Origin of the sequence: Cupriavidus consociatus (assembly GCF_017814975.1) — a bacterium.
GTDB lineage: Bacteria > Pseudomonadota > Gammaproteobacteria > Burkholderiales > Burkholderiaceae > Cupriavidus > Cupriavidus consociatus.
The window spans coordinates 1-56,011 of the sequence record NZ_JAGIQA010000007.1; the positions used below are offsets into that span (position 1 = coordinate 1).

The 56,011-nt window shown below is 66.7% G+C and carries 54 protein-coding genes; 30 read left to right on the forward strand and 24 right to left on the reverse strand.

Going from position 1 to position 56,011, the window contains the following annotated elements; genetic code table 11:
- Positions 1-155 precede the first annotated feature (155 nt).
- A complete protein-coding gene (locus J8I82_RS11380; protein ID WP_209757358.1) occupies positions 156-1,880 on the reverse strand; it encodes an AMP-binding protein in 1,725 nt (574 codons plus the stop codon).
- A gap of 286 nt (positions 1,881-2,166) precedes the next feature.
- Between J8I82_RS11380 and J8I82_RS11385 the strand changes: the two genes are divergently transcribed.
- A complete protein-coding gene (locus J8I82_RS11385) occupies positions 2,167-2,862 on the forward strand; it encodes a TetR/AcrR family transcriptional regulator (protein ID WP_209757359.1) in 696 nt (231 codons plus the stop codon).
- Positions 2,863-2,958: 96 nt separating this feature from the next.
- Here the strand turns inward: J8I82_RS11385 and J8I82_RS11390 are convergent, their stop codons facing one another.
- Positions 2,959-3,699 (reverse strand): SDR family oxidoreductase, encoded by a 741-nt coding sequence (locus tag J8I82_RS11390; RefSeq protein ID WP_209757360.1) that lies wholly within the window; start codon positions 3,697-3,699, stop codon positions 2,959-2,961.
- A gap of 111 nt (positions 3,700-3,810) precedes the next feature.
- On the opposite strand from J8I82_RS11390, the gene J8I82_RS11395 reads away from it, so the two are divergent.
- The 3 genes from J8I82_RS11395 to J8I82_RS11405 all read left to right on the forward strand — a co-directional run bounded on the left by J8I82_RS11395 (position 3,811) and on the right by J8I82_RS11405 (position 7,044).
- Positions 3,811-4,749, forward strand: coding sequence for a LysR family transcriptional regulator (locus J8I82_RS11395; RefSeq protein WP_209757362.1), 939 nt, complete (start codon positions 3,811-3,813; stop codon positions 4,747-4,749).
- A gap of 211 nt (positions 4,750-4,960) precedes the next feature.
- On the forward strand, positions 4,961-6,367 hold the full coding sequence (locus tag J8I82_RS11400) for a selenium-binding protein SBP56-related protein (RefSeq protein ID WP_209757364.1): 1,407 nt from the start codon (positions 4,961-4,963) through the stop codon (positions 6,365-6,367).
- Positions 6,364-7,044: a hypothetical protein gene (locus tag J8I82_RS11405; RefSeq protein ID WP_209757366.1), complete on the forward strand. Its 681-nt coding sequence runs from the start codon at positions 6,364-6,366 to the stop codon at positions 7,042-7,044. The genes J8I82_RS11400 and J8I82_RS11405 overlap by 4 nt, the downstream gene beginning before the upstream one ends.
- A gap of 186 nt (positions 7,045-7,230) precedes the next feature.
- Here the strand turns inward: J8I82_RS11405 and J8I82_RS11410 are convergent, their stop codons facing one another.
- Together J8I82_RS11410 and garD are read right to left on the reverse strand one after the other, a co-directional pair.
- Entirely contained in the window at positions 7,231-7,917 is a 687-nt protein-coding gene (locus tag J8I82_RS11410) for a hydrolase (RefSeq protein WP_209757369.1), read from the reverse strand.
- Positions 7,918-8,164: 247 nt separating this feature from the next.
- A complete protein-coding gene (gene garD, locus J8I82_RS11415) occupies positions 8,165-9,724 on the reverse strand; it encodes a galactarate dehydratase (protein ID WP_209757371.1) in 1,560 nt (519 codons plus the stop codon).
- Between the two features lie 346 nt (positions 9,725-10,070).
- Here garD and J8I82_RS11420 point away from each other — a divergent pair, with 346 nt between their 5' ends.
- The 7 genes from J8I82_RS11420 (at position 10,071) to J8I82_RS11450 (ending at position 17,989) form a co-directional block, all read left to right on the forward strand.
- Positions 10,071-10,886, forward strand: a complete 816-nt coding sequence (locus J8I82_RS11420) for an IclR family transcriptional regulator (RefSeq protein ID WP_209757374.1) — start codon at positions 10,071-10,073, stop codon at positions 10,884-10,886.
- Position 10,887: 1 nt separating this feature from the next.
- Positions 10,888-11,943 carry a cyclase family protein gene (locus tag J8I82_RS11425; RefSeq protein WP_209757376.1) on the forward strand — a complete coding sequence of 352 codons (1,056 nt, stop codon included), beginning with the start codon at positions 10,888-10,890 and terminating at the stop codon, positions 11,941-11,943.
- Between the two features lie 36 nt (positions 11,944-11,979).
- Complete coding sequence (locus J8I82_RS11430; protein WP_209757378.1) at positions 11,980-13,221, forward strand: ABC transporter substrate-binding protein; 1,242 nt, start codon at positions 11,980-11,982, stop codon at positions 13,219-13,221.
- Between the two features lies 1 nt (position 13,222).
- Complete coding sequence (locus J8I82_RS11435) at positions 13,223-14,374, forward strand: thiolase family protein (RefSeq protein ID WP_209757380.1); 1,152 nt, start codon at positions 13,223-13,225, stop codon at positions 14,372-14,374.
- A complete protein-coding gene (locus J8I82_RS11440) occupies positions 14,371-14,736 on the forward strand; it encodes a Zn-ribbon domain-containing OB-fold protein (protein WP_209757382.1) in 366 nt (121 codons plus the stop codon). Before J8I82_RS11435 ends, J8I82_RS11440 begins: the two co-directional genes overlap by 4 nt.
- A gap of 126 nt (positions 14,737-14,862) precedes the next feature.
- The gene (locus tag J8I82_RS11445; protein WP_209757384.1) at positions 14,863-15,849 is read left to right on the forward strand and encodes a tripartite tricarboxylate transporter substrate binding protein; all 987 of its coding nucleotides are present in this window, start codon (positions 14,863-14,865) and stop codon (positions 15,847-15,849) included.
- A gap of 31 nt (positions 15,850-15,880) precedes the next feature.
- Positions 15,881-17,989 carry an acetate--CoA ligase family protein gene (locus tag J8I82_RS11450; protein WP_209757386.1) on the forward strand — a complete coding sequence of 703 codons (2,109 nt, stop codon included), beginning with the start codon at positions 15,881-15,883 and terminating at the stop codon, positions 17,987-17,989.
- Positions 17,990-18,013: 24 nt separating this feature from the next.
- On the opposite strand, the gene J8I82_RS11455 is transcribed toward J8I82_RS11450, so the two are convergent.
- Positions 18,014-18,916 carry a LysR family transcriptional regulator gene (locus tag J8I82_RS11455; protein ID WP_209757388.1) on the reverse strand — a complete coding sequence of 301 codons (903 nt, stop codon included), beginning with the start codon at positions 18,914-18,916 and terminating at the stop codon, positions 18,014-18,016.
- A 244-nt stretch (positions 18,917-19,160) separates the two neighbouring features.
- Here J8I82_RS11455 and J8I82_RS11460 point away from each other — a divergent pair, with 244 nt between their 5' ends.
- The 5 genes from J8I82_RS11460 to J8I82_RS11480 are packed head-to-tail and all read left to right on the forward strand — an operon-like array spanning position 19,161 to position 23,926.
- Positions 19,161-20,414: an aromatic ring-hydroxylating dioxygenase subunit alpha gene (locus J8I82_RS11460; RefSeq protein ID WP_245179637.1), complete on the forward strand. Its 1,254-nt coding sequence runs from the start codon at positions 19,161-19,163 to the stop codon at positions 20,412-20,414.
- A 4-nt stretch (positions 20,415-20,418) separates the two neighbouring features.
- Positions 20,419-20,889: an aromatic-ring-hydroxylating dioxygenase subunit beta gene (locus J8I82_RS11465; protein WP_209757392.1), complete on the forward strand. Its 471-nt coding sequence runs from the start codon at positions 20,419-20,421 to the stop codon at positions 20,887-20,889.
- Positions 20,890-20,901: 12 nt separating this feature from the next.
- Positions 20,902-21,216 (forward strand): non-heme iron oxygenase ferredoxin subunit, encoded by a 315-nt coding sequence (locus J8I82_RS11470; RefSeq protein ID WP_209757394.1) that lies wholly within the window; start codon positions 20,902-20,904, stop codon positions 21,214-21,216.
- Positions 21,217-21,249: 33 nt separating this feature from the next.
- A complete protein-coding gene (locus J8I82_RS11475) occupies positions 21,250-22,512 on the forward strand; it encodes an NAD(P)/FAD-dependent oxidoreductase (protein ID WP_209757396.1) in 1,263 nt (420 codons plus the stop codon).
- A 34-nt stretch (positions 22,513-22,546) separates the two neighbouring features.
- Complete coding sequence (locus J8I82_RS11480; protein WP_209757399.1) at positions 22,547-23,926, forward strand: MFS transporter; 1,380 nt, start codon at positions 22,547-22,549, stop codon at positions 23,924-23,926.
- 30 nt (positions 23,927-23,956) lie between these two features.
- On the opposite strand, the gene J8I82_RS11485 is transcribed toward J8I82_RS11480, so the two are convergent.
- From J8I82_RS11485 to J8I82_RS11500, 4 genes are all read right to left on the reverse strand, one after another.
- Complete coding sequence (locus J8I82_RS11485; protein ID WP_245179639.1) at positions 23,957-25,345, reverse strand: TolC family protein; 1,389 nt, start codon at positions 25,343-25,345, stop codon at positions 23,957-23,959.
- Positions 25,346-25,431: 86 nt separating this feature from the next.
- Positions 25,432-26,610 carry an HlyD family secretion protein gene (locus J8I82_RS11490; RefSeq protein ID WP_209757403.1) on the reverse strand — a complete coding sequence of 393 codons (1,179 nt, stop codon included), beginning with the start codon at positions 26,608-26,610 and terminating at the stop codon, positions 25,432-25,434.
- Positions 26,611-27,105, reverse strand: coding sequence for a DUF3302 domain-containing protein (locus tag J8I82_RS11495; RefSeq protein ID WP_209757405.1), 495 nt, complete (start codon positions 27,103-27,105; stop codon positions 26,611-26,613). It abuts the gene before it with no gap.
- Positions 27,106-27,159: 54 nt separating this feature from the next.
- Positions 27,160-27,489, reverse strand: a complete 330-nt coding sequence (locus J8I82_RS11500) for a hypothetical protein (protein WP_209757407.1) — start codon at positions 27,487-27,489, stop codon at positions 27,160-27,162.
- 266 nt (positions 27,490-27,755) lie between these two features.
- Between J8I82_RS11500 and J8I82_RS11505 the strand changes: the two genes are divergently transcribed.
- Positions 27,756-28,202, forward strand: coding sequence for a hypothetical protein (locus J8I82_RS11505; protein ID WP_209757410.1), 447 nt, complete (start codon positions 27,756-27,758; stop codon positions 28,200-28,202).
- Between the two features lie 20 nt (positions 28,203-28,222).
- Here J8I82_RS11505 and J8I82_RS11510 read toward each other — a convergent pair whose 3' ends face one another.
- The 4 genes from J8I82_RS11510 to J8I82_RS11525 all read right to left on the reverse strand — a co-directional run bounded on the left by J8I82_RS11510 (position 28,223) and on the right by J8I82_RS11525 (position 34,183).
- Positions 28,223-31,144, reverse strand: a complete 2,922-nt coding sequence (locus tag J8I82_RS11510) for an ATP-binding protein (RefSeq protein WP_209757412.1) — start codon at positions 31,142-31,144, stop codon at positions 28,223-28,225.
- Positions 31,144-31,794 (reverse strand): response regulator, encoded by a 651-nt coding sequence (locus tag J8I82_RS11515; protein ID WP_209757414.1) that lies wholly within the window; start codon positions 31,792-31,794, stop codon positions 31,144-31,146. The genes J8I82_RS11510 and J8I82_RS11515 overlap by 1 nt, the downstream gene beginning before the upstream one ends.
- Before the next feature lie 411 nt (positions 31,795-32,205).
- Complete coding sequence (locus J8I82_RS11520) at positions 32,206-33,399, reverse strand: acyl-CoA dehydrogenase family protein (RefSeq protein WP_209757416.1); 1,194 nt, start codon at positions 33,397-33,399, stop codon at positions 32,206-32,208.
- Positions 33,400-33,412: 13 nt separating this feature from the next.
- Positions 33,413-34,183: an SDR family NAD(P)-dependent oxidoreductase gene (locus J8I82_RS11525; RefSeq protein ID WP_209757418.1), complete on the reverse strand. Its 771-nt coding sequence runs from the start codon at positions 34,181-34,183 to the stop codon at positions 33,413-33,415.
- Between the two features lie 74 nt (positions 34,184-34,257).
- Here J8I82_RS11525 and J8I82_RS11530 point away from each other — a divergent pair, with 74 nt between their 5' ends.
- Positions 34,258-34,944, forward strand: a complete 687-nt coding sequence (locus J8I82_RS11530; protein ID WP_209757420.1) for a GntR family transcriptional regulator — start codon at positions 34,258-34,260, stop codon at positions 34,942-34,944.
- A 325-nt stretch (positions 34,945-35,269) separates the two neighbouring features.
- Here J8I82_RS11530 and J8I82_RS11535 read toward each other — a convergent pair whose 3' ends face one another.
- From J8I82_RS11535 to J8I82_RS11555, 5 genes are all read right to left on the reverse strand, one after another.
- Entirely contained in the window at positions 35,270-36,034 is a 765-nt protein-coding gene (locus J8I82_RS11535; protein WP_209757429.1) for a fumarylacetoacetate hydrolase family protein, read from the reverse strand.
- A 93-nt stretch (positions 36,035-36,127) separates the two neighbouring features.
- Complete coding sequence (locus J8I82_RS11540) at positions 36,128-37,576, reverse strand: MFS transporter (protein WP_209757431.1); 1,449 nt, start codon at positions 37,574-37,576, stop codon at positions 36,128-36,130.
- Between the two features lie 114 nt (positions 37,577-37,690).
- On the reverse strand, positions 37,691-39,214 hold the full coding sequence (locus J8I82_RS11545) for an amidase family protein (RefSeq protein WP_209757433.1): 1,524 nt from the start codon (positions 39,212-39,214) through the stop codon (positions 37,691-37,693).
- Positions 39,215-39,308: 94 nt separating this feature from the next.
- Complete coding sequence (locus J8I82_RS11550) at positions 39,309-40,613, reverse strand: MFS transporter (RefSeq protein WP_209757434.1); 1,305 nt, start codon at positions 40,611-40,613, stop codon at positions 39,309-39,311.
- Positions 40,614-40,732: 119 nt separating this feature from the next.
- Positions 40,733-41,953, reverse strand: coding sequence for a pyridoxal-phosphate-dependent aminotransferase family protein (locus J8I82_RS11555; protein ID WP_209757435.1), 1,221 nt, complete (start codon positions 41,951-41,953; stop codon positions 40,733-40,735).
- 182 nt (positions 41,954-42,135) lie between these two features.
- Between J8I82_RS11555 and J8I82_RS11560 the strand changes: the two genes are divergently transcribed.
- Together J8I82_RS11560 and J8I82_RS11565 are read left to right on the forward strand one after the other, a co-directional pair.
- Positions 42,136-42,855, forward strand: coding sequence for a GntR family transcriptional regulator (locus J8I82_RS11560; RefSeq protein ID WP_209757436.1), 720 nt, complete (start codon positions 42,136-42,138; stop codon positions 42,853-42,855).
- Between the two features lie 119 nt (positions 42,856-42,974).
- Entirely contained in the window at positions 42,975-43,667 is a 693-nt protein-coding gene (locus J8I82_RS11565; protein ID WP_209757437.1) for an aspartate/glutamate racemase family protein, read from the forward strand.
- A gap of 57 nt (positions 43,668-43,724) precedes the next feature.
- On the opposite strand, the gene J8I82_RS11570 is transcribed toward J8I82_RS11565, so the two are convergent.
- On the reverse strand, positions 43,725-44,027 hold the full coding sequence (locus J8I82_RS11570; protein WP_209757438.1) for a hypothetical protein: 303 nt from the start codon (positions 44,025-44,027) through the stop codon (positions 43,725-43,727).
- A gap of 275 nt (positions 44,028-44,302) precedes the next feature.
- On the opposite strand from J8I82_RS11570, the gene J8I82_RS11575 reads away from it, so the two are divergent.
- The 3 genes from J8I82_RS11575 (at position 44,303) to J8I82_RS11585 (ending at position 46,617) form a co-directional block, all read left to right on the forward strand.
- A complete protein-coding gene (locus J8I82_RS11575; protein ID WP_209757439.1) occupies positions 44,303-44,596 on the forward strand; it encodes a CppA family protein in 294 nt (97 codons plus the stop codon).
- Positions 44,597-44,767: 171 nt separating this feature from the next.
- Entirely contained in the window at positions 44,768-45,676 is a 909-nt protein-coding gene (locus J8I82_RS11580; protein ID WP_245179641.1) for a 2-hydroxy-3-oxopropionate reductase, read from the forward strand.
- A gap of 56 nt (positions 45,677-45,732) precedes the next feature.
- Positions 45,733-46,617: a DMT family transporter gene (locus tag J8I82_RS11585; RefSeq protein ID WP_209757442.1), complete on the forward strand. Its 885-nt coding sequence runs from the start codon at positions 45,733-45,735 to the stop codon at positions 46,615-46,617.
- A gap of 158 nt (positions 46,618-46,775) precedes the next feature.
- Here J8I82_RS11585 and J8I82_RS11590 read toward each other — a convergent pair whose 3' ends face one another.
- Together J8I82_RS11590 and J8I82_RS11595 are read right to left on the reverse strand one after the other, a co-directional pair.
- The gene (locus tag J8I82_RS11590) at positions 46,776-47,369 is read right to left on the reverse strand and encodes a flavin reductase family protein (protein WP_209757444.1); all 594 of its coding nucleotides are present in this window, start codon (positions 47,367-47,369) and stop codon (positions 46,776-46,778) included.
- Positions 47,366-48,544: an acyl-CoA dehydrogenase family protein gene (locus J8I82_RS11595; protein ID WP_209757446.1), complete on the reverse strand. Its 1,179-nt coding sequence runs from the start codon at positions 48,542-48,544 to the stop codon at positions 47,366-47,368. The genes J8I82_RS11590 and J8I82_RS11595 overlap by 4 nt, the downstream gene beginning before the upstream one ends.
- A 147-nt stretch (positions 48,545-48,691) precedes the next feature.
- Between J8I82_RS11595 and J8I82_RS11600 the strand changes: the two genes are divergently transcribed.
- On the forward strand, positions 48,692-49,696 hold the full coding sequence (locus tag J8I82_RS11600) for an AraC family transcriptional regulator (RefSeq protein WP_209757448.1): 1,005 nt from the start codon (positions 48,692-48,694) through the stop codon (positions 49,694-49,696).
- An 88-nt stretch (positions 49,697-49,784) separates the two neighbouring features.
- Here the strand turns inward: J8I82_RS11600 and J8I82_RS11605 are convergent, their stop codons facing one another.
- The gene (locus J8I82_RS11605; protein ID WP_029044501.1) at positions 49,785-49,928 is read right to left on the reverse strand and encodes an entericidin A/B family lipoprotein; all 144 of its coding nucleotides are present in this window, start codon (positions 49,926-49,928) and stop codon (positions 49,785-49,787) included.
- 262 nt (positions 49,929-50,190) lie between these two features.
- Here J8I82_RS11605 and J8I82_RS11610 point away from each other — a divergent pair, with 262 nt between their 5' ends.
- From J8I82_RS11610 to J8I82_RS11625, 4 genes are all read left to right on the forward strand, one after another.
- Positions 50,191-50,472 (forward strand): DUF2188 domain-containing protein, encoded by a 282-nt coding sequence (locus J8I82_RS11610; RefSeq protein WP_209757450.1) that lies wholly within the window; start codon positions 50,191-50,193, stop codon positions 50,470-50,472.
- A 181-nt stretch (positions 50,473-50,653) separates the two neighbouring features.
- Complete coding sequence (locus J8I82_RS11615; RefSeq protein WP_209757452.1) at positions 50,654-50,851, forward strand: hypothetical protein; 198 nt, start codon at positions 50,654-50,656, stop codon at positions 50,849-50,851.
- A 141-nt stretch (positions 50,852-50,992) separates the two neighbouring features.
- Entirely contained in the window at positions 50,993-51,322 is a 330-nt protein-coding gene (locus tag J8I82_RS11620; protein WP_245179643.1) for a hypothetical protein, read from the forward strand.
- A 276-nt stretch (positions 51,323-51,598) separates the two neighbouring features.
- On the forward strand, positions 51,599-53,935 hold the full coding sequence (locus tag J8I82_RS11625; protein WP_209757454.1) for a VTT domain-containing protein: 2,337 nt from the start codon (positions 51,599-51,601) through the stop codon (positions 53,933-53,935).
- Positions 53,936-53,956: 21 nt separating this feature from the next.
- Here the strand turns inward: J8I82_RS11625 and J8I82_RS11630 are convergent, their stop codons facing one another.
- Positions 53,957-54,439 (reverse strand): DUF1579 domain-containing protein, encoded by a 483-nt coding sequence (locus J8I82_RS11630; protein WP_209757455.1) that lies wholly within the window; start codon positions 54,437-54,439, stop codon positions 53,957-53,959.
- A gap of 149 nt (positions 54,440-54,588) precedes the next feature.
- Positions 54,589-54,963, reverse strand: a complete 375-nt coding sequence (locus J8I82_RS11635; protein WP_209757456.1) for a DUF2880 domain-containing protein — start codon at positions 54,961-54,963, stop codon at positions 54,589-54,591.
- Between the two features lie 159 nt (positions 54,964-55,122).
- On the opposite strand from J8I82_RS11635, the gene J8I82_RS11640 reads away from it, so the two are divergent.
- Both J8I82_RS11640 and J8I82_RS11645 read left to right on the forward strand, forming a co-directional pair.
- Positions 55,123-55,614: a flavodoxin family protein gene (locus J8I82_RS11640; protein ID WP_209757457.1), complete on the forward strand. Its 492-nt coding sequence runs from the start codon at positions 55,123-55,125 to the stop codon at positions 55,612-55,614.
- A 23-nt stretch (positions 55,615-55,637) separates the two neighbouring features.
- Positions 55,638-55,982: a hypothetical protein gene (locus tag J8I82_RS11645; RefSeq protein WP_245179646.1), complete on the forward strand. Its 345-nt coding sequence runs from the start codon at positions 55,638-55,640 to the stop codon at positions 55,980-55,982.
- The last annotated feature ends 29 nt before the right edge of the window (positions 55,983-56,011 follow it).

Consider the following 56,011-nt stretch of genomic DNA (forward strand, 5'->3'; position numbering starts at 1 on the left):
ATCTCGCCGGCGCGCGGGGCCAGTTCGGCCTGGGCCCACGTGCGCACGGAATCGCGCAGCATCTCGATGTCTTCGCCGAGGTCGAATTTCAGGCCGGGCAATGTAGTCATGGCAGTGTCTTCTCGAAAAATCTATGTCGTACTAGGGCGGCGCGATCAGGCCGTCTTCGATTCGCTGAGGTTCAGGTCACGCACCATCTGGTCGCGCATCACGAATTTCTGCACCTTGCCGGTCACCGTCAGGGGCATCTCGTTCACGAAGCGGATGTAGCGCGGAATCTTGTAGTGGGCGATCTGGTTGCGGCAGAACTCGCGGATCTCTTCCTCGGTGGCGCTTTCGCCCGGCTTGAGCACGATCCACGCGCACACTTCCTCGCCGTACTTCTGGTCCGGCACGCCGAACACCTGCACCGCCTGCACCTTGGGATGGCGGAACAGGAATTCCTCGATCTCGCGCGGGTAGATGTTCTCGCCGCCGCGGATCAGCATGTCCTTCACGCGGCCGACGATATTGCAGTAGCCTTCCTCGTCGATGGTGGCAAGGTCGCCGGTATGCATCCACCCGTCGCGGATGGTCTCGGCGGTGCGGGCGTCGTCGTCCCAGTAGCCCAGCATGACCGAGTAGCCGCGCGTGCACAGCTCGCCCTTCTCGCCCACCGGCACCGTGGCGCCGGTGGCGTCCACCAGCTTGACCTCGAGGTGCGGCTGGATGCGTCCCACCGTGGCGGTGCGCTTGTCCAGCGGATCGGTGGTGCTGCTCTGGAACGAGACCGGGCTGGTCTCGGTCATGCCGTAGGCGATCGTCACCTCCGACATATGCATCTGCGACACCACGCGCTTCATGGTCTCGATCGGGCACGGCGAGCCGGCCATGATGCCGGTGCGCAGCGAAGAGAAGTCGTAGTCGCCGAAGCGCGGATGGTCGAGCTGCGCGATAAACATGGTCGGCACGCCGTGCAGCGCGGTGCAGCGTTCCTCGCTGACGGCCTGCATGGTCGCTTCCGGTTCGAACGCTTCGCCCGGGAACACCATCGCGGCGCCGGTGGAGACGCAGGCCAGCACCGCCAGCACCATGCCGAAGCAGTGGTAGAACGGCACCGGGATGCACAGCTTGTCCTGCTCGGTGAAGCGCATCGCCATCGCGATGAAGCGCGCGTTGTTGACAATATTCCGGTGCGTCAGCGTGGCGCCCTTGGGAGCGCCCGTGGTGCCGCTGGTGAACTGCACATTGATCGGGTCGTTGCGGTCGAGCTGTGCGGTGATGGCGTCTAGCGTTGCGCGCGCCACACCCGCGCCGCGCGCCACCACATCGTCATAGCGGATCATGCCCGGGGTCTCGCCCTCGCCCATGCGGATCACCCAGCGCAGCGACGGCAGCCGCGCGGCCTGCAGCGCGCCAGGCTCGCTCGTGGCTAGCTCCGGCGCCAGCGCCTGCAGCATTTCCAGGTAGCGCGACGTCTTGAACGCCTCGGCCGCGACGATGGCCTTGACGCCGACCTTGTTCAGCGCGTACTCGAGTTCGGACAGCCGGTACGCCGGGTTGATATTGACCAGCACCAGCCCGAGCCGCGCGGTGGCGAACTGCGTCACCACCCATTCCACGCGGTTGGGCGACCAGATGCCGACGCGGTCGCCACGGACCAGGCCGAGCGCATGCAGCCCCGCCGCCAGCGCATCGATGGCCTCGGCGAACTGCTGCCAGGTCCAGCGCACGCCCTGCTCGCGGAAGGTGACCGCGTCGCGCTGCGCAAAACGGGCGACGGTCTGCGCCAGCAGTTCCGGCACGGTCTGCTCGGACAGCGGAATACTGGTTTCGCCGCGCACATGTGACAGCCCGCCCATGGGCAGGATGGTGGGTTGGGACTCGCCCTGCATCGTCATACTGGTCTCCAAAGCTCGGTGTCGTTCCGTGCGCCGGCGTTTTGTGAGTATCACTCAATTCACGCCGTGTTCATTGTCTGTGGTGGGCTGCCAGCGAATATCGTCAGGGAAATCCCCTAAATTTATCCCGCCTTTCACTACCCGATGGTGCGGACCGTGGCGCCGACGAGTGAAAAGTACACGCTCGGCAGGCAGAACGCAATAATAATTTTGAGCTTTACTCAAGTTCTGGCCGCCGGCGCACTATAATCCTCGGCACCAGAGAGACGTCCACACCCCCGACAGCATGGAAGACACCAGTTCCCGGCGCCGCGTTCCGGCCGGAGCCAAGGCCGAGCAGCGCATCCGCGACATCCTGCGCGTGAGCCGCGACGTGTTCGCCGAGCTTGGCTACGAGCGCGCCACTACCACCGAGATCGCGCAGCGGCTGGGCGTCTCCGAGGGGACGGTCTTCACCTATTTCCACAGCAAGCGCGAGCTTTGCGTGCGCGTGATCGAGGACTGGTACGACGAAATCATCAGCACGCTGGAACAGGGCATGCCGCATGGCCAGCCCACCAAGGCGCAGCTTGAGTTCTACGTGAAGACGCACCTGCGCCTGTTCCTGATCCAGGGGACCGGGCTGTGCGCGCTGGTACTGTCGGAAGGCCGGGCCAAGGGGCCAGGGCTGGGCGAGGTGTTCCTGCCGCTGCAGCGCCGCTATACGGCGCCGCTGATGGACCTGCTGGCGCGGGCGCGCAGCAATGGCGAAATCCGCAGCGACTTGCCGTTGAGCCTGCTGCGCTCGGCCATCCTGGGGCCGATGGAGCACATCCTGTGGGACGCGATCGCGCGGCAGCGCGAGGTCGATATCGAGAAGACCGCGCGCGACATGGTGGCGCTGCTGTGGCCGGCGCTGCAGCCGGTGGACCTGGAGCTGGAAAAGCTGCGGGGCTTCTACGGCGAGGTCAGCGCGGCGCTGCGCAAGACCGTGGAAGACTGAGGCACGCCGGCGCCAAGCCGGCGTACTGGCTGGAGCAGCGCAAGGATTGCTTGCCAGGCGCGGGCCCGCGGCCCTCGCGGGCCGCAGGCACGGCGCTCAGGCGCTGAAACCACCGTCGATCATCAGGCTGGCACCCGTGACGAAGCCAGCTTCCGGACCCGCAACATAGGCCACCATGCCGGCAATCTCCTCCGGCGTGGCATGCCGCTGCAACGCCATCAGGCTGTGCAGCGCCGCGCCGAACTCCCCGGCTTCAGGGTTCATGTCGGTATTGGTTGGTCCTGGCTGGATGTTGTTCACGGTGATGCCGCGCGGGCCCAGGTCGCGTGCCATGCCTTGCACCAGCCCCAGCAGCGCGGACTTGCTCATCGCATACGCGCTGCCACCGGGGAATGGCATGCGTTCGGCATTGGTGCTGCCAATGTTGATGATGCGGCCGCCCTCGCCCATGTGCGGCAGCGCTGCCCTGGCCGCGACGAACACCGCGCGCACGTTGACGGCCAGGGTCTCGTCGAAGTCTTCCAGCGACAGGGTCTCGACCGATCCCAGCCGCAGCACGCCGGCGTTGTTGACCAGGATGTCGAGCTTGCCGAACTGGCGCGCGGCGCCGTCGATGGCGCGGGTCAGCGCGGCTGCGTCAGCGGCATCGGCCTGAAGTGCCAGGGCGCGTCCGCCAGCGGCCTCCACCTCCGCCGCCAGCGCGTTGGCGCCGGCCGCGGAGTTCTGGTAGGTGAAGGCGACGGCCGCGCCTTCGCGCGCCAGCCGGCGCACGATAGCCGCGCCGATGCCGCGGGCGCCGCCGGTAACGAATGCAGTTTTTCCCATCAGGGTGGCCATGGAATGCTCCTGAAAATGGTTGGTTGGCAAAGCCAGTATCGTTTGCGGATTGCCCCTTCGATAGCCATGAGTTGGCATCAGCTTTTTCAACCACTGGTATAAGCTGAGGCCATGGAAGCCCTGAACCTGCTCGAATCCTTTGTCCGGAGTGCCGAAGCCGGCAGCTTTTCCGCGGCGGCGCGCCAGCTCGGCATGACCCCCGCGGCGGTCAGCAAGAACGTGGCGCGGCTGGAGTCGCACCTTGGCGTGCGGCTGTTCCAGCGCAGCACGCGCCAGCTGACGCTCACCGCCAGCGGCGAACAGTTCCTGCGGCAAGTCTCGGACCCGTTCTCGACCCTGCGCGATGCCTTTGCCAGTGCGTCGCAAGATGCAGGCAAGCCCGCGGGCACGCTCAAGGTCAGCATGGCCCTCGCCTTCGGCCGCGAACACCTGGTGCCGCTGCTGGGCGAGTTCCTGCAGCGCTATCCGGCGATCGTCCCGGACTGGCATTTCGACAACCGCCCCGCGGAACTGATCCATGACGGCTTTGACGCGGCCATCGGCGGCGGCATCGAACTGACCGACGGGGTGGTGGCGCGCGAACTGGCGCGGACCTGCATCGTCGCGACCGCATCGCCGTCCTATATGGCGGACAGGCTCATGCCGAGCCACCCCAGCGAGCTGGCCGCGATGGACGGCATCGTGCGGCGCTCGGGCCCGACCGGCAGGCTGCGCGCATGGACGCTGCGCAGCGAGTCGGGCGAAGAGGCGCCGGTCACGCAGCGTACGCGCATGATCTTCGACGACCCCGAGGCCATGGCGCACGCGGCCATGCTCGGCTACGGCGTGGCGCTGCTGCCGACGCCGCATGCGGCGCGATGGCTGGAAAGCGGCGCGCTGGTGCGGCTGCTGCCCGGATGGCACGCCGACAACGGGCCGATCTCGCTGTACTACCCGAACAGGACGCTGCTGCCGCCGAAGACGCGCGTGTTCATCGACTTCGTGGTGGCGGCGTTCCGCGACCGGGGGCTGGCCTCGCGCTTTGACGCCGGCATCCAGCCAGCGCATTAAGGCGCGTGCGGCGCGCGCGCTCACGCGCCACGCGCCACGCGCCTCCAGCGTGACGAGAACGGCCCTGCGCCGGCATGCCGGCCCGTTTGACTAGGGATAGAGAACGACCTAGGCTAAGTACGCTCGAAGTCCACTTCCGTGCGCGGACGCTGCCATGCCGGCCTGCGCGATCTCGCGGCATGTGACCGGCGTAGAACCAGGAGGGCTAACCATGAACATGCGGCCGGATCCCACGTTTTACCCGTCGCCCCAGCTCGCGATGAGCGCGCCACCGGAAGAATTCGCCTACACCCTGCTGCTGAGTCCCGACGGCTCGCGCCCCGACGCGCTGGCCGTGATCGACGTCAAGCCCGGCTCGCCCACCTACAGCACGGTGGTGCATACGGTGCCGATGACCAACAAGGGCGACGAGCTGCACCACTTCGGCTGGAATGCCTGCTCCTCAGCGCTGTCGCCGCTGACCGGCCACGCGTTCCTGGAGCGGCGCTACCTGATCATTCCCGGCATGCGCTCGTCGCGCATCTACATCGTCGACACGAAGCCGCATCCCACCCAGGCGCGCATCCACAAGATCATCGAACCGGACGAGATCATCGGCAAGACCGGCTACTCGCGGCCGCACACCGTGCATTGCGGCCCGGAAGGGATCTACGTCAGCACGCTCGGCGGCGCGGGGCAGGCCGGCACCGACGGCCTGCCCGGCATCTTCATCATGGACTGCGAGACCTTCGAGGTGCTTGGCCGCTGGGAAATCGACCGCGGCGAGCAGGAGAAGCATTACGACTTCTGGTGGAACCTGCCGCGCGACTACATGGTGTCGAGCGAATGGGCCTTGCCGCCGCAGTTCGAGAACGGCCTGGTGGCGGAAGACCTGCTCTCCAACAAGTACGGCCACAAGCTGCATTTCTGGGACCTGCGCGCGCGGCGCAACGTGCAGACCATCGACCTGGGCGCCAATCACCAGATGGCGCTGGAAGTCAGGCCCGCGCACGATCCGGTGCGGGAATACGGCTTTGTCGGCGTGGTGGTCGACACCACCAACCTGGAAGGCTCGATCTGGACCTGGTGGCGCGAAGGCGGCAAGTTCCATGCGGAAAAGACCGCGACCATCCCGCCCGAGCCGGCCTCGGCCGACCTGCTGCCGCCGCTGCTGCAGGGCTTCGGCGCGGTGCCGCCGCTGATCACCGACATCGACCTGTCGCTCGACGACAAATTCCTCTACGTGTCCTGCTGGGGCACCGGCGAGATGCGCCAGTACGACGTCACCGATCCGCGCAAGCCGAGGTTGTCCGGCTCGGTCCATCTCGGCGGCATTGCACGGCGCACGCCGCACCCGAACGGCAAGGCCTTCGCCGGCGGCCCGCAGATGGTCGAGATCAGCCGCGACGGCAAGCGCGTTTACTGGACCAACTCGCTCTACTCCACGTGGGACAACCAGTTCTATCCCGACGGCGTACCCGGCGTGCAGGTGATGGGACGCGCCGAGCCGGAGGGCGGGCTGGCGCTGGCCGATGACTACTGGCTGGAATTCCCCGACGGCTACCGCGCGCACCAGGTGCGGCTGGAAGGCGGCGACTGCTCGACCGACTCGTTCTGCTATCCGTCGGTCCGGTCTTGACGGCGTTCTCCTGGGAGCATGCCGGCCTGTGGTCGGCGGTCCTGGCAAGCGGCATCTATCACGGCCTGAATCCCGCGATGGGATGGCCGCTGGCTGTATCGAACGGGTTGCTGGCGCGGCAGGACCGCGCCGTGGTGTCGGCGCTCGGATCGTTGGCGTTGGGCCATCTGCTGGCGATGATCGCGGTCATGCTGCCATTCGGCGCGCTGGCCATGGTGGTCCGCTGGCAGGCGCCGCTGCAGTCTGCGGCGGGGCTGCTGGTGATCGGTTGGGGGCTGGCGCTGCTGGTCTGGCGCCGCCATCCGCGCACACTGGCGCGGATCCCGCCGTCGCGCCTCGCGCTGTGGTCCTTTGCCGTGGCAATCGCGCATGGTGCCGGGCTGATGCTGGTGCCGATCTACCTTGGGCTGTGCCGCGCCGACGAGGATCCCGGCCACCAGGCGGCCGCTACGCTGATCGGCGCCAATGTCTCCATGGCGCTGCTCGTGTCCGTCGTACATGCCGCGGCCATGATCGCGACCGGCGGCCTGGTGGCGTGGCTGGTCTACCGCTATGTCGGGCTTAAGTTCGTGTCGCGCAGCTGGTTCAACCTCGACGTGGTGTGGGCGCTCAGCCTGGTCGTGGTGGGCGGACTGGCGCTGGTGTTCAGCGGCGTCCGGCTTCCGTGGCTGCGCTGACTCTGCTCGAGTGCGCGGATCGAGCCGTAGCGCCTCACACCGCCAGCGTCTGCGCCACCACCGCCGCGGCGCCGACGCTGCCCATCATCACCGCAAGCCAGCATCCCAGCAGGCAAGCGCCGCGGCCAGGCCTTTCACCGATATTCATGTTGCTCTCCTTGTCCGGGATGCCTGCGGTGTCATCGATCAGACCGCGGGAACCGGGGCCAGCGACACGTGCTGCGTCGCGGTGCGCTGCGCTGCCTTGTGCACCATGGTGTAGGCGTAGTCCACGCCCATGCCGTACGCGCCGGAGTGTTCCTTGACCAGCGCCATCACGGCGTCGTACGAATCGCGGCGGGCCCAGTCGCGCTGCCATTCCAAGACCACCTGCTGCCAGGTCACCGGCACCACGCCGGCCTGGACCATGCGCTGCATGGCATAGTCGTGCGCTTCCTTGCTGGTGCCGCCCGAGGCGTCGGCAACCATGTAGATCTCGTAGTCGCTGTCATGCATCGCCGACAGCGCGAAGGTGGTGTTGCAGACCTCGGTCCACAGGCCGGCGACGATGATCTTCCTGCGGCCTGCGGCGGCCAGCGCGTCGCGCACTTTCTGGTCGTCCCATGAGTTCATCGAGGTGCGCTCCAGCGTTTCCTTGCCGGGGAATACGTCGAGCAGTTCGGGATAGGTATAGCCGGAGAACGAGTCCGACTCGACCGTGGTGATCGTGGTCGGGATGTCGAAGACCTTTGCCGCCTTGGCCAGGCCGACCACGTTGTTCTTCATCAGCTGGCGGTCCATGGACTGGACGCCGAAGGCCATCTGCGGCTGGTGGTCGATGATGATCAGCTGGCTGTTTTGCGGGGTCAGGACTTCCAGTTTGGCGTTCGACATGATGGGCTCTCCATAAGCTGTGTTGGTCAATTTCCCGCAACGTCCTTTTGTGTGTGGCGCTGCGATGGGATGAACTATACGGAACGAAGTGCCTGCTCAATTACTCATATCATCACATAGTTATTCAAATATTTTGATGATTGGTTCCGAGCAAAAAAGAGCGGCTGTTTCCAGCCGCCCGCTCAAGAGCCATGAATCGTCGTCTCTCCTCCGCAGCAGCCGCCGCGAAAGACCAGCAGCCATTGCCTCAGGTCACCGGCGCCGGATTGAACAGCACCAGCGCGTTCTTGATCTTCCAGTGTTCCGCCCAGGACTTTTTGCCGCTGGCCACCGCCAGCAGCGTGTGGAACAGCTCCCAGCCCACCTCTTCGATGGTGGCTTCCCCGGTGGCGATGCGGCCGGCGTTGACGTCCATCAGGTCGTGCCAGCGGCGTGCCAGGTCATTGCGGGTCGAGACCTTGATCACCGGCACCTCGGCCAGCCCGTACGGTGTGCCGCGCCCTGTGGTGAAAACATGGAGGTTCATGCCGGCGGCCAGCTGCAGCGTGCCGCAGACAAAATCACCCGCCGGCGTGGCGGCGTAGATCAGACCCTTCTGCGTGACCTTCTCGCCCGGACCGCTGACGCCATGGATCGGGCCGGTGCCGGACTTGACGATCGAGCCCATCGCCTTTTCCACGATGTTGGACAGGCCGCCCTTCTTGTTGCCAGGCGTGGTGTTGGCGCTGCGATCGACCTTGCCTTTCTCGAGGTAGGCGTCATACCAGGCCATCTGCTTCATCAGCGCCTCGGCCACTTCGGGCGTGGCCGCGCGCGCGGTGAGCTGGTCGATGCCGTCGCGGACCTCGGTGACTTCGGAGAACATCACCGTGCCACCGGCGCGCACCAGCAGGTCGGTGGCAAAGCCCACCGCGGGATTGGCCGTCACGCCCGAGAAGGCATCGCTGCCGCCGCACTGCACGCCCACCACCAGGTCAGATGCGGGACAGGTCTCGCGCCGGCGCGCATTCAGGCGCTGCAGGTGCTTCTCGGCCGTGGCCATGATCGAATCGATCATCGAGGCAAAGCCCACGTGCTGTTCGTCCTGCAGGCAGACCACGTCAGGCTCGCCTTCCTTCTGGATCGGGATGGTGCCGGCGCTGACCAGCCGCGTGGGCTGCAGCTTTTCGCAGCCCAGACTGACGATCATCACTTCACCGCCGAAGTTGGGGTTCAGCGCGATATTGCGGATCGTGCGGATGGGGATGCCGGCGTCCGGCGCGTCGATCGCCACGCCGCAGCCGTAGGTATGCTCCAGGCCCACCACGTCATCGACGTTGGGATACTTCGGCAGCAGTTCTTCCTTGATGCGCCGCACGGCAAACTCGACCACGCCTTCCACGCACTGCACGGTGGTGGTGATGCCGAGGATATTGCGCGTGCCGACCGAACCGTCGGCATTGCGGTAGCCCTCGAAGGTGTAGCCCTCCAGCGGCGGCAGCGGCTTGACGCGCGTGCCCACCGGCAGGTCGTGCAGCTCCGGCGCGGCCGGCATGCGGATCACGCGCTCGTTGATCCAGCTGCCGCGCGGCAGGTCCTTCAGCGCGTAGCCGATCACCACGTTGTAGCGGACCACCTCCTCGCCTTCGCGCAGGTCCGTCAATGCCACCTTGTGGCCCTGGGGCACGCCTTCGACCAGCGTCAGGCCGCACGGAAACGTGGTGCCGGCCGGCAGCCCGCCGTCGTTGGCGACGATGGCGACGTTGTCGTCGGGGTGCATCGTGATGTAGAGGGGGCGCGATGCCGGCGCTTGGGTCGCTTCACTCATGATTGCAGGCTTTCTTCAGGGAGACGGCAATCTTGCCGCTTGGGTGTTACGTTGTCTGATGACATTGTATAGGGTTCAATGCGGGCCGGCGCCCGGGCTTACCCTGATTATGTGTGGATAAACCGCCACAAATAACGTCAAATTACAGGCATAACCCCATCCGCAAGCTGATGCCCAAGGGTCCCCGGTCACTGTTGTACGACAACCATCGTGCCCCGACCGTCAAATCGCATCAATTTCATCCGGCAAAACTTTTTTGCAAAGCAGAATGACGGGCATTCACGGATGGCCTATAACGGCTCCAACCGGTTTCACGTGACGAAAACCGGACCAGGAGACCACCGGCGTGACCACCCCGAGCACCTCGCTGCAAAAGGCCTGCCGCCTGCTGCGCGCGCTGACCGATGCCCGCAACAGCCGCCTGACCGACCTGGCGCTGGCCGCCAGCGTCGACAAGGCTTCCGCGCTGCGCCTGCTCGATACCCTGACGGCCGAGGGTCTGGTGCAGCGCGATCCCGCCACCAAGGCCTTTGCGCCGGGACCCGAATGGCTGGCACTGCATGCCGCCACGCTGGCGCGCACCGACCTGCGCCCGCTGGTGCGCCCGGCGCTGATCCGGCTGGCCAATGCCTTCGAGGACAGCGCCATCCTGTCGGTGCCGAGCGGCTGCGAATCGGTCTGCATCGAATTGCGGCTCGGCACCTTCCCGATCCGCGCCAACTACCTGGACATCGGCAGCCGCCGGCCGCTGGGCATCGGCGCCGGCAGCCTGGCGCTGCTGGCCGCGCTGCCTGATGCCGAGGTCGAGGCGGTGCTCGACGGCATCGCCCCGGCCATGCGCCGCTACCCGCGCTTCAGCCGCGACATGCTGCTGGGCCATGTGAAGGCCACGCGCGAGCGCGGCTACGCCGTATTGCTGGATGTCGTGGTCGAGCGCATGGGCGGCATCGCCATCGCCCTGCCCGGACCCGACGGCTACCCGCTGGGCGCGATCAGCATTGCGGCGCTGAACGATCGCATCACCAGCCGGGAGGCCGCGATGGCGCGAGCGCTGCGGCGCGAGGCCGACGCCATCTGCCAGCACTGGCTCTCGCACGCCGGCGGCGCCAAACCTGACATCCAACGGCCGGCCGCCCGGCCACGTACGCGAGAGGAGGCATGACATGCGCTGGAAGCAACGTCCGCAAGGCTCCAACTGGGGCGATTTCGGCCCCGACGACCAGCTGGGCCGGGTCAACCTGATCGGCCCCGAGCAGGTTGTCAGGGGCGCGCGCGAGGTGCAGGCCGGCATCAGCTTCTGCCTGTCGCTGCCGCTGGACTATCCGGGCGGCAACAAGCTCAACCCGCGCCGCCACCCGCCGCAGCTGCGTCCCACCTTCCGCGACGACAGTCCCTACCTCAACTTCCCGCTGGCCCGGGTCGATCCCGCCGCCACCGACGTCATCAGCGACGACCAGGTACTGATGTGCCTGCAGTACAGCACGCAGTGGGATGCGCTGGCGCACGTGGGCGCGCTGTTCGATGCCGACGGCGACGGCCGGCCCGAGCGCGTCTACTACAACGGCTTCCGCGCCAACGAGCATATCGTCGGGCCGGTGGACTACGCCGACGACGACCACTTCGCCGCCCATCCCTGCGGCCACGACCACAGCGCCGCGCAGGCGCTCGGCATCGAGAACTTCGCGGTCAAGGGCATGCAGGGCCGCGGCGTGCTGGTGGACCTGGCGCACGTGTACGGCCAGGATTTCCGCAACATCGGCTACGACGAGCTGATGCGCGCGATGGATGCCGGCAAGGCCGAGGTCGAGCCCGGCGACATGCTGCTGCTGCGCACCGGCTTTGCCGAGGTGGTGCTGTCGATGCAACGCGAGCCTGACGAAGCCGTGCTGCACCACAGCTGCTGCGCGCTCGACGGCCGCGACGACCGCCTGCTGCAGTGGATCACCGATGCAGGCATCGCCGCGCTGATCGCCGACAACTACGCGGTCGAGCGCTACCCGGCCCGGCCCGCGCCCGATGGCGACCAGCGCCACCCGCTGCTGCCGCTGCACCACCACTGCCTGTTCAAGCTGGGCCTGCCGCTGGGCGAGCTGTGGTACCTGCGCGAGCTGGCCGACTGGCTGCGCGCCAACGGCCGCACCCGCTTCCAGCTGACCGCGCCGCCGCTGCGGCTGCCGGGCGCGGTGGGCTCGCCCGTAACGCCGATCGCCACGGTCTAGCCAGGACCAAAAACCACAATAGCCAGAGGAGACACCATGAAGCTTCGCCTTTCGATCCGACGCCGGGCCGCCGGCGCCTTCGCCCTGGCCGCCGCGCTGGCCTGCGGCGCCGCCCACGCACAGCCCAGGGCAGCGATCTCCGACGACGTGGTCAAGATCGGCATGCTGCTCGACATGAGCGGCCTGTACGCCGACGTCACCGGCCGCGGCAGCGCCACCGCGGCGCAGATGGCCATCGACGATGTCGGCGGCAAGGTGCTGGGCAAGAAGATCGAGCTGGTCGTGGTCGATCACCAGAACAAGGCCGATATCGCCGCCAACAAGGCGCGCGAGTGGTACGACACCGGCAATGTCGATGCCATCCTCGACGTGGCCGCGTCGGCGCCGGCGCTGGCCGTGCTCGAAGTGGCGAAGCAGAAGAACCGCATCGTGGTGTTCTCGGGACCTGGCACCGAGCGCATCACCAACGACCTGTGCACGCCGGTGTCGGTCCATTACGCCTATGACACCTATGCGCTCGCCAACACCACCGCGCGCGCCACGGTGCAGCGCGGCGGCAAGACCTGGTTCTTCCTGACCGCGGACTACGCCTTCGGGCATACGCTGCAGGACTCCGCCACGTCGGTCATCAACGAGACCGGCGGCAAGGTGCTGGGCGCCGCGCGCCACCCGATCGGTGCCAGCGACTTTGCCTCGTACCTGCTGCAGGCGCAGGCCAGCAAGGCGCAGGTCGTGGGATTGGCCAATGCCGGCGGCGACACCATCAACGCGATCAAGGCGGCGTCGGAGTTCGGCCTCACGCGCAACAACGCGCAGCGCATGGCGGGCCTGCTGCTCTATATCAACGATATCCACGCCATCGGGCTGAAGACGGCGGGCGGCCTCGTGCTGACCGAGGCCTTCTACTGGGACATGAACGATGCCACCCGCGCGTGGTCGCGCCGCTATTTCGAGAAGCTGAAGAAGATGCCCAACATGAGCCAGGCCGGCGCCTATTCATCGGTGATGCACTACCTGAAGGCCGTGCAGGCGGCGGGCACCGACGAGACCGCGGCGGTGATGAAGAAGATGAAGTCGATGCCGGTCAACGACTTCTTCGCCAGGAACGGCCACATCCGGGAGGACGGCCGCATGATCCACGACATGTACTTGTTCGAGGTGAAAACGCCGGCCGAATCGAAATACCCATGGGACTACTACAAGGTCGTGGCGACGGTGCCCGGCGAGCAGGCCTTCATGCCGGCATCGAAGTCGCAATGCCCGCTGCTCAGGCACTGACATGAGCGCCACCTATACCAGCTTTATACGCGGCACCGGCAACACCCGCTTCGGCCGCATCGACGGCAGCACGCCGCTGGCGCTGATGGCGCAGGCCGCCGATGTCGCGCTGGCCGATGCCGGGCTGGCGCGCGCCGACATCGACGGCGTACTGTGCGGCTATGCCACCACGCTGCCGCACCTGATGCTGGCCGACCGCTTCTGCGAATACGCCTCGCTCACGCCCGCCTACGCCCACGGCGTGGCCGCGGGCGGTGCCACCGGCGGCGTGATGGCGATGCTGGCGCATGAGCTGGTGCGCGCCGGACGCTGCCGCCATGTGCTGGTGGTCGCGGGCGAGAACCGCCTCACCGGCCAGAGCCGCGACCAGTCGATCCAGACGCTGGCGCAGGTGGGCGAACCGCATGCCGAAGTGCCCAACGGCGCCTCGGTGCCGGCCTACTACGCGCTGCTGGCGTCGCGCTACCTGCATGAGACCGGCATGGATACCAATGCGCTGTCCGGCTTTGCGGTGCTGATGCGCGAGCATGCCGCCGGCCATCCGGATGCGCACCTGCGAGAGCCGCTGTCGCTCGCGCAGGCACGCGCCGCCCGCCCGATCGCCACGCCGCTGCGGCTGTCCGACTGCTGCCCGATTTCCGATGGCGCGGTGGCGGTGCTCGTGTCCGCCGAACCCTGCGCCGGCACGCCGGTGCGCATCGCCGGCGCTGGGCAGGCGCACTGCCACCAGCACCTGGGCGCTATCGACGACGTGATGCAGACCGGCGCCGCCGAGGCCGCGCGGCGCGCCTTTGCCGAGGCGGGCGGCGGCGTGGATGGCATCGACTGCCTGGCGATCTACGACTCGTTCACCATCACGCTGGTCATGCTGCTCGAAGAACTGGGACTGGCGCCGCGCGGGCAAGCGCATGCACGGCTGCAAGCCGGCGATTTCAGCCGTGGCGGCGCGCTGCCGCTCAATACGCACGGCGGGCTGCTTGCGTTCGGCCACTCCGGCGTGGCGGGCGGCCTGATGCATCTTGCCGAGGCCGCACGCCAGCTCGCGGGCCGCGCCGGCGAGCGCCAGCTTGGCAAGCGCCGCCGCGCGCTGTTCCATGCCGACGGCGGCGTGCTGTCGTCCCATGTCAGCCTGGTGCTGGAGGCCGCGCCATGAGCCATCCCACAAGCCATCCATACACCGACGGACTCGATGCCGGCGTGGTGCGCTACCAGTGCTGCGGTGACTGCGGGTCCTGGCAGCCGCTGGAGCGCCATGCCTGCCGCGCGTGCGGCAGCCTGCAGCTGCAATGGCGCGATGCCGGCGGACTCGCCACGGTCTATGCAGTCACCGAGATCAGCCGTGCCCCGGCCGAGGCCTTCCGCGCCCTGGCGCCCTACACGCTGGTGCTGGCCACGCTGGATGAAGGCCCGCGCGTGATGGGCCATGCCGAGCCCGGCGTGGCGATCGGCGACCGCGTGCGCGCAGGCTTCCTGCGCTTCGGCGAAGGGACACTGCTGCGTTTCCTGCGCGAATAGCGGCATTAGAACCCGTTTCATAATGAAAAAGGGGACCCTTTTTCATTATGAAACGGGTTCTTAAGGCGCCAGCCGGCGCGCGCCCGACTTCCCATCCCAGCCGGCACCCACAACCGGAGCACCCCCTTGGCACCGAATCGATCCCGGCGGCACGCGCTCGCCCTGCTTTCCTGCCTCGCCCTGTCCGCGGCGGCCATGCCGCCAGTGCTGGCGCAGTCCTTCCCGGTCAAGCCGATCCGGCTGGTGGTGCCCTACCCGCCCGGCGGCCCCACCGACATCGTCGCGCGCGTGGTCGGCCAGAAGCTGTCGGACAAGCTCGGCCAGCCGCTGGTGGTGGAGAACCGTCCCGGCGCCGGCGGCAATATCGGCGCCGAGGCGGTGGCCAGGGCCGCGCCCGACGGCTACACGCTGCTGGTGGCCACCACCGCGCATGCCATCAACATGACGCTGTTCCGCAAGCCCGGCTACGACACGCGCAAGGACTTCGCGCCGGTGAGCCTGCTCACGCGCGGCCCGCTGGTGCTGGTGACCGCGCCCGCCACGCCAGCGGGCAATGTCGCCGAGCTGATCGCGCTGGCCAGGAGCAGGCCCGGCCAGGTCACCTTTGCCAGCTCCGGCAACGGCCAGTCCACCCATCTGGCCGCGGAGCTGTTCAACAGCATGGCCGGCGTGCGCATGACGCACGTGCCATACAAGGGCAGCGCTCCCGCGCTGACCGACGTGATGGGCGGACAGGCCACGGTGATGTTCGACACCATGCTGTCGGCCATGCCATTCGTGCGCGACGGCAAGCTCAAGGCGCTGGCGGTCACGGGCGCGGCGCGCTCGCCGGCCGCGCCGGACACGCCGACCGTGGCGCAGTCAGGCTTGCCGGGCTACGAGGCCAGCGCCTGGAACGCGATGCTGGCCCCCGCCGGCACGCCGCCCGCGGTGCTCGATACGCTCGGCACGGCACTGAGAGCCGTACTCGACAACGCCGACGTGCGCGCGCGCTTCGCCACGCAGGGCTTTGCCGCGGAATGGACCTCGCCGCCTGCCACCGCACGGTTCCTCGAACACGAAATCGACAAATGGGCCGGCGTCGTCAAGGCATCCGGCGCCACCATCGACTGATCGCCCACACATCACCCACGCCCCTTCCGTCATGACCGCCCCCCTCCAGTCCCTGCTCGCCCCCCGCTCCATCGCCGTGATCGGCGCCTCCGACAACATCCACAAGATCGGCGGCCGCCCCATCCACTACATGCAGGCGCACGGCTACGCCGGCACGCTCTACCCGGTCAACCCGCAGCGCGACACTATCCAGGGCCTGCGCGCCTTCCCGACGCTGGACGCGCTGCCGGAAGTCCCCGAACTCGCCATCATCATCGTCGCCGGCGACGCCGCGGTGCAGGCCGTGCGGGACTGCGCGCGGCTGGGCGTGGCGGCGGCCATCGTGATCGCGTCGGGATTCGGCGAAGCCGGTGCCGAAGGCCGGCGCCAGCAGGACGAGATGGTGCGCGCCGCGCGCGCCAGCGGGCTGCGGCTGGTCGGTCCCAACAGCCAGGGGCTGGCCAATTTCGGCAGCGGCGCCATCGCCAGCTTTTCGACCATGTTCATCGAGGTGCCGCCGCAGGACGGCCCCGTCGCCGTGGTCAGCCAGAGCGGCGGCGTGGCGGCGATGGTCTACGGGCTGCTGCGCGGCCAGGGCATCGGCGTGCGCCACATGCATGCCACCGGCAACCAGGCCGACATCACCGTCAGCGAGCTGGCGCTGGCGGTGGCGCACGATCCCGGCGTGCGGCTGGTGCTGCTGTACCTGGAAAGCCTGTCCGATCCCGAGGTACTCGCCGAGGCCGCGCGCGTGGCACGGGCGCGCCACGTGCCGGTGGTGGCGGTCAAGGCCGGACGCTCGCAGGACGGGCAGCGCGCCGCCGCGTCGCACACCGGCGCCATCGCCAACGAGGACCGCGCGGTCGATGCCTTCCTGCGGCGCCATGGCATCTGGCGCGTGGACGATGCGCACGCGCTGGCGCGCTGCGCGCCGATGTACCTGCGCGGATGGCAGGCCGCGGGAAAGCGGCTGGTAGTCGTCAGCAACTCAGGCGCGAGCTGCGTGATGGCCGCCGACACGGCGCCGTCGTGCGGGCTGACGCTGGCGCCGCTGTCCGATGCCACGCAGGCCGCGCTGGCGCAGCGCCTGCCCGGTTTCGCCGCCACCGCCAACCCGGTCGATGTCACCGCCGCGCTGCTGACCAACAGCGCGCTGTTCGGCGAGGTGCTGCCGGTGGTGGCGCGCGATCCCGCCGCCGACCTGTTCCTGCTTGATATCCCCGTCTCAGGCATGGGCTACGACGTGCGGCGCTTCGCCCGCGACGCCGCGGCGTTTGCCGATACCGCGGGCAAGCCCATCGCGGTCGCCGTATGGCAAGCGCCGGTGGCCGACGCATTCCGGCAGGCCAACGTTCCGACCTACGCCAGCACAGCCGAAGCGCTGGCGGCGTTCTCGCAACTGGTCTCGCACCAGCAACGGCTGCGGCAGATCGCGGCCGAAGGCGAGCCACTGCTGCCGGCCGCACCTGCCATGCCAGCCTCCGCAGCGAAGAGCGCGACGCTCAGCGAAGCCGCCAGCCTCGCACGCCTGGCGGCAGCAGGCATGCCGGTGGTCGAACACTATCTCTGCCGCAACGTGGATGCCGCGGTGGCTGCGTGGCAACGCATCGGCGCACCGGTGGCGGTCAAGGCAAGTTCGCCGCAGGTGCCGCACAAGAGCGAGCACGGGCTGGTCGCGCTGCACTGCAATGACCCGGAGGCCGTGGCGAGCGCATTCACGGCCCAGACGCGCGCGCTGCAGGCCATGGAAGCGCATTGCGAAGGCATCGTGGTCGCCCGCATGTCGCGTGGCCAGCGCGAATGCATGATCGGCGCAAACTGGGATCCCGTATTCGGCGCGGTACTGGTGATCGGTGACGGCGGAAAATATGTCGAGACGCTGCGCGACACCGCCGTCCTGCTGGCGCCGTGCAGCGAAGCCGACGTCGCCCGCGCGCTGGACGGTGTTCGCATCGCGCCGCTGCTGCGAGGCGTGCGCAATGAGCCGGCGGTCGATATTGCCGCGCTATGCCGGCTGGCGGTGCAGGTCGGCAACCTGGTTCATGCGGCCGGCGGTGCGATCCGCTCGGTTGACCTCAACCCGGTGATGGCGAGCGCCGACGGGGTGGTCGTGGTCGATGCGCTGATCGAGGTGGCAGAGGTGGCGGAAGTGCAGCGCTAGCGCGCCCTTCGCTTCGGCCCAGCCCTATTCGGAGAACAATGCAATAAACTCGTTGCGCAGCCACTGATTCGCAGGATCGCGGTGATACCGGGCATGCCAGAAAAGGTTGATCTGAATGGCCGGCAGCGCGAACGGATGGTTGACATACCTGAGGCCGAAATACCTGGCACATCGTTCCGCGAACGTCCAGGTGACGGTAGCGACCAGGTCGGTGGTGGCAATGATGTCCGCCAGGGCCACGAAGTGCGGCACGCGCAGCCGGATGCTGCGCTTTACGCCGCCTTTGGCAAGGAGTTCGTCGACCCGGGCATGCCCCGTTCCCGCCGCCGTGACCACGACATGCTCGGCGGCTTCGAAGTCCCGCATGCTGACCTTCTTCTTGTCCATCGCGTGACCGGGCCGGAACAGACAGACATAGCGCTGGCGGAACAGGCGCCGTTGAAAAAATTCCGTGCTGAGTTCGGGCAGATGGCCGACAGCGAGGTCGATCTTGCCCTGGCTCATCTCCGCTGCCAGGTCAACCGCCGTATTGCGCACCGTGGCCACGGTCACGCCAGGCGCGCATTGCCCAAGCGCACCCATCAGCGGCGGAATGAAGTGCACCTCGCCGATGTCCGTCATGGCGATGCGGAATGCGCGATCGCTGTGCAAGGGATCGAATGTCATCTTGCGGCTGAGCGTTGCCTGCAGCGATTCCAGAGCATGGCCGACCGGCTCAGCCAGCTCCTGTGCAAGTGGTGTCGGCAGCATTCCCTTGCTGCTCCGCACGAACAGCTGGTCGCCCATCAAGGTCCGCAAGCGGCCCAACGCATTGCTGACAGCCGGCTGGCTCAGGTTCATGGCTTTGGCCGTGCCGGAAACAGTCCCCTGCCGCAACAGCTGATCGAACACGACGAGCAGGTTCAGGTCGACGTCCTTCAGTTCCATCGCGTACCTTCATTGATTCTGTGAATATCAACTATAGCCGGGATTCTATTGGTTTATTTCAGTCGATGTCCGATGATCCTTTCCATACGAAAAGACATAGGGAGACGCCCCATGAACCTCACCCTCCTCTGGCGATAGCCCGCTCCCAGGGAATCCTTCCCTACTGAAGTCCCCCAAGCACACAGACGTCGCACAGGCCCACCGGGCCCGCGCGCGGACTCCGTTCGCCCCTATGGAAACAGCCATGGCATCCGCCTCCCATGAAGATCGCCCCGTGTGGGCCGACGACAGCATCAGCCGCATCCCGTTCCGCGTCTATACCGACACGCAGCTCTACCAGCGCGAACTCGAACGCTGCTTCTACCAGGGTCACTGGAACTATGTCGGCCTGGAGGCCGAAGTCCCGAATCCCGGCGACTTCAAGCGCACCACGCTTGGCGAGCGTTCGGTGATCCTGGTGCGGGACCAGGACGGAGAGATCAACGTGATCGAGAACGTATGCGCTCATCGCGGCATGAAGTTCTGCCGGGAGCGCAGCGGGAACCGGAAGGATTTCCACTGCCCCTACCATCAGTGGAACTATGACCTGAAGGGCAATCTGCAAGGGGTGCCACTGCGCCGCGGCGTCAGGCAGGACGGCAAGGTCAACGGCGGCATGCCCGCCGACTTCAAGCCGCAGGAGCACGGGCTCACGCAGCTGAAGGTCGCGTCGCGTGGCGGGGTCGTGTTCGCCTCGTTCGACCATGGCGTGCCCTCGCTCGAGGCCTACCTCGGGCCGGATATCCTCGGCTACTTCGACCGCCTGTTCAATGGCCGCAAGCTGAAGGTCCTTGGCTACAACAAGCAGCGCATTCCGGGCAACTGGAAGCTGATGCAGGAGAACATCAAGGATCCCTACCACCCCGGGCTGCTGCATACGTGGTTCGTCACGTTCGGGCTCTGGCGGGCGGACAACAAGGCCCGGCTGGTGATGGATGCCGAATTCCGCCATGCCGCGATGGTCTCGACCCGCGGCCAGGGCGGCAAGAGCGACGTGACCTCCGGCGTGTCCAGCTTCAAGGACCACATGGCGCTGCACGACGACCGCATCCTCGACATCGTCCACGAGCCCTGGTGGGGCGAGCCGAGCGCGGTGATGATGACGGTGTTCCCGGGCGTGATCTTCCAGCAGCAGGTCAATTCGGTGTCCACGCGGCATATCCAGCCCAACGGCCCCGACTCCTTCGACTTCGTCTGGACGCACTTCGGCTTCGAGGACGACACCGAGGACATGACGCGGCGCCGCCTGCGCCAGGCCAATCTCTTCGGGCCCGCGGGCTTCGTGTCGGCCGACGACGGCGAAGCCATCGAATGCTCGCAGGAAGGCTTCACCCAGAAGCCCTGGCATCGCGTGATTGCCGAACTGGGCGGCAAGACCGCCGAGAACACCGAACACATGGTCACCGAGACCCTGATCCGGGGGATGTACGCCTACTGGCGCAAGGTGATGGAGGTCTGAGGCCATGAACTTTTCTGACTACTACGCGCTGCTCGCCCTGTACGCCGACTACACCAGCGCCGTGGACAGCGGCGAATGGGACCGCTGGCCGGGATTCTTCACCGACGACTGTCTCTACCGGATCCAGCCGCGCGAGAACCACGAGCGCGGGTTGCCGCTCGCCACGTTGTCGCTCGAAGGCAAGGGGATGCTGAGGGACCGCATCTATGGCATCCGGGAGACCCTGTTCCACGACCCCTACTACCAGCGCCACATCGTCGGCGCGCCGCTGATCCGGGAGGGAGGGGCCGACAGGATCGTGGCCGAGGCCAGCTATGCCGTGCTGCGCACCAAGCCGGACCAGATGACCGATGTGTACAACGTTGGCCGCTACCTCGACACCATCGTGCGCACGCCCGAAGGCTGGCGCTTCGCCTCGCGCATCTGCGTGTTCGATAGCGAGATGATCCCAAACTCGCTGATCTACCCCATCTAGCAGGAGCCATTCATGACTGAAACCTGGATCGAGGCAGCGCTGCTGTCCGCCGTCCCGCAGGATGATGTGATCGCCGTGGCCGTCGAGGGCAAGGAGATCGCCCTGTATGGCGTCGACGGCGGCGTCTATGCGACCGACAACATCTGCACGCATGGCCACGCGCGCCTGTGCGACGGCTTTCTTGAAGGGCACGAGATCGAATGCCCGCTCCATCAGGGCAGGTTCGACATCCGCAACGGCGCAGCGATGTGCGCCCCGCTGACCGAGAGCATCCGTACCTATCCGGTCCGCATCGAAGGCGGCAAGGTCTACCTCGACCTGGGCTGAGAAGCGCCGGTCACGCAACCACAAGGGACGCACATGACTTCCGCACCACCACCTGGCGCGACTGCCATATCTGCCATATCGCAGGCCGCCACCATCGTCATCGTCGGCGCGGGCCAGGCCGGCGGCTGGGCCGCCCAGACGCTGCGCAGCGAGGGTTTCGCCGGCCGGCTCGTGCTCATCGGCGACGAGGCCCATCCACCGTACGAGCGGCCGCCGTTATCCAAAGCCGTCCTTGCCGGTGAAGCGGCTCCCGCCAGCACGTGGCTGCATAAGCCGGAGGCGTTCGAAGCGCTCAGGATGGAGTGGTGGTTGGACACGCGGGCGGCCCGCATCGACCGCGGCGCGAAGTGCCTGGAGATGTCCGATGGAGAGAGGCTGTCCTACGACAAGCTGATCCTGTGTACCGGCGGCAAGGCGCGCGCGCTTGCCGTGCCGGGCGCGGATACGACGCCGAGCCATACGTTGCGCACGATTGGCGACGCGTTGTCGCTGGCGCCCGAGCTTCGGCCGGGCCGCAGCCTCGTCATCGTTGGCGGCGGCTGGATCGGGCTGGAAGTCGCCGCCACCGCGCGGCAGAAGGGCGCGGATGTTACCGTCGTCGAAGCGCAAAGCCGGCTGTGCGAGCGCACCGTGCCGCCGGAGATCTCCGAACACCTGCTCGGGCTGCATGGTGCGCACGGCACCCGCGTCTTGCTCGGCGCCCGCATCACCGGCCTCGCGCAAGGCGCTGACGGCCTGTCGTCGGTGACGCTTGCCGATGGCAGCACGCTGGCGTGCCACGCCATCGTCGCGGGCGTGGGTCTCGTGCCCAATGATGCGCTGGCTCGTGACGCCGGGCTGGCGTGCGATGGCGGCGTGATCGTCGACCAGGGCTGCCGTACTTCCGACCCCGATATTTTCGCCGCGGGAGATGTGGCGGTGACGCCGAATCCGTGGGCCGGACGCCGTTTGCGGCTGGAATCCTGGCAGAACGCGCAGGACCAGGGTATCGCCGCGGCACGCGCGGCGCTCGGCCTGCCCGTTGACTATGCGCCCCTGCCGTGGTTCTGGTCGGACCAGTACGGCATGAACCTGCAGATCTACGGCATCCCCTTGCCGTCGCATCGTGTCGTGGCACGCGGCACGCCGTGCGGGGACAGTTTCCTGCTGTGCTACCTCGACGGCGATGTGGTCCAGGCAGCCATCGGTGCCAACGCGGCGCGCGACCTCCGCTTGGCACGCCGCCTGATCGAGCAGCGCAGGCAGGTCGATCCCGATCGCCTCGCCGACCCGAACGTTCCCATGGCAAAACAGTAATTCACCAGATAAAAAATACCGGAGACAAGCCCCCATGTCGCACATCGACGTCCACAAGCTGGCCGACGAGGCCCAATTCAATCGCTTCCATGCGCGCGTGCTGTTCTGGTGCGCAATCATCATCATCTTTGACGGATACGACCTGGCGGTCGTAGGCATCGCACTGCCTTCGATCATGAAAGACCTCGGCGTGGCACCGGCTCAGGCCGGGCTCATGGTCAGTTCCGCCCTGTTCGGCATGGTGTTCGGCGCGATCTTCCTCGGCACCCTGGCAGACAGGATTGGCCGGCGCCGGGCCATCGCGCTCTGCGTCATCCTGTTCAGCGTGTTCACCGCTGCGGCCGGCCTGGTCAGGGATCCCGTGCTCTTCGGCGTCGCGCGCTTCCTCGCCGGGCTCGGCATCGGGGGCGTCATGCCCAATGTCGTCGCGCAGATGACAGAGTACGCACCGAAGCGGATGCGGGCGACGCTCGTGACCCTGATGTTCAGCGGCTATGCCGTCGGCGGGATGGTCGCCGCCATCCTCGGCAAGGGCCTGATCGAAACATACGGCTGGCAATCGGTCTTCCTCGCTGCGGGCCTTCCGGTCCTGCTGGTTCCCGCCATCCTCAAGTCCCTGCCCGAATCGATGCCCTTCCTGCTGGCAAGGGGCGACGACGAGGCATTGCGCCGCATTGTTGCCAGCCTCGCGCCAGCCCGCCAGTGGTCTCCAACCGATCGATTCTCCGTGCCGGCCCGGGACAAGGCCGACAGCGCGCCGATCCGGCACCTGTTCCACGACGGCCGCGCCTTCAGCACCGTCATGTTCTGGATCGCGTTCTTCATGTGCCTGTTCATGGTCTACGCCCTGAGCTCATGGCTGACCAAGCTGATGGCGACCGCGGGCTACAGCCTGGGCTCGGCGCTGACGTTCGTGCTGGTCCTCAACCTCGGCGCGATGATCGGCGCCGTCGGGGGCGGATGGCTTGCCGACCGCTATCACATCAAGTACGTGCTTGCCGCGATGTATGCGCTCGCCGCGGTCTCGATCACGCTGCTCGGGCTCAGGCTGCCCGCGGACCTGCAATACCTTGTGGTGGCCCTTGCCGGCGCGTCGACAATCGGCACGCAGATCGTGGCGAACGCCTACACCGGGCAGTTCTATCCGACCGCCATCCGTTCCACCGGGCTCGGGTGGGCGCTGGGCGTTGGTCGCAGTGGGGCTATCCTGGCTCCCATCGTCATTGGCGTACTCGTCGCCATGGATCTGCCGCTGCAGCAGAATTTTGTAGCGATTGCCATGCCGGCCTTGATTGGCATGGCCGCGGTCCTGCTGATCGATCACGGGCGCTCGGCATCGGCGGTCCACGCCGGCCACGCCGAAGCCGCGACCGGCGAGCCACAGGTCCGCCTCTCCATCGCGGACCGAAACTAGTCCGGGTAATCCAACTGCCCGAAGAAGCCATCAGGATGCCCGGCCGGCGGTCTGGGCATCGGAGCCCGACTCGTCCTTCCAGTCACCACCCAACGCCAGCAGCAGCGCAATGCGCTGGTCGAGATGATCGGCCTGCACGTTGACGAGATCCATCTCGGCGGCCACGAGTGCCTGCCGCTGCTTCAGCAGGCTGCGCGTATCCGAGGCGCCGATGCCCGCGCGCGCCTCGGCTCGCCGCACCAGGACGCGGCTTTCATCTACCCTCTCCTGCAACTGCCTGGTGCGCCCGGCATAGCCGGATTCCGCCTGCAGTCCCGCCTCCACCTCGCCCAGTGCCTGCAGTGCGGTGTTGCCATAGGCGATCAGGGCGGCTCTCTCCTCGGCGCTGTAGTAGTCCGCCCTGGCCCTGAGCTCCCCGCCCGTGAAGATCGGTGCGACGAACGAACCGTTGAGCCCCGTGATCGGGGTGCCGGCCTGGTTGAGCAGGAACACGTCGCTGCGGATGCCGGTGATGGCTGCGCTGATGGAGATCCGTGGCAGGCGCGCTGCCTGCGCCGACTGCCGCATGTCAAAGGCCGCCGCGACCCGGTGCGCCGACGCCGACAGGTCCGGCCGGCGCTCGACCAGGTTCGCCGGCAACCCCGCAGCCGGGGCCGGGGGCATGGCCGGCAATTCCGGCACCGTCGCGATGTCTCCGGCGGGATAGCGGCCCAGCAGCAGTTCCAGCGCCTGCGCGGCCTGGCTTCTGGCGAGTTCGGCTTTTCCGATGGCGTCGCGTTGCGCGCGCAGGACGTTGCGCGCTTCCAGCAGCTCGGTGTCCGGCGCTGCCCCGATCTCGACGCGCTGGGCGGTGATCCGTACCAGCTCTTCCTGAATGGCGGCGGACTGCCGCAGCCGATCCTCCAGCTTCGCGTTCCGGATCAGCGTGAACCATGCCCTGGCAGTGGCCGCGGCAACCACGCGCCGGGCCCAGAGGTAGTCGTCCCTGGTGGCCTCGTATTGCGATTCCGCCGCGCGCGACTGGGCGCGGATGCGTCCCCACAGGTCAATCTCCCAGCTCGCACCGAGCGACAGGATCTGCGTTTCCGAATTGCCTGCCCTGCCCTTCGCGCCCGCATCCGGCAGCAGACCGCTGCGCTGGATGGCGACCAGCGCCTGCGCCTGCTGCACGCGCACCGCGGCCAGCCGGAGATCGCCGTTGTGCGCGATGGCCTCGCGCACCAGCCGCTGCAGTTCGGCATCGTCGAAGGTGGCAAGCCAGGCATCGGCGGCGTCACCGGCCGTGGCCGCGTTCGCCCACGTGGCGTTTCCTTCGAGCACAGGCACGGCCTGGCGCCGAAGGTCCGCGCCCTCGGGTGGTGTCTTCAGGGCGCAGCCGCAAAGCATGGCGACTGGAAGTGCCAGCAGCAAGGTCTTCATTGGTTGAAACGACGACACGGACTTCCCTCTTCCAAATTTCTGCCAAATTTCTGCCAAATCTCTGTCGAACCCCGGATCCGGCGAACCTAGTGAAGCTTGAACACCAGGTAGTTCAGCTTGGAACTGACGCGCAGGAAGACCATGCGAATGATGTGGAACACTTCCATATGCTTCGTATAGATCGCCCCCGCCCCGATTGCCCCGACCGGCAGCATCCGCCCGCGGGATTCGTCGCGCAGGTCGAACTTCACCGCGAAGCGGTTCGGCACCGCATCGGTGGCGCCGGTGTTCGGAATCATGCCGCCCTGCGCTATCTGGCCTTGCGATTGCGCCCAGACGATCGAGTTGACTTTCGCCTTGATGATCTCGCCCGGGCTCGTAGGCAGATAGATCTCGGCGAGGTCGCCTTCCCTGACGTTGTAAAGCTCGTTCTGCCGGTAAAGGGCAATGACTTCCTGCTGGTCCTCGACAAAGCTGAACGCCGGCGAGAAGGGGAACGGCACGAGCATGGTGCCCACCCGTACCTGCAGGTTCACGACCGTGCCATCGGAGGGCGCCCGGTAGACGGTCTGCTCAAGTTCCCAGCGGGCGTTCTCGAGCATGACTTCGGTTTCCGCCCGCTTCGCGCGCGCCGTGGCAATGACAGCAAACTCCCCCTGGCTTTTGGCCGACAACTTCTGCCGGGCCTCATCCTCGGCGGCCTGCGCACTGACCAGTTCGCCTTCCAGTTCACGCTGGCGGGCCAGCGCGTCTTCCCGATCGAACTTCGACCCGGCCCCTGCCGCGAGCAACGCTTCATGCTCCTTGACGCGCTGGCGGGCAAGCGACAGCCTGGCCTGCACCGTGCCGACCCGTCCAGCGGCGCCGCGAACCGATTCGCTGAGCTGGCGCGCCGATGACTCGGCTTCGGCCAGCGCGGCATCGTCGGCCCCCAGCCTGACTTCGAGTTGCCTGACCGCGGCCTGATAGGGCGTCGGATCGATCCGCAGCAGGACTTCGCCCTTGCTGTAGCGCCGGTTGCCTTCGGCCGGCAGCTCGACGATGCGGCCGCGGACCTGTGGCACGGCCTGCAGGACCTTGCCGACCACCCGTACGTCATGGGTCGACGGAGCCACCACGTTGAGCGTCAGGATCAGCAGCGTTATCGCAACCACGGGAATCGTGAATACGATGACCATCGACGTCGTGTTCCACGGCAGCCACTTGAACTTGAAGAAGATCAGCCAGACCGCCAGCGCGTAAAGACCGAGCAGCAGTGCATCCATTCAGATCCGCTCCTTTCCGCCGTGCATGGCGCCGGCGACGTCCATCGCCGCGGAAGGCTGCCGGGTGACGATGCTCCCCGGCCTGCAGGAGGCTTCATGTCCCGCTCCCTGCGTCAAAGGGCCCTTGCCGTGGTCGGGAGCGTCATCGTCGTCTGGCGCCTTGTCCGTGCCGTACGCGGCACGGTAGAACACGGGCTTGGTGTGAGCCCAGAGCCAGGCCAGAGGCCACAGCATCCCACCGAAGAAGAGCGACAGCAGGCATAGTGAATGGATGGCTTCCTTCTGCGGATGCCGCTTGCGATGCGCGATCTTCTCTGGCCAGATATGGAGCATCCAGAACAGGTAGCCGCCTGCCACCGGAACGAAGACCAGAACCACCCAGGAAATGGCATTGGCCGCGGTCTCCAGGGCCTTGCCACTGAGTACGGAAGCGAAAGCAGGTTCGCTCGATGCGAGCAGGCCGATGCCTGCCAGCAGATAGGGGCGCAGTTTCATCGAATTGTCTTGAGAGGGAGCGTTGGCGCTCGGTTGCACAATGCACCGCCCCGGTCAGGAGCCGGTTGGTTCGTTGCGCGAGCCGCCCTGGTAGGCGTCGCCGCGCGCGCGTCCTGCTGACCGGTGGGATGCTGCTTTGACTTCGCCTTCGTCCGCTGACACATCGTCGGCGTACAGAAGGTTGTACTTGCTGCTGACGGTGTCGCCGGCAGCGTGGCAGCCGGCGGGCTTCGAGGCAAGGGCGGCTCCCGCGCACGCGTCCGGCTGCTCTCGCGTCCCTTGTGACTCCAGTCCGCGTGTGTGCTGCGCATACGCCTGGCCAGCACCCGCGATCAGCAGCGCAGCGCCAAAGGCCCGGAGGGCCGGGCGGCAGTTGTTTGTCATGTCTGCAGGTTCCTTCGAATGGATTCGGATGTCATCGACGTGCGTTTGGCATTGCCGCACATCCGATGAAGCGGACACGTTATGGCAACGCGTCAGTCCCGGCTATCAAAGAACTTGGAAAGTGCGGGAACGCGGCATCGATCCGCTCCCGGTACGGCGGCGCTTTTCGAATTCCTTGGATAGCGCTCACGGCGCGAGCGGCCTAAGCTGTGCGCCGTCGTACATCGCTCGGGTGCAGTCCAGGCTTGCCCGATCCGCAGAGCCCCATGAATCTTGCTTTCCCGTTCGCCGCCAGCCTCGTTGCCGTCGCCGCCGCAAGCGCCCTGTCCGGGTGTGCAATTCCAACCGCCGAAACCATGAGTCCGTTCCAGGAACCGTGGCCCTGGACGAAAATCGTCGCCGTCAATCGCAGCGATCACGATGTGCTGGCGGTGCGCGCCGGCAATTGCGAAACCGGAGGTGCGTTGCGGCAATCGCAATCCACGCCTTCATACTGCTTCCTCGGCACGAAGCCCGAGGGACCGATCTCAATCACCTGGAACGATGCAAGTGTCGGCGGGAAGCACACCTCCACGGTGCCGTTGCCGCCGCTGTGGCACGAAGACCCCCGCCCCGAGGACATGGCGGGCGGCTACCTGTGCGTGCTGTTGCGCAATGACGCGCGAGCGAGCCTGACCGTTGTCGCCACCGCGCAAGCCTGCGCTGTGCTGTAGTGTTTCGCGCCGGCAGGACGTCAGGACGCCACCGACATGCGCCCGCACAACTGCCTGAGACTCCGCGCGATATACGCTGACTGGGTTTCGATCTCGTCGTCCCAGCCATCCGCATCCGCGGCGTACTCGCGCAGGTCTTCGCACAGCTCGGCCAGTTCCGACGGACCGACGACCGCCAGGCTGCCTGCGATGCGGTGCAGCAGTTGCGCCAGCCTGCGCACGTTCCGTCCGGACCGGATCGCGTCGTACTCATCGAGATCCGCTCCGGTCTGGGCGAGGAAGGCTTCGGCATACGCGGCGGGAATCTGCGGCAACTCGGGGAAATACTCGTCACCGGGCGATGGGGCTGTCCGCTCCACATCCTCATGGCCCGCGCCACCCTCGCGGCCTGCAAGTACCGACGCCAGCTCGGCGAGAGACACCGGCTTGGTCAGGTAGCCCGTGAATCCCCTCGCCCGCCCCTCGGCGACATCCTCGGGCCGCGCGCTTGCGCTCACGGCATAGATGGGGACGTCGATGCCGGCGTGCTTCATCTCCCGGAGCAGACCGAAGCCGTTCATGACCGGCATGTCGATATCGGTCAGGACCGCGTTCACGCGATGCCCCGTCAGCGCCGCCATCGCCTCGCTGCCATTGCCCGCGACGATGACGCTCGCGCCCAGCGCACGAAGCTGGTCGCGCAGCAGGTTCCGGTTCAGCACGTTGTCCTCGGCAATCAGCACGGCGTGGCCCGCAAGCGGCGATGCGGGTTGCCCGACAGGGGCTTCCTCGCTCCGCTTCGGTGGCTGTGCCCCGGTGATGACCGCCAGCGCTGCCGCATGGATGCCGGCAAGGCTGTAGCTGGAAACCTCGCGACCGCCATCCGGCCGGATGGCGGCAACCAGCGGCCCCAGCTGCTTCAGCCAGACGACCGAGGCCGGCTTCGGCCACCAGGCCAGGACGTGCCCGGGATCAAATGCCTCGGTCACCAGCAGGCAGTCAAAGCTGTCTCCGTCCACGGGCTCGTCCAGGCTTGAGCGCGCCGATGGCTCGCACGCGCCCCAGTCGAAATGCTCCAGCAATCCCTCGATGCACTCGGCATCGAGCGACAGCACCAGCGTCCGGTTTCGCGGCAAGACCGGGCGCACCGGCGACGGCGCCGCATCGGGCACGCCCAGTGGCAGACAAACCGTGACGCGCGTGCCCACGCCCAGGGTGCTGTCCAGCATGATGCTGCCGCCCATCCGTTCCACCAGCCGCATGCAGATCGACAGGCCCAGCCCGGTGCCGCGCGCCTGGGCAATCCGATTGTCGGCGACCTGGGAGAACGGCTGGAAGAGCCGGTCCTGGTATTCATCCGGTATGCCGATGCCGGTATCGGCAATGACAATCTCAAGATTCCCTTCGACCCATTGCGCGCGCAGGACGATCTTTCCCGCCTGGGTGAACTTGAACGCGTTGCCAAGCAGGTTGTTGACGATCTGGGTCAGGCGCACCGGATCGAGCTCGAGCTGCGAGGGGATCCCGCTGCCGTACACTGCATGGAAGCTCAGGCTGCGCTGCGCGGCAAGCGGGGCATGGGCGATCGCGATGCGGCCGAGAAGCTCCTTGACGGATACAGGCTGCTCCTCGATGCTCAATGCGCCCACGTCGATCCGGGAGAAATCGAGCACCTCGTTGACGATCTGCAGCAGCCCATCGGCGGACACCTGCATCGCCTCCACCCTCATCCGCTGCTCCGGCTCCAGAGGGCCCATCGCGACGAGCTCCATGTTCCCCAGCAGCGAGGCAAGCGGCGTGCGTATCTCGTGGCTCATCGACGCGAAGAATTCCACCCGGGCCCTGGCGGCCGCTTCGGTCGCGAGCCGGGCTTCGTGCAGGAGCCGCTGCGCACGCGCCGCTTCCGCATAGGTGCCGGTCAGGAAGCGATAGTTCCAGTAGCGGTACATCGCGAACAGCAGTGCAAGCAGCACGGCGGTGATTGCGCCGATGACAATCAGATCCTCCATCATCACCCGGCCCTGATGCCCGATTGGAAGCGCAAAGATGAGGTGCCCGAAATCCGCCACGAGTGGCGGGCGGCGCAGTGCCCAGCCATAGTCCGGGACCCAGTGGAACATGCCATCCTGCCGCGCTTCCAGCCTGGCATCCAGGCGCTGCGCGTTGGCCCGTGCGCCGGCCGCGACCAGCGGAGTGCCAAGCCTGTCGAACACGATCGGCTCGGGGATCGACAGGTTTGGCCCGGCAGGCTGCAGCAGTCCGTACAGCGGGATGCGCGTCAGCACGACCGCGTAGAGCTTGTCGCCCTTCGCCACCAGCGATGCGCCAACCATCTCCGGTACGGAGCCGGCCGCACTGCCCGGGACGCCCAGCCATTCGACGCGCTTTTCCCGCGCGGCCTGCAGCACGTCGATATCGCGGCTGCGGAAGCGCTCCAGGATCATCCCGGTGATGAGCCCGGGCGGCATCGGCGGCGGCATCGGACGCACCCCTGTTCCCGACGCATCGGGCGATTCATAGCGATACGTCGCACCGCTGGCGATCGAGATCATTTCGATCGACGGCCTCTGGCTGGCGGCAATCAGCGTGCGGACCGACTGGTCGCAGCTCTGGTGCAGAACGTCGTCGGCCGGCGCGGACGGAAAAACCTGCGTGCAGAGGCCGCCCCGACTGTCCGGTGAGAGCGGAAGCGTGCCATTGGCACGCAGTTCCAGGATCAGGTTGCTCGCGGCCAGTGTGCTGCGGCGTTCGAGCACGGCATCGACCACACCCTGCTCATACAGGCGGGCCACCTGCTCCTGGCCGCGCAGCGAGCCATTGAGCCGGACCAGTGCGCCCGTGCAGGCGATTGCGACAGCGAGCAGCCCCAGCAACCCAATCACCATCGAGAAGACCCGGCGTTCCCGCTTCAGGTTCTGTTCAACGGTGCGGAGGTCGGGCGCAGGCTCGTACGTGCCCTGCATCAGGCCAGGCCGTTGTCGCGCGCGTACGCGACGAGGTCCGCGTTGCTGGTGATGTTCAGCTTGCGCATGGCCGAGCGCTTCTGTGTCGCCACGGTTGCCAGCGTGCGGTGAAGGTATCCGGCAATTTCGGTGACGGTGCTTCCCGCGGCAAACATCCGCACGACTTCGATCTCCTTCGGAGACAGCGCGCTGGCGCTTGCGCCGGCCGGCGCGCCGGCGCTCGACATCCTGGCCGCTACCCCCGGCGACAGGCGCAGGCCCTGGCCGGAGATCGCATCCATGCAGAGCTGCCGCAGGATACGTGGGTCCTCATTCTTTCCCACGATGCCGGCGATACCTGTCTCCTGGAGGCGCGTGAGCAGACCGCCGTTGGTCAGCATCGTGAAGACCACAATCGGCGTACCGGGGCTGGCCTCCTTGAGGCGCCGGATCAGGCGAAGTCCGTCATCGCTCTCTTCGGAATGTCCCATTGTGAAATCCGTAACAATGAGATCCGGCTGGTGCGCCTCCAGCGCAGCCAGAAGCTCCTTTCCGGAAGAACATGTTGCGGAAACCTGGACATTCGGAATTTCGCTCAGGGTGGTCTTGACGGCGAGTTGAATCACCGGGTGATCGTCCGCGATCACGGCGGAGATGGTACGTGGTGGCATGCGGGTTCAATTCTCCACATCCCGGACCGGCGCCGGGAGGGTATCTGCTTCCGCAGCCGGCAATGGATGGTGCGCCTTGAAGCGAAGGTCTTCGTTATCCGGCGGCGCAATGTATGAACCGGGATGGCGCGACCAGCCAGACCGGGCTGCATAGGGCTCGCGATTGTACCAACCGGCCCACACGTCCATTTGGCAAATCGGGACAGTTACTTGGCTGATTGTCCCACGCCCCGCACAGGGAGCGGCCTCTCAACCGGTTGGCGAAGACGCAGAGCGTCAACGACATCCGCAAAACCGTGTTTTCAGTGCCCGCGCACGCCTTGATGCCATTTGTAATCCGCGGGTGGCCCGTTACATCAACAGCCCGCGCGGGCGGCCCCGTGTTAGGCACGGTACCGCCGGCGCAAGCGCTCAGCCGGTTTGCGACGCATCCAGGGTGTCGCGCTTGATCTTCCTGGCCAGCGACCATTTGTGGACTTCGGTCGGGCCGTCGTAAATCCGGAACCCTCGTACTTCCCGGAAAATCTGCTCGACGATGGTGTCGCGTGACACGCCCGTTCCCCCCAGGATCTGCACGCAACGATCCGCCACACGGAACAGCGCTTCCGAGACGGCCACCTTGGCCATCGAGCTTTCCGCGGTCCCGGACGAACCGCCGTCGAGCACGCCCGCACACCAGTCGATCATCAGGGCGGCCTGTTGCAGGTCGATCAGGTTATCGGCCAGCATGAAGCCAACGCCTTCATGGTCGATCAGCAGCTTGCCGAAGGCCTTGCGTGTGGTGGCATACGCGCGCGCGATCTCGTCCGCCCGCGCAGCGCCACCGAACCAGCGCATGCAATGCGAAAGCCGCGCCGGCGACAGGCGAACCTGCGCATAGCGGAAGCCCTCGTTCACCTCGCCCAGCACCTGGTCGTGGGGCACGCGCAGGTCATCGATCACGACCAGCGCATGTCCGCCTGGCATGGAACTGTCGATGGTGTCGATCAGGCGCTCGATGCGTATGGCGGGGTGTGGCAGATCGACAAGAAACATCGTGGCCTGGGCGCGTTCGCCATCTCCCGTGCGGGCCATCACGATACCCACGGCAGCGCCTTCCGCTCCGGTGATGAATTTCTTGCGGCCGCGAATCACCCATTCGTCGCCGTCCCTCTGCGCCGTGGTCTGGAGCATCGACGGGTCCGAGCCGGCGCCGCCGTCCTCCGCGGGCTCGGTCATGAAGAACGCGGAACGCGCCTCGCCGCGGACCAGCGGTGACAGGAATCGTTGCTGCTGCGCCGTGGTGGCCACCTTCCCCAGCAGGAACATGTTGCCTTCGTCGGGCGCCATCGTATTCACGGCGACCGGGCCGAGCGGTGACAAGCCCGAGCGCATCAGCACGGCGGCGGTCTCGCGCTGGCTCAGGTGAGAACCGTCCGGGAGGATATGCGGCGTCATGACGCCGGCGGCGCGCGCCTTGTCACGCAGTTCGGCGACCAGTTCCGGCGTCGGGCCATGGGATTCGCAACGCGGGTCACGCTCATAGGGCACGACAACGTCGCGGACAAAGCGCTCGACGCGCTCGCCGATGCTGCGGCTTCTTTCGGTAGGGTAGTCGGTGAACAAGATGCAGGTCTCCTTACAGCGTATTGACCAGGTGACCGCCGTCGACGGCGATCACGGTGCCCGTCATGTATCGGGACGCATCCGAGGCCAGCAACAGCAACGGCCCGTCGAGGTCCGCCTGTTGCCCGAGCCGGCGCTGAGGGATGCGCAGGATCAGCGCCTTGCCGGCATCGGTCTGCCAGAAGTCCCGGTTGATGTCGGTGTCGATATAACCTGGCGCGAGGGCATTCACGCGAATGCCGTAGCGCGCCCATTCCAGTGCCAGCGTCTTGGTGAGCTGGACTACGCCGGCCTTGGAAACAGCATAGGACAATACGCCTCCCGCCTGTCGCAGTCCCAGGATCGAGGCGATATTGACGACGCTGCCGCCGCCTCGTTCGCGCATGCCGGGGACCAGCGCCTGCGCGAGAAAGAACATGCCCTTGAGATTGGTGTCCATCACCACATCCCAATCGTCCTCTGAGTGCCCGAGCGCGGCGCCCTCGCGCACCAGCCCGGCATTGTTGATCAGGATGTCAACGGGCTCGATGTCGCGTACGAGTGCCGCGCGCGACGCGCCGTCGGTGACATCGAGCGCCACGCACTGCGGACGGGCATCCGTTCCGATCTTTTCCGCGACGGCTTTCAGCGCATCAATGCGCCGGGCCGCAAGCACCACCTCGGCACCGCGGGATGCCAGGACTTGCGCACAATGCGCGCCCAATCCGCCCGACGCGCCTGTCACCAGCGCGCGCTTGCCCCGAAGATCCAGCAATGTGTCCTGCACGGTTGTCTCCCGATCCATTGGATTTGAGGATCAGATTGTAGGATGATTTCATCCCATGTCAACGTCCGACAGCTTGCTGTTAGAATACCCACGTGACGCCTGCGACATCCCTCCCCCCTTCTTCCCCCGCCGCCGGCACCGGCGAGCCTGACCGAAGCGCCTCCGCCACCGTCTTTTTCGGCATCATTGGCGGGCTGGAACTCGGCAGCTTCGTGCCGGGGCAGCGGCTGGTCGAAACCGATCTGGTTACGCAATTCGGCGTTGGCCGCAATTCCGTGCGGGAAGCCTTGCAGCGGCTTGCCGCCGAGGGCATCGTGGAATTACCCCGCCATCGCGGCGCGGTCATTCGACGGCTGACCTTGCAGGACACCCTGGATGTCCTAGACGTGGCGGAACGCATGACAGGACTGCTGGCACGCGCGGCAACCCGTGGTTGCACCGATCGCACCCATGCCCAGGCCTTGCGCGCCACGGTTCAGCAGCTGGGCGCCGCGGAAAAGGCGCACGATACCGCGGCATTTGCGGGGGCGAGACGGCAGTTCTACCGGACATTGCTGGAAATGGGCGGCAACCGCGAGCTGAATCGCTTGTTTCCCACCATTCAGATGCCGATCGTCCACGCCCAGCATCGGCTCGCGTCGCTCCAGCAGATGCGGCTGGCGGACTACCGGCGCATCGCGACGGCCGTGCTGGCAGGCGAGCCGGACGAGGCCGAGGCCACCGGGGTGGCGCATGTCAGGAACGTGCGGCAGGCGATACTGGCCGAACTTTCAGCGTAGCCGGGCTATCAGACGGGCGCGCTGCTCCTCGATTGGCGTGGAATCTATTCGCCACGCAGCGGTGCCAGCCAGAGTTGGCGTTCCGTCTACCCAGGTTTTTGCGCACTCTCAAACTTGGCGAACATGCGCGCCTGAACTGCCTCCATGACTTCCAGGACCTGCGGATCGGCCGGGCCGCTGGCCGTGACGCCCGTCGCTTTCCTGGGCTTCGCGCCCAGTGGGTAGAAGACAAAGACCGTGTCGAACCTGCCTGCCGACTCCTGCATCTGCGCCCGAATTACACGAAGCTCACCCCGCAAGGCGGGCGTCCGCGCGCATAGGCCGATCAGAGCTGGACCGATGCATGCCCAATGCCCTCGAACTCGGCAGTCACGAGGTCACCCTCCGACGCGGGAAGGATGCCGACCCAGGTGCCGGTGGTGACGACCGTCCCGGCCTCCGCACGCCGCCCCTCTCGTGTGGCATGGCGCAGCCAGGCCAGCAGCCCGTGAGCGGGATCGCCCATTGAATGGGTGCCGCGGCGCTCGATTGCTTCGGTGCCGATCATTACCCGGCAACGCTGTGTTGCCCAGTCCCGGTCTGCATAGGCTTGCCACGCTCCGAGCACGAGTGCGCCATGCGACTGCAGGTCGGCCAGCTTCAGCAGTGCCGGCGCCGCGAGACCTTGCTGCCAGCGCGAATCGACGACTTCAATCGACACCGCCATTGCGTCAACCAGTGCCGCCGCGCCGGCGTGGTCAAGACTGGCCGCTTGCGCCGCATCGACACTGTGTCCCAGCCGCAGCGCAATCTCGGCCTCGATGCCGCGCCATGTGAAATGCCATTTGCCGGACCGCGCCGGGCTGGCCCAGACACCGGCCGACGGGAGCCGCGCGTGCGTCAGCGTGGCGTCACGCGAAGCGCCTCCGGATTTCCAGTACGCGGTGCGGCCATCTTCCCAGCCCAGCGATCGCGCCACGATCGCCTGAACGGCATAGGCCTGGCCTGCGTTATCCAGCGCGGTGGCGAAATGCTCCGCGTCGGCGCAACGGCCCTCGCGTCGCGCGATGAGCAGCGCCTGTGCAACCCGGTCAATGTTTGATGAATTCATGCCTTTGAGGTTCTCGATAAGAATGACAAATATGGGACGAACAGCCGCCCCCCGTGTGCACGCAACGCACACCGGGGGAGCGGACCGCTGCCCTTACAACCTGCTTGCACTGGCTGCACTCTCGCCGACTGCCGTGTCGGCCTCATCGTCGGCAGCGGTTTCTCCCATCGCACGCCCGAACGTCTCCGGCGCGAATTGCACGCTCAGCGCGAACACGGCGTACATCGCAGCGAGCATGCTGAACATGCCGCCAACGCCGTAGCTTTCAAACACGCGGCCACTGACAAGCGGCGTCAGCGCTCCCGCCAGCGTACCCAGGGCCAGGATCAGCGAAGTGCCGAACGCACGCACGTGGGTCGGATACTGCTCCGGCGCGAAGATCCAGATCGAAGTGTTCAGCAACACCACGCAGAACGTAAAGGCAGCGCCGAACAGCAGCACCAGCGCTACGTTATACGTCAGGAAGCCGAAGCACAGCCCGGCCGCGCAGGCCAGCCCAGCGCCGAGCGTCAGCACACGCTTGCGCGGAAAATGATAGCCACAGTATGACGCCGCCAGCGCCCCGAACAGACTGCCGCTTTGCATCACCATCGTAAAGAGAAAGCTCTTCGAGATGGTGTAGCCCTGCGACATCAGGATGGTTGGCATCAGGGTCAGCACCGAGATCTGCGCGCCGTAGGTCATCGATACCGCGATGCCCAGTGCGATCGTGCGGCGTCCCAGCCGGCCCTTGAAGATATCGCTCAGGCCCACCCTGGTGCGCGGGGCATCATCGTGAATCGCGGCCTTGATATAGGATGTCGGCTCCCCGCGGAGCTTGCCCAGGCGGCCGGATGCCAGCACTGACAGCACGCGGTTAGCCTCATCCACGCGCCCCTTGGACAGCAGGAAACGCGGCGTCTCGGGGATAAATCGCCGGTAGAACACGACGAAGAATGCCGGCAGGACCAGGCACGCAAACAGCCAGCGCCAGCTATCCGGTCCCGGGAACATCGCGAATACGGCCAGGCCGAAGGCCGGTGCGAGCATATTGCCCAGGCCGCCGCTGCCTACGCTGACCATGCCCACCGCGGTGCCGCGGAATCGCGTCGAACACAATTCGGCCAGCATGGTCACGGCAATGGAGATCTCGCCGCCCAGGCCGATGCCGACAATAAAGCGGCCCGCCGCCAGCACGCCATAGTTCGGTGCCAGCGCGCAGATGATGGCGCCCAGCGTGAACAGAAGCAGGTTGGCGCTCAGCATCGTGCGCCTGCCATAGCGGTCCGCGATGTAGCCCGAGCCGATGCGCCCGAGCGCGGCCGCACTGAAGGTCAGCGTATTCAGGAAGCCGATTTCGGCGACCGAGATTCCCCACTGCTCTCGCAACATCGGGCCGATCAGGCCGACGGCGTTCTGTTCGAACACGTCGAACATCACCCCCAGCATGATCAGGAAAATGATCTTCTTGTGCGAGGCCGTTACGCCGATGCCGTCCATGGCCCGGTCGAGTTCGTGCTGCTGTGGGGAATTCGGCGATTGAACTACGGTTTCTGCGCCCATCTTTGTCTCCTCCTCGTATCGAGGTAGTCGTCGCGGTGTGTCCACGACCTTGTCGCCGCCATGTCTGGCTGGCGTTTGCAGAGCATCGATAAAACTTCGTTCCGGCGCGTGCCGCTATTCCAGCGCGGGTGTCGATTGCGGCGGCCGGCGGGCGCGCAAGGCCTGCTCCGCGGCATAGGCGAGCCGTATCAGCACGGGCTCCGAGTAGGGGCGGCCGAAGAATTCCAGCCCGACCGGCACCCCCTGCGGTGCATGGTGGTCCGGCGGCGAAAACCCGGCCGGGATGACAATGGCCGGAAAGCCGGTGGCCGATGCGAGCACTCCATTGCGCTCTGCCTGCGCCTCGCCAACCGGCACGACCAGGCGACGCTGGTGGGGGAACACCAGGGCGTCAAGCCGATGACGTGCCATCAGGTCCAGCAGCCTCTCCCGCAACGCCTGCTGGCGCTGCAATCGCAGGCGGTACTCCCCTTCCCGCCCGCTTAGCGCGGCAGCGGTATTCAGCGTTCCCGCCACGCTCGGATGGACATTGCCCGCGGCGATGATGTCCTTCATGGAACCCACCGGCAGGCGGGTCGAAATGCGCGTCAGGTAAGCATCGAGATCGCGCTCCATCTCGTAGTGGTGCACAAGCGTGGTCGCCAGCAACTCGTCCGGGCTGATGGCGTCTTCAATCGCGACAAGCTCGCCACCCTGGGTGGCGATAATGCCCAGCGACGCCTGCATGACTGCGTTGACAGGACGGTGCACCTCCTGGTCGCCAAAGAAATGGCGCAATATGCCGATCCGGGCGCCCTTGAGTCCGTCGCGGTCAAGGCTGGCGGCATAGCTCGCCGGCATGTGGGGCGCACCCTCGCTGGTGACGGGGTCGGCTGGATCATGACCGGCAATGACATCGAGCAGCCGCGCCGTGTCGGCAACGGTGCGGGTGATCGGGCCAATGGTGTCCTGCGTCAGGCCGCACGGGACCAGCCCCGTCCTGCTGATCAGCCCCATGGTCGGACGCAGGCCGACCAGGCCATTTGCCGAGGCCGGCGAGCGAATCGAATTGACGCCGTCGGTGCCGATGCCCAGCACGCCGAAGCTGGCGGCAATGCCGGCGCCGGTCCCCCCGCTGGAGCCGCCGGGCGTGCGTGTCAGGTCATAGGGGTTCAGGGTCTGGCCGGACAAGGTGCTGACGGTCTCGCCACCGGAGGCCAGCTCGTGCAGGTTGGTCTTGGCCAGCACGATCGCGCCCGCCTCGCGCAGGCGGCGGATGACAAAGGCATCTTCGGTGGAGAGGTTATCGCGCAGGCAGGCGGCACCGGCAGTGGTTGCCATGCCGGCGCACTCGATGTTGTCCTTGACCAGCACCGGGATGCCATGCAGCGGCGCCAGCTGCGAGGGATTGCGCCCAGCCTGGGCATCGATGCGTCCGGCCTCGCCCAGCGCGTCCGGGTTGAGTTGCAGGATGCTGCGCAGGGCGGGACCGGTTTGGTCAAAGGCCGCGATGCGGTCCAGGCATGCGCTGGTCAGCTGGCGCGCCGTCAGCCTCCCGTCGCGCATCGCGGCATGTACATCGGCCACAGTGGCTTCCACCACGCTGAACGGCGCGTGCCGGCCCGGCTCGTCCGGCACCGGTTCATACGAGTTTGTCATGAGGGGATCCCTGCGCCGGCAAGGGCGCGAAAAGGTTGGCGAAAGGATGGATCGACGGGGCCGCGGCACGGTGCGCGCGCCCCGCTTTGCCTGGCTATCGGTTGACCAGCCGGGCGGGTATCGTCCAGATGCAGAAGGCACCCAGCATCAGCATCCCGGCGATCATGAAGTAAGCACTGTTGCCGCTCTGGGTCACGTCGCGCAGGTAGCCGATCATGTAACCGCTGGTAAAGCCGGCAAGGTTGCCGATCGAGTTGCTCATGGCGATGGCCGTGGCGGCCGCCGCGCCACTGAGGAAAGCAGTCGGCAGGGACCAGAACAGCGGCGTGCAGGTCAGGATGCCGGCTGCCGCGATCGACAGGAACACCAGCGACAGCGCGGTGTTGTGCATCACCCAGGGCAAGGCCAGGAAGCCGATCGCACCCATCATGCACGGGATGATCAGGTGCCAGCGGCGCTCGCGATGCTTATCGGCACTGCGCCCGAAAAAGTACATCGAGACGATCGCCGCCATATAGGGAATCGCGCTCAGCAGGCCGATATGGAACGGGTCGCTGACCCCGGTGGACTTGATGAACGTGGGCAACCAGAGCGTGATGCCATACTGCCCCGTGACATAGCAGAAGCAGATCAGGCTGATCAGCCAGACGCGCGGATCGGTGAAAACCCTGCCGACGCGTGCCTGCGGGTCCGCCGCCTTGACGTCCTCCGTCTTGGCCAGCTCAAGGACCTGCTTCTCCTCGCCGGTCAGCCATCTGGCCTTGGCAATGGAGTTGTCCAGGTAGTAGAAGCAGAAGCACCCCAGCAACACCGCCGGCACCGCCTCGACGATGAACATCCATTGCCAGCCGCCCCAGCCGGCCACGCCTGCCATGCTTCCCATCAGGTAGCCGGAGAGCGGGTTGCCGATGATGCCTGACAGCGGCGACCCCATGCAGTAGATGGCCATGATCTTGGCACGCCGGTGCGAGGGGTACCAGCAGGACAGGTAGTACACGATGCCTGGCGTGAAGCCCGCTTCGGCCAGCCCCAGCAGGAATCGAAGCGTGTAGAACTGGGCCGGCGTCTGCACGAACGCGAAACACGCGGAGAGGATCCCCCACGTGATCATGATCCGCCCGATCCATACCTTGGCGCCGAACTTGTGCAGGGCCAGGTTGCTTGGCACCTCGAACAGGAAGTAGCCGATAAAGAAAATACCGGCGCCCAGGCCGTAGACGGTTTCGCTGAAGCCCAGCTGCTGCGACATCTGGAGCTTGGCAAAACCTACGTTGACACGATCGAGATAAGCGATCAGGAAGCAGACCATCAGGAATGGCACCAGTCGCCAGCTCACCTTGCGATAGGTCGCGTCCTCGAACGACCTGATCCTTGCTCCTGCCTGCAGGGTTGTATCCACAGCGTCTCCTCTGTTTTTTTGTCAGGTACGGCAGTGCTGCGCTGATCCGTTGCGATCAGTCGGGCGGGAGGCGCTGCACAAGCGATGCGCCCCTCCGGCCCGGGATGGAAGTGGCTGTGTCAGGCAGCGGCCTTGAGCGACAGCGGCGTGGTATGCGCGGCGAGGTAGTCCATGGCGGCAACCGTGCCGCTTGCGGCAATCGGCACGCCAGAGATCTTCAGGCCCATTTCGCAGCCGGCCAGTGTCGCCATCAGCGTCAGGTCGTTGCAGTCGCCCAGATGGCCGATGCGGAACATGCGGCCCTTGACCTTGCCCAGGCCGGCGCCGAGCGACATGTTGAAGCGCTCGTAGATGTTCCTGCGCACCACGTCGGCGTCGATGCCGTCAGGCATCATCACGCCAGTCAGCACCGGGCTGTAGACGGCGGGGTCCGCACACTGGATCTGCAGGCCCCAGGCCTTGACTGCGCGGCGGCAGGCTTCGGCCAGGCGCTGGTGACGCGCAAAGACGTTGTCGAGCCCTTCTTCCAGGATCATGTCGAGCGCTTCGGACAGGCCATAGAGCAGGTTAGTACTGGGCGTATAGGGCCAGTATCCGGTGCGGTTCATCTCGATGATCTCTTCCCAGCCCCAGAAGCTGCGCGGCAGCCGGGCCTGGCGAGACGCTTCGATGGCCTTGGGCGACACCGCATTGAAGCTGATGCCCGGCGGCAGCATCAGGCCTTTCTGCGAGCCTGACACGGTCACGTCCACGCCCCACTCGTCATGGCGGTAGTCGGCGGACGCGAGCCCCGAGATGGTGTCGACCAGCAGCAGTGCGGGATGTCCGGCCGCGTCGATGGCGCGGCGCACGGCGCCGATATCCGACGTCACGCCGGTTGAGGTTTCGTTGTGAACCACGCACACGGCCCTGATCGCATGCGCGGTATCGGCGCGCAGCCGGGCTTCGATCATGTCGGCCTGCACCCCATGGCGCCAGCCTTCCACGCCTGGCATGCCAAGGAACTCGGGCCGGATGCCGAGGTTCTCTGCCATCTTCTTCCACAGCGTGGCGAAGTGGCCGGTCTCGAACATCAACACCGTATCGCCGGAGCTCAGGGTGTTCGACAACGCCGCTTCCCAGGCCCCGGTACCCGAAGCGGGATAGATCACTACCGGATGCTCGGTCTTGAAGATTTTCTTGATGCCATCCAGCACCTTCAGGCCCAGCGCGCCGAATTCCGGCCCCCGATGATCGATGGTCGGGTAGCTGATGGCGCGCAGGATGCGATCGGGCACCGGGCTCGGTCCAGGGATCTGCAGGAAGTGACGGCCAGCGGGGTGAAAGTTGAGATTGAGCATTTGACTCCTCCGATTGAGTTTTGAATGCAAAATACTTTATCAGAGGAAATTCGTGAAAAGCGGGCTGTACCAGGTAGTGTTTACCCCGCAAATATGGCTTTATTACAAGGGTTTACGCTGATTTTTGAGTTCCGATGAAGCGTCTGGTAGAATCGCATGCAAACGCATGCAAGGAATTTTGAATGCCAAAAGAAGACGCCCTTGGTCCGGAATCACCAGCGCCGGTCCTCCCCAGGCTCGAACGCCAGCGCCTTCATGACACCGTGGTGGCGCACCTGCGGACATTTATCGTCGAGGGGGTGCTGGAGCCGGGCCGCAAGCTCAATGAACGGGAGTTGTGCGAGACCCTCGGCATCTCGCGCACGCCGCTGAGAGAGGCGCTGAAGGTGCTTGCCGCCGAAGGGCTGATCGATATCTCTCCCAACCGCGGCGCGACCGTATCCCGGCTGTCGACGGACGAAATACTGGATACCTTCGAACTGATGAGCGGGTTGGAAGCCTTGTCCGGCGAGCTGGCCTGCGCGCGCATCACCGCTGTCGAGCTGGCGGAAATCAAGGCGCTTCACTATGCAATGCTGGCGTGCAGGGCAAACGAAGACCTGCCCGGCTACTACAGCCTGAATCACCAGATCCATGACCGCATCAACCTTGCGGCACGTAATACGGCACTGCGCCAGACCTATCTGTCCGTGAACCGGAAGCTGCAGGCACTGCGCTTCCGCTCAAACCACCAAAAGCCGAAATGGGACAGCGCCATCCATGACCACGAAGAGATGCTGGTGGCCCTTGAAGCCCGCGATGGCCAGCGACTCGCCGCAATCCTGCGCCAGCACCTGCTCGACAAGCGCGATGCCGTGCTGCTGATCCAGGCGGGCGCAGCCAGCGGCATGCCACAGGCCTAGAGCGCCAGGGCGAAGCTCAGGCACCGCACCGTTGTCTGGCGGCGCGCGTGCCCTCATCCTCCTCAGACACAGCATTGAAATTGCCGGCATCTTCGATGGCGACTGACAAGTCCAGCTCCATGCGTATCGCCCTCCTGAATCCCAACTCCAGCCAGCACATCACCGACCGCATGCTTGCAGAAGCAAGGCGGGCCACCGGCGACACGTGCGAGATCTTCGGCCTGACCAACGCGGCAGGTCCCACGGTCATACGGTCGCGCGTGGACAATGCCGCTGCCATCGATGGCTTGCTGAACATGGCCAGGACGCTGGATGCCGATGTCGAGGCCGTGATTCTGGGGGTTTCGATGGACACTGCCCTAGACGCACTGCGGCAGATGCTTGAAGTGCCCGTCGTCGGAACGACCGAAGCGGCCCTGGCGACGGCAGGCATGCTCGGCGGCAGGATCGGACTGTTGACCGTCGGCCGTGCCTTGACGCCGTTGTACGGAGAACTGGCGACGTCATACGGCTATGCCGGGCGCGTGGCAGGCATCCGCGGCATCGAAACGGCAGCCCCATATGGCGCCGGACTTGCGCAAGAGGTTTGCGCAATGATGCTCGATGCCGTGACGTCACTCAGCCGGGACGACGGCGCGGACGTGGTCGTCACCGTGGCGGCTGCCTTGTGCGGCTATGTGCCGGCGATTGCCGCGCAGGCAGACGTGCCGGTTCTGGACGGCATCGCTTGTGCGGCCGTACAGGCAGAAGCGCTCGCAAGATTGAGACCGCGCAAGGCGAGCTACGGCAGCTTCGCCACGCCCGGACGCTGAATCAGCTGGCACTATTGCGCGGCCGTCGGCCAGCAGGCCGTCTCGCGTGCGTCAGGATCAGGATGCCGCCGTCTGCAAGAGTTCCTCGACGCCAGGCTGCTCTTTTGTCCGGCTTTGACTGGTCTTGTTGGCGCAGCCCTCAGGAGCGGACTCGCCTGGCGTAACGCCTTGGTTGCGAAGGTGGGCTGCGACCATCTCGCACCAGTTGAGCAACTGGTGCTTGTCAAGATCCGCGACCACGTCTTCACCGAAGAGATTAGTAAGCTCCAGCGCGACGCCTGAAAACTCGGCGCCGTCATCTCGAATGGTCAATACCCCGTCGCCATCCTGGTCGCACATCTCAATCCTTGTGGCGGACATAGCCATTACCTCCTGGAGCTTCGTAACCGTCACCTGGCATGTGACAGCGCTATCAGGCGCTCCCTGCCTTGTCGGTCGCTCGGCCGGCGTATCCATCCTAGAGGATCGGCCTCCCTGGCACCAAGGGGAGTAACGGCGTATTCGCCGCTCCTCCACCTGGGTGCGAAGATGGCGGCCGCCGAAGCGGCGCCCATGGTGCGCAGACTTTTCTTGCATCCACCGGAATACTGTATATATTTACAGTACCTGTATGGATGAACAGTGGGAGTCTGGCCATGGAACACCTGATCCGCGTGCAAAACGACTACGACCGCCAGGTGCTGGCCTGGCTGCGCGGGCGCATCGGCGATGCCGCGCTGCAGACCGTGGCGCTGCGCCTGGGCCGCGAGCGCAAGCCCTATCTGTCGACAGTCTGCCGCAGCCTGGGCATCCGCCCGCCAAGCCGGCGCCAGTTCGCCGCCGAGGCCACGCGCATGCACCGGACCGTGGGCGACCAGTACCTGGTCCGCATCCGCGAGATCCTGGGCCGGGGCCCGGGCGATTCGGCGAAGGACGCCACGATCCGCTGAGCCCTGCGGCGCCGGCGCAGCACGCGACCAGCCCCGCTGCCAGCACTGGCGCGGGGCTTATTCTTTGGTCCGGCCATCGCACCTATCCGCAGCCTTGCCGGCGTGCGACTGACTATGATCAGAGATGCGGCCGCCCATGCGCGGCGCTCCACGCAACCACCGGACACTGTCATGAGCAAGATCGGCTTTATCGGGCTTGGCGTGATGGGCAAGCCCATGGCGCAGCACATCGTCGACGGCGGACATACCGTGTTCGCCCATACCCGCAGCGGCGTGCCGCAGGACCTGCTGGATGCGGGGGTGCAGGCCTGCAGCAGCGCCGAGGAACTGGCGCGGCAGTCGGACACCATCATCCTGATGCTGCCCGACACCCCGGACGTAGAGCAAGTGCTGTTCGGCAAGGAAGGCGTCGCTGACGGCCTTGCCGAGACCGCGGGCGGCGTCACGGTGATCGACATGAGTTCGATCTCGCCGATCGCCACGCGCGAGTTCGCGCGCTGCATCGAGGCGCTCGGCGTGGACTATGTCGATGCGCCGGTGTCCGGCGGCGAAGTTGGCGCCAGGGCCGGCACGCTGTCGATCATGGCCGGCGGCAAACAGGAAGTGTTCGAACGCGTGCTGCCCCTGCTGCAGCTGATGGGCAAGAACATCGTGCGCGTGGGCGAAGTTGGCGCGGGCCAGGTGGCCAAGGTGGCCAACCAGGTGATCGTGGCCCTGACCATCGAGGCCGTCGGCGAGGCACTGGTGCTGGCCGCGCGCGCCGGCGCCGATCCCGCGCGTGTGCGCGAGGCACTGATGGGCGGCTTTGCCAGTTCGCGCATCCTGGAGGTCCATGGCGAACGCATGATCAAGCGGACCTTCGATCCGGGCTTCCGCATCGCCTTGCACCAGAAGGACCTGGAACTGGCGCTGTCCACCGCGCGCCAGCTGGGCGTGGGCCTGCCGAACACTGCGTCGTGCCAGCAGCTGTTCAATGTCTGCGGCGGCCTTGGCGGAAGCGGCTGGGACCATTCCGCGCTGGTGCGGGCCATCGAGCACCTGTCGTCGTTCGCCATCGGCGACACGCCGCCGGCAGCCTGAACCCCGGCCGCGATACCCCGGTCGCTATGTCGAGCGTACATACACCCCTGGCCCGCATGCCGAGTGCGAACACCGTCGTGCTGACCACACTGGCCATGCTGGCTTTTGCCGGCAATTCCCTGCTATGCCGGATGGCGCTGGAAGGCACCACCATCGATGCGGGCAGCTTTACGCTGGCGCGCGTCGCCGCGGCGGCTGCGGTGCTGTGGATCATCGTGGTGGTGCAGCACCGCCTGCTGCGAGCGGACACGGGGGCATGGTTCCCGCCGCTGGCCGGCAACTGGGTCTCCGCGCTGGCGCTGTTCTGCTATGCCGCGGCGTTTTCGTTCGCGTACCTGCGCCTGGGCGCCGGCACCGGCGCGCTGCTGCTGTTCGCTGCCGTGCAGGCCACCATGACGGGCTATGGGCTGGCGGCCGGCGAGTCGCTGCGCATGCAGCAGTGGATCGGCCTGGCGCTCGCGCTCGCGGGGCTGGTGTGGCTGTTGCTGCCGGGACTGGCCACGCCGCCGCTGTTGTCGTCGCTGCTGATGATCGCGGCTGGCGTCGCCTGGGGTATCTATTCGCTGCACGGGCGGCGCAATGCCGATCCGGTAACGACCACGGCCGGCAATTTCCTGCGCGCGGTGCCGCTGGCACTGGCGCTGGCCGCGGTGATGCACGCGCAGCGTTCGCTGGACCGGGCCGGCCTGGTGTACGCGCTGCTGTCCGGCGCGGTGACGTCCGGGCTTGGCTACGTGGTCTGGTACGCGGTGGTGCCGCGCCTGCGCGCGGCCACCGCCGCAACGGTACAGCTGAGCGTGCCGATCATCGCCGCGGCAGGCGGCATCGTGCTGCTGGATGAAACGCTGACGCTGCGGCTCGCCGTCAGCGCGGTGGCCGTGCTCGGCGGCATCGCGCTGGTGATTGCCGGCAAGGCCCGCGGAGCACAGGTGCTGCGCTAGTGACCTGTCCCGGAACCAGCTTGCCAAGCTGAAATCGTCCAGTTGGCCGTCAGGCTAGGCGCGAGGAGGCGCCAGAGCCGTAGCTATGGCAACGACGAGCAACGACGCATGGCGGACAACTGGGCGATTTCAGGGCGAGCTATTTGCGGGACAGGACACTATGCCGCGCCGGCGTCGATGCGCGCCATTCCTTCGCTGAAACCGCCGCCATGGAACACCAGCGGCGCCCCCGGCGCGGTGCCATAGGCCACTACCTCGACCACAAACACCATGTGGTCGCCGAGGGAGCGCACCGAGCGGTGCCGGCAGATAAACGTCGCCAGCGCGCCGGCGAGCAGCACCGTGCCGCACGGCCCGGGGCGGCAGTCGACGCCGGCAAAGCGGTCGATATCACGGTCAGCAAAGCGCCGGCACAAGGCCAGCTGCCCGCTGCCCAGCACGTTGATCGCATGACAGGGCGCTGCGCGCAGCGCCGGCAGGCTGGCGGAAGCGCGCGCCAGGCACCACAGCAGCAGCGGCGGCGCGAGCGATACGGAAGTGAAGGCGTTGATCGTCACGCCCACCGGCCGGCCCTGCGCATCCGCGGCGGTCACCACCGTCACGCCGGTGGCGAACTGCCCGAGCGCGTCGCGCAACGCGCGCCGTGCGCGGGCATCGTGGCCCATGCCGCCGGAGGCCCCGCCCAGGTCATCGCAGCCGCTGTCGTTGCAGGCCTCGGTGGCATACGGCAGCGGGGCCAGTGCGGGCATCATTGCGCGGCCTGCCGCACTTCGCCGGGAGGCGCATCGATATCCAGGCCCAGCGCCATGCGTCCCGAGTACTCCTGCTGGGCACCGGCCTGCAACGGATGGAAGCGCGCGCCTTGCGCATCGCGGAAGCGGCGCTCCAGCCCGGCGTCGCGATAGAAGCCGGCACCGCCGGCCAGGTCCATGGCCGCTTCCACGGTCGCCAGCACCGCGCGCGCCGCGAGCGTGCGCCCGCACATGATGCGGTTGGTGGTCACCGCGCCCGGCGCCTGTCCCGACGCTGCGTCGAACATCGTATCCAGCGCCATGCTCGCGGCTTCCGCTTCATTGCAAAGGCGGCCGGCCGCTTCCACCGCATGCGCGTTCAGGCGGCGCTGCCGCGCCAGTTGCAGGGCAATGTCGCGCGCCGCTTCGGCAATGCCGACGTAGACCGCATAGATCAGCGGCAGCGCAATCATCGAGACGGTATGCATCATCGGATGCCACACGCCTTGCGGGCGGCGCGCGGCGACGGCGGTGTCGGGCACCAGCACGCCTTCGAGCAGCACATCGTGCGAGCCCGTGCCGCGCATGCCCAGCGTGTGCCAGTTCGACATCACGCTCACACCGGGGCTCTTCATGGGCAATGCGAAATGCAGCACCGTGGGCCCGGCTTCGGGATCGTCGTACACCGCACAGGTCATGAACAGGTCCGCCACAGGCGCGCCGCTGGCGAAGATCTTGCGCCCGTCCACGCGGAAGCCGCCATCGACGCGCGTGGCCCTGCCGCTGCCCTGCAGCCAGTCCGAGCCACCGCTGCCCAGCAGTACCATCTGCTCGCCCGCCACGCGCTTGAGCAGCCCTTCCACCGGCGCCTTCTGATTGCGCCAGCGCCATGCCGCGGTGGCCACTGGGTGCGTGTGCATGGCAAAGGCCAGCGCGGTCGATCCACAGTACTTCCCCAGCTCGCGCAGCACGGTGCCAAGCTCCTGGTGCGACAGGCCGGCACCGCCCAGTTCCTGCGGCACGGCGGCGGCAAAGAATCGGTGCGCGCGCAGGTCGTCGTAGTTCGCGCTGACGAACTGCCCGCTCGCGTCGATCTCGGGGGCGCGGGTGTCGAAGGTGCGGCCCAGCGCCGCGGCAAGTGCGAGCCAGTCGGCCTGCGCACCTGCGCTGGCATCGGGGGCGGTAACTGTTTCCATGGTGTTGTCTCCGGCTTGTCTGATCCGTGCCCGGCTGCCGTTGTCCGGCCCGTGGCACGGTGCTAGTATCGGAGCCCGGTCCCCTTGCCCGTATGATCGGGCGTCCGGCTTTCTTGCGCGAAACACCGGATCTGGAGGAAAGTGACCATGGATGCCTTGTCCGACCTGCTGCGCGCCGTGCAACTGAGCGGCGCGGTCTTCCTCAACGGCGAATTCAAGTCGCCGTGGTGCCTGGTGTCTGAAGCGGATGCTGAATTGCGCGCCGCCTTCCTGCCTGGCACCGATCGCGTCGTTTCCTACCACCTGATTACCGAAGGCGTGTGCTGGGCCCGGCTTGTCGGCAGCACGGGGCCGGGCGTGCGCGTGGAGTCCGGCGAGCTGCTGGTGGTGCCGCAGGGCGAGCCGCACGTGCTGGGCAGCGACCTGCACCTGCAGCCGGTGCAGTCCGCGCCGCTGGTCGCGGACATGCTGCGCAACAGCCCGGGCGAAGTCATGCGCGTGTCGTACGGCGGCGGTGGCGAGACCACGCGCATGGTGTGCGGCTTCCTCGGATTCGACGACACCATGGGAAATCCGCTGCTGACCTCGCTGCCGCGCCTGTTCAAGGTGGGACTCGACAACGGCATCGAATCTGCGTGGCTGGCGACCGCACTGGCCTTCGCCACCTCGGAAGCGGCCGAGCCGCGAGCGGGCACCGCCACGGTGCTGGCCAAGCTGTCGGAACTGCTGTTCGTGCAGGCGGTGCGGCGCTGCATCGACACGCTGCCGGACAACGAAAGCGGCTGGCTCGCCGCGCTGCGCGACCGTTACGTGGGGCGTGCGCTGTCGCGCATGCATGCGCGCCCCGCCTACCCGTGGACGGTGGATGAACTGGCCGGCAACGTCGGGCTGTCGCGCTCCGCGCTGGCGCAGCGCTTTACCGACCTGCTCGGCCAGCCGCCGATGCAGTACCTGGCGCACTGGCGCCTGCGCACCGCGGCGGCGGAACTGCGCAGCGGCAGCCGCTCGATCGGCGAGATCGCGGGGGCGGTCGGCTATGACTCCGAAGCGGCGTTCAGCCGGGCGTTCAAGCGCGAGTTCGGCCTGCCGCCGGCAAGCTGGCGCCGCAGCCGCGCCGACGACGAACGCATGGCGGTTACGGCTGCGCACTAGACCCGCGCCCGGAAATTCCCTGCGAACGAAAACGGCCCGTGCCTGGAGCACGGGCCGTTGCTTTTCTGCGCCTGCGGTCCGCAGGCGATTACATTTTCTGCTTGGTGTTTTCCGCCGCGCCTTGCACCTTCTCGCCGCCGCGTTCGATATCCTTGCCTGCACCGGCCATGGTGTTGCAGCCCGTGACCAGCATCACGCCAGCGAGGGCAAACAGTGCGAATAGCTTTCTCATGACGATCTCCTTGCTTCGTGTGGAAGCGGCATGCGCCGCCAGGATGGAATAGCTCGGAATGGCTTGACCGGGCAGCTTCATGCCCAACCGGCAATTGGATCGTAGCAATCGTCAACCGCACGAAAAGTCGGCTTTCGTCCTACCCCGATGTCAGCCGACGGCGCGACATGTCGCCGGGATGTAGGACAGCGACCGATATCCGCATGCCGAGGCTTCGCTTAGAAATGTAGGTCCACACCTGTCCACTTCACGGGAGACCGCCATGACGTCACGCAGCATCCACGTGCTTCCTGCCGCCACCGATAACGACAATGCCACCCGCGACGGCGAATGGGCCCTGTCCATCGAAGGCATGGATGGCACGTGCGATGGCGCGGAAGCCACGGCGCTGCACTTTCCCACCCAGGAAGCCGCCATCGCCGCGGGCTGGATGCGGGCGCGCCAGGACGGCGTATCGCTGTGCATCCACGGGCGCGACGGCCTGGTGCGCGAGCGCAGGATTTACTGCCGCGACCCCAGGGCCATGGCCCGCGTGGGGCAGTGAATCTGGTATGGCAGGCTGGATACGCCAGCCCGCGCCCGGCATTGGCGCGTGCATTTCGCCATCGCCGGGCAACACTCCATTGCGCGATCAACGTTAAGTCAGACGAACGGCGCCGAAATCGCTGCATGCAATTGACGGGTTCAGTGCCAATACTAAGACCAGGCACTTACAGAGACCCGTCATGTCCCGAATCCTCAGGTACCGTCCGCTCGACATCTATACCGACCCGCTCGAGGCCAGGATCGCCGAATTGCACGAAATAGCTACCGACGTGCACGCCAGGCAGGCCCGCAGATGGCGCCGACAGAACGCCGGTGCCGGGGTGGCCGGCGGCCCGGAACACCGGTTTCCTTGCGGCAACCCGCAAACCCGGCACTGAAGGCCTTCCCACCACGCTCCTCAGAATGTGAACAACTGTCATATCGGGTTGGCAAAGACATGACCCCTGCGAAAGAATGGATTCCCGCATCGCGACGGCCCGAAAGGGTCAGGCAGATGCTCCAATCCTCTACGCAGCGACATGGATCGAACCACCCGGGAATGCGTGCTGGCGCTGATGAACTGCCTGCGTGCCAAGGGGCCAATGCCCCGGCACGGGCTTGCCGCCGCCAGCCGCCTGAGTGCCGCGGAACTGACCCGCGCCCTGAAATCCGCCCGCCAGATGGGCGTCGTCGCTTATGCGGGCGAACCAGACATTGCCGCGCAGGCCGACAGCTTGCTGGTACTGACCGGCAGGCCGTTGCCGCCGCCTCGCAAGGTCACGCCGGCCACGCGCGACAACACGCCGCACTTCCAGCCGTTGCTGGACGCCTGGGGCATCGCCCGCCCGGCGCGCCGCCACGTATCGTAAGAATTGCCGGCGCCACATGCGCCGGCAGTGCGGTTCTTACAACCGCCGGTAAGGCAAACAAGGGACGATCAAGCATCGACCAGACGGCGCACAAACGGGACATAAAGCTCCCCACATGTGTCGCAGATGCGTCCTACCCGCGGCGCGCCCGCCTCACCGTCAATCCCGTAGCGGCGTACGCCGCTTTCCCATGGCGGCAACGCTCTGGCGCCTCCCCTGCCCGCCCTCCGGTATGGAACTTGCGCGACGCTTGAGGCTTACCCCTGAGCGCGCGACATGAGGCCAACGAATCCGCCCCCGACGCAGCCAACGCCGGACACTCTGCAGGCATTGCAGGAACCGCCCCCCTTTACGCTGGAACCGGGGCGCAACTGCTGGCGTGTCGAACCTTGCCAGCGCTTTGCCATGCTCGTCGACGGCGATGCCTATTTCCGTGCGCTGCGCGAAGCGTTGCCGCGCGCCGAGCACACCATCTTTATCCTCGGCTGGGACATCGACAGCCGCATGGAGCTCGTGCCCGAAGGCGCGCAAGACGGCCTGCCCCAAGGGCTGCGCGACTTCCTCTGCACGCTGGCCGACCGCCGTCCCGACCTGCGCATCTACATCCTGAGCTGGGACTACGCCATGGTGATGGCGATGGAGCGCGAATGGCTGCCTTCGGCCAGCGCGCACTGGCAGGCGCATCGGCACCTGTCGTTCCGACTCGACGGCAACCATCCTCCAGGCGCCTCGCACCATCAGAAGGTGGTGGTGATCGACAGCAAGGTGGCTTTCGTCGGCGGGCTGGACCTGACGCTGCGCCGCTGGGACGACAACAGCCACGCGCCAGGCGCGCCGCTGCGCGTTGCCGAAGGCAAGCCCTATCCGCCTTTCCATGACGTCCAGTGCGCCCTCGATGGCCAGGCCGCCGCCGCGCTCGCCATGCTGTGCGCGGCGCGCTGGCTGCGCGCGACGGGCCGCAAGCCGCGTCCGCCGGCGGCAACATCCTCGGATCCCTGGCCGCCCAGCCTGGCGCCGGAACTGACCGACGTGCGCGTCGGCATCGCCCGCACCATGCCGGTGTGCGAGGACGAGCCAGGCGTGAGCGAGATCCGCATGCTGATGCGCGACGCCATCGCCTCGGCCCGGCACAGCATCTACATGGAAAACCAGTACTTCAGCTCGGGCGTGATCGCCAAGGCGCTGGCCGGACGGCTGGGGCGCGACGACGGCCCGGATATCGTGCTGGTGTCGCGGCGCAACGAAAGCGGCTGGCTGGAGGCGCACAGCATGGGCGTGCTGCGCGCGCGCCTGTACCGGCGCCTGCGCGCGGCGGACAGCGGCGACCGCTTTCACCTGTACTGCCCCACGATCCCCGGGCTGCTGCCGGAATGCGTCAACATCCACAGCAAGGTCACGGTGATCGATGACGATTTCCTGACCATCGGCTCGTCCAACCTCAGCAACCGTTCGCTGGGGCTCGACACCGAGTGCAACGTGGTGGTGACCTCGGGCGGCGACCCGCGCGTGCGCAAGGCCATCGCGGCCATGCGGGCGCGGCTGCTGGGCGAGCACCTGGACGTCGCGCCCGAGGCATTCCAGGCCAAGGTGGCCGAAACGCGCAGCCTGCTGGCGGCCATCCGCGCGCTGCAGCGAAGCGATGGCCGCACGCTCGAAGACTACGCGCCGCCCTTGCCGGACGACCTCGATGCCGCCTCCCCGGCCGACCACCTGCTCGACCCGATCGAGCCCATCGACAGCGACCAGGTGCTGGCCGAGTTCGTCAGCCACGAGGCGCGCCCGCGCGTAATGGGCCGTGTCGGCGTGATGGTGGCGCTGGCGCTGGCGCTGGCGGGACTGGCCTTCGCCTGGCGCTATACGCCGCTGCGCGAATGGGCGGATTTCCGCGCGCTGCTGGCCGTGGTCGAGCGCCTGGACGACATGCCCATGGCGCCGCTGGCGATGATGGGGATATACCTCGCAGGCGCCGTGACCATGCTGCCAGTGACGCTGCTGATCCTCGTGACCGTGGTGGTGTTCGGGCCGCTCTACGGCGCCGCGCTGGCGCTGGGCGGCACCATGCTGAGCACCGGCACGGGCTACCTGGCAGGCCGCCTGCTCGGCCGCAATACGGTGCGGCGCTTCGGCGGCCGGCGGCTGAACCGGGTCAGCCATCAGTTGGGCAGGCACGGCGTGCTGGCGATGGTGGTGTTGCGCCTGGTGCCGATCGCACCGTTCTCGCTGGTCAACCTGCTGGTCGGCGCCTCGCGCATCAGCCTGCGCGACTGCCTGGTGGGCACGGCGCTGGGGATGCTGCCGGGCATCGCAATCTCGGCCTTCCTGGTCGACCGCGTTGCCGCCGCGGCGCGCGACCCGGGGCTGGCGACTTTTGCCCTGCTGGTGCTGGTGCTGTTGCTGCCGGCCTCGCTGCTGCTATTGCTGCGGCGCCGGCGGCGGCGCAATGCCGAGCGCCGCAAGGCGGAACGGCACCGGCAAGTGAATCAACAGGACAGCCAATCGGGCAGCCAGCAGGACGGCAAACAGGACAGCCAGCATGACGACCAGCATCACGGGCCAGGCGGTCCCGGGCGCCGGATGGCGCGCGTCGCCCACGCCGCAGGCGAGCGCACCTGAGCGTCAGGCACGGGAGCCGCACTAGCGCTTGCGGCGGTAAGTCGCCTTCATGATCTCGGTCCACTCGCCGTTCTCGCCTTGCATGAACGACGTCAGCGTCCGTTCGCCGTCATCCTTGAAGGCGATCACATCGCGGTACTGGACGGTGCGGCCATTGCCCGAACAGTCCGGGCCCTCGGCGCGCAGCGTCAGTTGCTGGCCGCCGGCATCGAGGTCGCCCTCGTAGACCCACAGGTGGGTCATCATCGAGCCGATAAAGGTACCGACGAAATGCTTGCGCGCCGGGTCGTAGCCCAGCGTCATCACGGTGGTGGCGGGGCCGCAGCCCGGCATGTCGCCCTGCGCCGTGCCCTGTACCCAAAGCTCGCCAATACCGGTCACGCGCTCGGGGATCTGCCACTTCTGCGCAGGCTGATCCGGTCCCATCACGGCCTCGCCTTCGGCCATCCATTCGCCCACCAGCCGTTGCAGCCAGCGGTGTTCCTTCTGTGCTTCGGTCTTCATTCAGGGTCTCCTGGCGTTTGCGGCCACCACGCCCCGGCACGGGCGCTTGTGGATGCCGTACACATAGGTTAGCAAAGAAAATGGACAGCGTACACATTTCTTTACGGCACGCCGCGCACGGCGGCAGTGCTCGGCTGCCTCGGCCGGACTTACTGCGGCAGCCGCACCTTGGGCACAACGAACTGGTTGCCTGGCGCGCGCATGACGTCGCACTGGACCTTGGCCTTGCGCACGGCGCCATCCTGCGCGAGGTACTCGACATCGCCCACCACGCTGTAGGCGTCTTCCGCGACCTTGCGGGTCTTGCCACTGACCCACTTGAAGCTGCCGGGGTTGGGCAGCGCGGCCTTCACAGCCTTCATGCAGGCGATCGGGGCTTCGGGGGCCTCGTCGCGCCCGCGCGGCTTTGGTGCCTCATTCCCCGCCTGCGCGGCCTGCACAATCGCCGTGCAGCCAAGCGACAACACCAGCACGAGTCCGGCGGACAGGGAACGCGGGGAAAGCGACGAGCGCGGCGAAAGCATCTTGGAGACTCCTGGACCGGGGGCAAAAACTGCACGGGCGCCACATTTTAACGCCCGCGCCAATGCCGGTCAGTCCGCCGGCGCATTGTAAAAGTTCCCAGGTCGCCACTGGCGCCCGGCGTGCTACAGTGACCCGCGCATCCTGATCTGCCCGCAAGCATGAAAACGCTGTTGATCGTCTACCACACCATGACCGGCGGCACCCGCCAGATGGCCGAGGCCGCCGCGGCGGCCGCGCGCACGCAGGAAGGGGTCGCCGTCGTGCTCAAGCGTGCGGCCGAAGCCGGCCCGGACGATGTGCTGGCCGCCGACGGCTACCTGTTCGCCACGCCGGAAAACCTCGCCGCCATCGCGGGGATGATGAAGGACTTCTTCGACCGCTGTTATTACCCCGCGCTGGACCGCATCAACGGCCGCCCCTACGCCACCATGATCTGCGCCGGCAGCGATGGTCAGAACGCACTGCGCCAGCTCGAGCGCATCGCCACCGGCTGGCGCCTCAACCCGGTTGCGCCCGGCCTCATTGTCTGCACGCACGCACAGACGCCGGAGCGCATCCTTGCGCCCAAGCAGATCGAAGCGGATGACCTGGCGCGCTGTGCGGCGCTGGGCGAAGGCCTGGCGGCAGGACTGGCGCTGGGCGTGTTCTGACCGGGCCGGGAGCCTGTGCCAGCGTGATCCCCGTCCGGGAACGGGAATTGCACCACTATGGCATCCGCCCCCTGAGCGCACCCGAGCGCCGCGCCATGGAAGACCCCGAAGTCACTGCCGCCGAAGCCCGCCGCGATCCGCTGGACAGCACCGCCCGCGGCCCCATGCGCGTGGTCGAGGCGCTGACTCAGACCGCCCTGGTACTGATGGCGGCCACGCTCGCCTGGGTGCTGTGGCGGCGTACCGATGCCTTTGCCTGGTTCGGCTCGCTCGCCCCGGCGGCATGCGCGGCGCTGGCGCTGCTTGCGACGATCGTGGCACTGCTGGGCGTCTGGTTCGGCCTGCATGCCTGGCGGCGCGTGGGCTGAGGCAAGTCCGGGCTGGCGCCATGTGTCGC

Excerpts from the sequence above, each read along its gene's own strand:
- J8I82_RS11615 (WP_209757452.1), top strand. The coding sequence starts at position 50,654 with ATGTCCCGAATCCTCAGGTACCGTCCGCTCGACATCTATACCGACCCG.
- J8I82_RS11600 (WP_209757448.1), top strand. The coding sequence starts at position 48,692 with ATGGATGCCTTGTCCGACCTGCTGCGCGCCGTGCAACTGAGCGGCGCG.
- garD (WP_209757371.1), bottom strand. The coding sequence starts at position 9,724 with ATGAGTGAAGCGACCCAAGCGCCGGCATCGCGCCCCCTCTACATCACG.
- J8I82_RS11535 (WP_209757429.1), bottom strand. The coding sequence starts at position 36,034 with ATGAATTCATCAAACATTGACCGGGTTGCACAGGCGCTGCTCATCGCG.
- J8I82_RS11610 (WP_209757450.1), top strand. The coding sequence starts at position 50,191 with ATGACGTCACGCAGCATCCACGTGCTTCCTGCCGCCACCGATAACGAC.
- J8I82_RS11430 (WP_209757378.1), top strand. The coding sequence starts at position 11,980 with ATGAAGCTTCGCCTTTCGATCCGACGCCGGGCCGCCGGCGCCTTCGCC.
- J8I82_RS11500 (WP_209757407.1), bottom strand. The coding sequence starts at position 27,489 with ATGACAAACAACTGCCGCCCGGCCCTCCGGGCCTTTGGCGCTGCGCTG.
- J8I82_RS11510 (WP_209757412.1), bottom strand. The coding sequence starts at position 31,144 with ATGCAGGGCACGTACGAGCCTGCGCCCGACCTCCGCACCGTTGAACAG.
- J8I82_RS11460 (WP_245179637.1), top strand. The coding sequence starts at position 19,161 with ATGGCATCCGCCTCCCATGAAGATCGCCCCGTGTGGGCCGACGACAGC.
- J8I82_RS11385 (WP_209757359.1), top strand. The coding sequence starts at position 2,167 with ATGGAAGACACCAGTTCCCGGCGCCGCGTTCCGGCCGGAGCCAAGGCC.
- J8I82_RS11635 (WP_209757456.1), bottom strand. The coding sequence starts at position 54,963 with ATGCTTTCGCCGCGCTCGTCGCTTTCCCCGCGTTCCCTGTCCGCCGGA.
- J8I82_RS11605 (WP_029044501.1), bottom strand. The coding sequence starts at position 49,928 with ATGAGAAAGCTATTCGCACTGTTTGCCCTCGCTGGCGTGATGCTGGTC.
- J8I82_RS11425 (WP_209757376.1), top strand. The coding sequence starts at position 10,888 with ATGCGCTGGAAGCAACGTCCGCAAGGCTCCAACTGGGGCGATTTCGGC.
- J8I82_RS11465 (WP_209757392.1), top strand. The coding sequence starts at position 20,419 with ATGAACTTTTCTGACTACTACGCGCTGCTCGCCCTGTACGCCGACTAC.
- J8I82_RS11555 (WP_209757435.1), bottom strand. The coding sequence starts at position 41,953 with ATGCTCAATCTCAACTTTCACCCCGCTGGCCGTCACTTCCTGCAGATC.
- J8I82_RS11565 (WP_209757437.1), top strand. The coding sequence starts at position 42,975 with ATGCGTATCGCCCTCCTGAATCCCAACTCCAGCCAGCACATCACCGAC.
- J8I82_RS11590 (WP_209757444.1), bottom strand. The coding sequence starts at position 47,369 with ATGATGCCCGCACTGGCCCCGCTGCCGTATGCCACCGAGGCCTGCAAC.
- J8I82_RS11380 (WP_209757358.1), bottom strand. The coding sequence starts at position 1,880 with ATGACGATGCAGGGCGAGTCCCAACCCACCATCCTGCCCATGGGCGGG.
- J8I82_RS11480 (WP_209757399.1), top strand. The coding sequence starts at position 22,547 with ATGTCGCACATCGACGTCCACAAGCTGGCCGACGAGGCCCAATTCAAT.
- J8I82_RS11400 (WP_209757364.1), top strand. The coding sequence starts at position 4,961 with ATGAACATGCGGCCGGATCCCACGTTTTACCCGTCGCCCCAGCTCGCG.
- J8I82_RS11490 (WP_209757403.1), bottom strand. The coding sequence starts at position 26,610 with ATGGATGCACTGCTGCTCGGTCTTTACGCGCTGGCGGTCTGGCTGATC.
- J8I82_RS11640 (WP_209757457.1), top strand. The coding sequence starts at position 55,123 with ATGAAAACGCTGTTGATCGTCTACCACACCATGACCGGCGGCACCCGC.
- J8I82_RS11545 (WP_209757433.1), bottom strand. The coding sequence starts at position 39,214 with ATGACAAACTCGTATGAACCGGTGCCGGACGAGCCGGGCCGGCACGCG.
- J8I82_RS11515 (WP_209757414.1), bottom strand. The coding sequence starts at position 31,794 with ATGCCACCACGTACCATCTCCGCCGTGATCGCGGACGATCACCCGGTG.
- J8I82_RS11435 (WP_209757380.1), top strand. The coding sequence starts at position 13,223 with ATGAGCGCCACCTATACCAGCTTTATACGCGGCACCGGCAACACCCGC.
- J8I82_RS11505 (WP_209757410.1), top strand. The coding sequence starts at position 27,756 with ATGAATCTTGCTTTCCCGTTCGCCGCCAGCCTCGTTGCCGTCGCCGCC.
- J8I82_RS11450 (WP_209757386.1), top strand. The coding sequence starts at position 15,881 with ATGACCGCCCCCCTCCAGTCCCTGCTCGCCCCCCGCTCCATCGCCGTG.
- J8I82_RS11475 (WP_209757396.1), top strand. The coding sequence starts at position 21,250 with ATGACTTCCGCACCACCACCTGGCGCGACTGCCATATCTGCCATATCG.
- J8I82_RS11470 (WP_209757394.1), top strand. The coding sequence starts at position 20,902 with ATGACTGAAACCTGGATCGAGGCAGCGCTGCTGTCCGCCGTCCCGCAG.
- J8I82_RS11595 (WP_209757446.1), bottom strand. The coding sequence starts at position 48,544 with ATGGAAACAGTTACCGCCCCCGATGCCAGCGCAGGTGCGCAGGCCGAC.
- J8I82_RS11525 (WP_209757418.1), bottom strand. The coding sequence starts at position 34,183 with ATGGATCGGGAGACAACCGTGCAGGACACATTGCTGGATCTTCGGGGC.
- J8I82_RS11455 (WP_209757388.1), bottom strand. The coding sequence starts at position 18,916 with ATGGAACTGAAGGACGTCGACCTGAACCTGCTCGTCGTGTTCGATCAG.
- J8I82_RS11395 (WP_209757362.1), top strand. The coding sequence starts at position 3,811 with ATGGAAGCCCTGAACCTGCTCGAATCCTTTGTCCGGAGTGCCGAAGCC.
- J8I82_RS11495 (WP_209757405.1), bottom strand. The coding sequence starts at position 27,105 with ATGAAACTGCGCCCCTATCTGCTGGCAGGCATCGGCCTGCTCGCATCG.
- J8I82_RS11575 (WP_209757439.1), top strand. The coding sequence starts at position 44,303 with ATGGAACACCTGATCCGCGTGCAAAACGACTACGACCGCCAGGTGCTG.
- J8I82_RS11485 (WP_245179639.1), bottom strand. The coding sequence starts at position 25,345 with ATGAAGACCTTGCTGCTGGCACTTCCAGTCGCCATGCTTTGCGGCTGC.
- J8I82_RS11585 (WP_209757442.1), top strand. The coding sequence starts at position 45,733 with ATGCCGAGTGCGAACACCGTCGTGCTGACCACACTGGCCATGCTGGCT.
- J8I82_RS11625 (WP_209757454.1), top strand. The coding sequence starts at position 51,599 with ATGAGGCCAACGAATCCGCCCCCGACGCAGCCAACGCCGGACACTCTG.
- J8I82_RS11570 (WP_209757438.1), bottom strand. The coding sequence starts at position 44,027 with ATGTCCGCCACAAGGATTGAGATGTGCGACCAGGATGGCGACGGGGTA.
- J8I82_RS11580 (WP_245179641.1), top strand. The coding sequence starts at position 44,768 with ATGAGCAAGATCGGCTTTATCGGGCTTGGCGTGATGGGCAAGCCCATG.
- J8I82_RS11440 (WP_209757382.1), top strand. The coding sequence starts at position 14,371 with ATGAGCCATCCCACAAGCCATCCATACACCGACGGACTCGATGCCGGC.
- J8I82_RS11560 (WP_209757436.1), top strand. The coding sequence starts at position 42,136 with ATGCCAAAAGAAGACGCCCTTGGTCCGGAATCACCAGCGCCGGTCCTC.
- J8I82_RS11630 (WP_209757455.1), bottom strand. The coding sequence starts at position 54,439 with ATGAAGACCGAAGCACAGAAGGAACACCGCTGGCTGCAACGGCTGGTG.
- J8I82_RS11540 (WP_209757431.1), bottom strand. The coding sequence starts at position 37,576 with ATGGGCGCAGAAACCGTAGTTCAATCGCCGAATTCCCCACAGCAGCAC.
- J8I82_RS11390 (WP_209757360.1), bottom strand. The coding sequence starts at position 3,699 with ATGGCCACCCTGATGGGAAAAACTGCATTCGTTACCGGCGGCGCCCGC.
- J8I82_RS11410 (WP_209757369.1), bottom strand. The coding sequence starts at position 7,917 with ATGTCGAACGCCAAACTGGAAGTCCTGACCCCGCAAAACAGCCAGCTG.
- J8I82_RS11620 (WP_245179643.1), top strand. The coding sequence starts at position 50,993 with ATGGATCGAACCACCCGGGAATGCGTGCTGGCGCTGATGAACTGCCTG.